This window comes from Cysteiniphilum halobium (genome assembly GCF_003574425.1).
Taxonomy (GTDB): domain Bacteria; phylum Pseudomonadota; class Gammaproteobacteria; order Francisellales; family Francisellaceae; genus Caedibacter; species Caedibacter halobius.
Genome location: NZ_QLIU01000057.1, coordinates 1 through 56,764 on the forward strand (window position 1 = coordinate 1; position 56,764 = coordinate 56,764).

At 38.2% G+C, this 56,764-nt stretch carries 36 protein-coding genes, 1 pseudogene and 1 riboswitch; of the genes and pseudogenes, 25 read left to right on the forward strand and 12 right to left on the reverse strand.

Features of this window, described 5'->3' with window-relative positions:
- Positions 1-106: pseudogene (locus tag DNK85_RS12635) on the reverse strand (IS982 family transposase); the annotation flags it as partial.
- Between the two features lie 178 nt (positions 107-284).
- Complete coding sequence (locus DNK85_RS09590) at positions 285-2,444, reverse strand: anthranilate synthase component I (RefSeq protein ID WP_119329354.1); 2,160 nt, start codon at positions 2,442-2,444, stop codon at positions 285-287.
- 225 nt (positions 2,445-2,669) lie between these two features.
- Between DNK85_RS09590 and DNK85_RS11600 the strand changes: the two genes are divergently transcribed.
- The 6 genes from DNK85_RS11600 (at position 2,670) to DNK85_RS09615 (ending at position 12,358) form a co-directional block, all read left to right on the forward strand.
- Complete coding sequence (locus DNK85_RS11600; RefSeq protein ID WP_162896660.1) at positions 2,670-2,822, forward strand: hypothetical protein; 153 nt, start codon at positions 2,670-2,672, stop codon at positions 2,820-2,822.
- Between the two features lie 42 nt (positions 2,823-2,864).
- On the forward strand, positions 2,865-3,596 hold the full coding sequence (locus DNK85_RS09595) for a glutathione peroxidase (RefSeq protein WP_119329355.1): 732 nt from the start codon (positions 2,865-2,867) through the stop codon (positions 3,594-3,596).
- Between the two features lie 139 nt (positions 3,597-3,735).
- Positions 3,736-8,574 (forward strand): NAD-glutamate dehydrogenase, encoded by a 4,839-nt coding sequence (locus DNK85_RS09600; RefSeq protein WP_119329356.1) that lies wholly within the window; start codon positions 3,736-3,738, stop codon positions 8,572-8,574.
- A gap of 301 nt (positions 8,575-8,875) precedes the next feature.
- Positions 8,876-10,291, forward strand: coding sequence for a bifunctional D-glycero-beta-D-manno-heptose-7-phosphate kinase/D-glycero-beta-D-manno-heptose 1-phosphate adenylyltransferase HldE (gene hldE, locus DNK85_RS09605; protein ID WP_119329357.1), 1,416 nt, complete (start codon positions 8,876-8,878; stop codon positions 10,289-10,291).
- A gap of 39 nt (positions 10,292-10,330) precedes the next feature.
- Complete coding sequence (gene mpl, locus DNK85_RS09610) at positions 10,331-11,695, forward strand: UDP-N-acetylmuramate:L-alanyl-gamma-D-glutamyl-meso-diaminopimelate ligase (protein ID WP_119329358.1); 1,365 nt, start codon at positions 10,331-10,333, stop codon at positions 11,693-11,695.
- Positions 11,696-11,716: 21 nt separating this feature from the next.
- Complete coding sequence (locus DNK85_RS09615) at positions 11,717-12,358, forward strand: hypothetical protein (protein WP_119329359.1); 642 nt, start codon at positions 11,717-11,719, stop codon at positions 12,356-12,358.
- A 57-nt stretch (positions 12,359-12,415) separates the two neighbouring features.
- Here the strand turns inward: DNK85_RS09615 and hutI are convergent, their stop codons facing one another.
- Genes hutI through hutG form a run of 4 tightly spaced genes read right to left on the reverse strand, consistent with a single transcriptional unit; the run spans position 12,416 to position 17,880 of the window.
- A complete protein-coding gene (gene hutI, locus DNK85_RS09620; protein ID WP_119329360.1) occupies positions 12,416-13,612 on the reverse strand; it encodes an imidazolonepropionase in 1,197 nt (398 codons plus the stop codon).
- Positions 13,613-13,630: 18 nt separating this feature from the next.
- Positions 13,631-15,202: a histidine ammonia-lyase gene (gene hutH / locus DNK85_RS09625; protein WP_119329361.1), complete on the reverse strand. Its 1,572-nt coding sequence runs from the start codon at positions 15,200-15,202 to the stop codon at positions 13,631-13,633.
- A complete protein-coding gene (hutU, locus tag DNK85_RS09630) occupies positions 15,199-16,899 on the reverse strand; it encodes a urocanate hydratase (RefSeq protein WP_119329362.1) in 1,701 nt (566 codons plus the stop codon). The genes hutH and hutU overlap by 4 nt, the downstream gene beginning before the upstream one ends.
- A gap of 27 nt (positions 16,900-16,926) precedes the next feature.
- The gene (gene hutG, locus DNK85_RS09635; RefSeq protein ID WP_119329363.1) at positions 16,927-17,880 is read right to left on the reverse strand and encodes a formimidoylglutamase; all 954 of its coding nucleotides are present in this window, start codon (positions 17,878-17,880) and stop codon (positions 16,927-16,929) included.
- Between the two features lie 445 nt (positions 17,881-18,325).
- Between hutG and DNK85_RS12415 the strand changes: the two genes are divergently transcribed.
- Positions 18,326-18,418 (forward strand): SDR family oxidoreductase, encoded by a 93-nt coding sequence (locus DNK85_RS12415; protein ID WP_119329384.1) that lies wholly within the window; start codon positions 18,326-18,328, stop codon positions 18,416-18,418.
- Between the two features lie 8 nt (positions 18,419-18,426).
- On the opposite strand, the gene DNK85_RS09645 is transcribed toward DNK85_RS12415, so the two are convergent.
- Positions 18,427-19,263 carry a helix-turn-helix transcriptional regulator gene (locus DNK85_RS09645; protein WP_119329364.1) on the reverse strand — a complete coding sequence of 279 codons (837 nt, stop codon included), beginning with the start codon at positions 19,261-19,263 and terminating at the stop codon, positions 18,427-18,429.
- A 192-nt stretch (positions 19,264-19,455) separates the two neighbouring features.
- Between DNK85_RS09645 and DNK85_RS09650 the strand changes: the two genes are divergently transcribed.
- The 4 genes from DNK85_RS09650 to DNK85_RS09665 all read left to right on the forward strand — a co-directional run bounded on the left by DNK85_RS09650 (position 19,456) and on the right by DNK85_RS09665 (position 29,760).
- Entirely contained in the window at positions 19,456-25,200 is a 5,745-nt protein-coding gene (locus tag DNK85_RS09650) for a hypothetical protein (protein ID WP_119329365.1), read from the forward strand.
- 153 nt (positions 25,201-25,353) lie between these two features.
- On the forward strand, positions 25,354-28,395 hold the full coding sequence (locus DNK85_RS09655) for a hypothetical protein (RefSeq protein ID WP_119329366.1): 3,042 nt from the start codon (positions 25,354-25,356) through the stop codon (positions 28,393-28,395).
- A gap of 173 nt (positions 28,396-28,568) precedes the next feature.
- Positions 28,569-29,261 carry a TSCPD domain-containing protein gene (locus DNK85_RS09660; protein WP_119329367.1) on the forward strand — a complete coding sequence of 231 codons (693 nt, stop codon included), beginning with the start codon at positions 28,569-28,571 and terminating at the stop codon, positions 29,259-29,261.
- 7 nt (positions 29,262-29,268) lie between these two features.
- Positions 29,269-29,760: a hypothetical protein gene (locus DNK85_RS09665; RefSeq protein WP_162896661.1), complete on the forward strand. Its 492-nt coding sequence runs from the start codon at positions 29,269-29,271 to the stop codon at positions 29,758-29,760.
- Positions 29,761-30,017: 257 nt separating this feature from the next.
- Here DNK85_RS09665 and DNK85_RS09670 read toward each other — a convergent pair whose 3' ends face one another.
- A complete protein-coding gene (locus tag DNK85_RS09670) occupies positions 30,018-30,848 on the reverse strand; it encodes a hypothetical protein (protein WP_119329369.1) in 831 nt (276 codons plus the stop codon).
- A gap of 107 nt (positions 30,849-30,955) precedes the next feature.
- Positions 30,956-32,983, reverse strand: a complete 2,028-nt coding sequence (locus DNK85_RS09675) for a TonB-dependent receptor (protein WP_119329370.1) — start codon at positions 32,981-32,983, stop codon at positions 30,956-30,958.
- 60 nt (positions 32,984-33,043) lie between these two features.
- Positions 33,044-33,262, reverse strand: a riboswitch (cobalamin riboswitch).
- Between the two features lie 484 nt (positions 33,263-33,746).
- Here DNK85_RS09675 and dxs point away from each other — a divergent pair.
- Positions 33,747-35,612, forward strand: coding sequence for a 1-deoxy-D-xylulose-5-phosphate synthase (gene dxs / locus DNK85_RS09680; protein WP_119329385.1), 1,866 nt, complete (start codon positions 33,747-33,749; stop codon positions 35,610-35,612).
- Between the two features lies 1 nt (position 35,613).
- Here dxs and DNK85_RS09685 read toward each other — a convergent pair whose 3' ends face one another.
- Complete coding sequence (locus tag DNK85_RS09685) at positions 35,614-36,846, reverse strand: MFS transporter (protein ID WP_119329371.1); 1,233 nt, start codon at positions 36,844-36,846, stop codon at positions 35,614-35,616.
- Positions 36,843-37,268, reverse strand: a complete 426-nt coding sequence (locus tag DNK85_RS09690) for a nuclear transport factor 2 family protein (RefSeq protein WP_119329372.1) — start codon at positions 37,266-37,268, stop codon at positions 36,843-36,845. The genes DNK85_RS09685 and DNK85_RS09690 overlap by 4 nt, the downstream gene beginning before the upstream one ends.
- A 119-nt stretch (positions 37,269-37,387) precedes the next feature.
- Between DNK85_RS09690 and DNK85_RS09695 the strand changes: the two genes are divergently transcribed.
- The 6 genes from DNK85_RS09695 to DNK85_RS09720 all read left to right on the forward strand — a co-directional run bounded on the left by DNK85_RS09695 (position 37,388) and on the right by DNK85_RS09720 (position 47,205).
- Entirely contained in the window at positions 37,388-38,239 is an 852-nt protein-coding gene (locus DNK85_RS09695; protein WP_119329373.1) for a LysR family transcriptional regulator, read from the forward strand.
- 339 nt (positions 38,240-38,578) lie between these two features.
- Positions 38,579-39,568 (forward strand): oxygen-dependent tRNA uridine(34) hydroxylase TrhO, encoded by a 990-nt coding sequence (gene trhO, locus DNK85_RS09700; protein ID WP_119329374.1) that lies wholly within the window; start codon positions 38,579-38,581, stop codon positions 39,566-39,568.
- A 184-nt stretch (positions 39,569-39,752) separates the two neighbouring features.
- Positions 39,753-41,165, forward strand: a complete 1,413-nt coding sequence (locus tag DNK85_RS09705) for a coniferyl aldehyde dehydrogenase (protein WP_119329375.1) — start codon at positions 39,753-39,755, stop codon at positions 41,163-41,165.
- Between the two features lie 138 nt (positions 41,166-41,303).
- Positions 41,304-44,129 (forward strand): ATP-binding protein, encoded by a 2,826-nt coding sequence (locus DNK85_RS09710; RefSeq protein ID WP_119329376.1) that lies wholly within the window; start codon positions 41,304-41,306, stop codon positions 44,127-44,129.
- A gap of 33 nt (positions 44,130-44,162) precedes the next feature.
- On the forward strand, positions 44,163-45,380 hold the full coding sequence (locus DNK85_RS09715; protein WP_119329377.1) for a pyridoxal phosphate-dependent aminotransferase: 1,218 nt from the start codon (positions 44,163-44,165) through the stop codon (positions 45,378-45,380).
- A gap of 346 nt (positions 45,381-45,726) precedes the next feature.
- Positions 45,727-47,205 carry an SGNH/GDSL hydrolase family protein gene (locus DNK85_RS09720; RefSeq protein WP_162896662.1) on the forward strand — a complete coding sequence of 493 codons (1,479 nt, stop codon included), beginning with the start codon at positions 45,727-45,729 and terminating at the stop codon, positions 47,203-47,205.
- A 3-nt stretch (positions 47,206-47,208) separates the two neighbouring features.
- On the opposite strand, the gene DNK85_RS09725 is transcribed toward DNK85_RS09720, so the two are convergent.
- A complete protein-coding gene (locus DNK85_RS09725; RefSeq protein WP_119329379.1) occupies positions 47,209-48,639 on the reverse strand; it encodes an RHS repeat-associated core domain-containing protein in 1,431 nt (476 codons plus the stop codon).
- A gap of 433 nt (positions 48,640-49,072) precedes the next feature.
- On the opposite strand from DNK85_RS09725, the gene cphA reads away from it, so the two are divergent.
- The 7 genes from cphA to DNK85_RS09760 all read left to right on the forward strand — a co-directional run bounded on the left by cphA (position 49,073) and on the right by DNK85_RS09760 (position 56,761).
- Positions 49,073-51,886, forward strand: a complete 2,814-nt coding sequence (cphA, locus tag DNK85_RS09730) for a cyanophycin synthetase (protein ID WP_119329380.1) — start codon at positions 49,073-49,075, stop codon at positions 51,884-51,886.
- Between the two features lie 12 nt (positions 51,887-51,898).
- Positions 51,899-53,599: a Mur ligase family protein gene (locus DNK85_RS09735; protein WP_119329386.1), complete on the forward strand. Its 1,701-nt coding sequence runs from the start codon at positions 51,899-51,901 to the stop codon at positions 53,597-53,599.
- Positions 53,600-53,618: 19 nt separating this feature from the next.
- Entirely contained in the window at positions 53,619-54,440 is an 822-nt protein-coding gene (locus tag DNK85_RS09740; RefSeq protein ID WP_119329381.1) for a cyanophycinase, read from the forward strand.
- 20 nt (positions 54,441-54,460) lie between these two features.
- The gene (locus DNK85_RS09745) at positions 54,461-55,312 is read left to right on the forward strand and encodes an isoaspartyl peptidase/L-asparaginase (protein WP_119329387.1); all 852 of its coding nucleotides are present in this window, start codon (positions 54,461-54,463) and stop codon (positions 55,310-55,312) included.
- A 23-nt stretch (positions 55,313-55,335) separates the two neighbouring features.
- Positions 55,336-56,118: an acetolactate decarboxylase gene (locus DNK85_RS09750; RefSeq protein WP_119329382.1), complete on the forward strand. Its 783-nt coding sequence runs from the start codon at positions 55,336-55,338 to the stop codon at positions 56,116-56,118.
- Between the two features lie 77 nt (positions 56,119-56,195).
- Positions 56,196-56,618, forward strand: a complete 423-nt coding sequence (gene parS / locus DNK85_RS09755) for a type II RES/Xre toxin-antitoxin system antitoxin (RefSeq protein WP_119329383.1) — start codon at positions 56,196-56,198, stop codon at positions 56,616-56,618.
- A complete protein-coding gene (locus DNK85_RS09760; protein ID WP_268876847.1) occupies positions 56,615-56,761 on the forward strand; it encodes an RES family NAD+ phosphorylase in 147 nt (48 codons plus the stop codon). The genes parS and DNK85_RS09760 overlap by 4 nt, the downstream gene beginning before the upstream one ends.
- Positions 56,762-56,764 lie beyond the last annotated feature (3 nt).

The window sequence follows — 56,764 nt, forward strand, 5'->3', positions numbered from 1 at the left end:
GCTTTGGCGCAAAGCCTCGATCTCTTAAGGGGTGTTCTTTTGTCAGGTTTTTTAATTCATTGTCTACCAAACAATACACAGAAATGATAAAGTCTTCTAATAGCATAAGGTGTGCTTCCAGTTTTTTTGTGCAAATTAAAAACTAAAGCTTTTCCTTATGCTATGCAATATCTACCACTTAAAAAAGTTGAACATGGCGTGATCTTAGCAAATAAATTAAATATCACCCATCAATTGAAGTTGGCTAAAGCAGAAGAAAAACAAGTAAGCAAAAGACAAAACAACTATTTATCAGCGGTAATATTGATCAATCTGTTTAGCACATTCTGGATAATCTTAATTCCGTTATTATCTTTTAATGTTAATATTGACTCGGGATGAAACTGCACGGCAATTGCCGGATGGGTTTTATGCATTATTGCCATAATATGCTGATACTCATTAGTAGCAATAACTTCTAAGCAGTCAGGCGTTGTGCTTGGGTCAGCGATGATCGAGTGGTAAGCGGCGACTTCAGCATTTTGTGGTACGTCTTTAAAAACATCATTGCAATGGGTTAGTTTCCAGATTTTGCCATGCTGTGGATTCTCAAGATAGGTAAGTTTACCACCAAAGGCTTGAAACATACCCTGTAAACCTAAACATACGCCAAATTGTGGAATGCCCGCTTTGGTAATGTCTTTAATCATTTGTGGAAGCTTGAAGTCATCAGGCGTGCCAGGTCCTGGCGAGTAAATCACTAAGTCAGGCTGCTGTTTAATAATTTCATTAGCATTAATGACATCTGCGCGATAGGTAGTGAGTTTGACACCCAGTTTACGAAAATAGCTTGCTAAGGTATGAACAAAAGAATCCTCATGATCGATCATAATCGCTTTGATGTGATCAAAGCGTTGCGCTTGCCATGTATTTTGGCTTACTTTAGGATTAAACTGCCCTAAGGCCCTGTAAAAGGTAGTGGCTTTGGTAATTGTCTCCAAAGCTTCTTCATGTGGGTTTGAATCCCATACTAAAGTGGCACCAGATTGATAATACGCCATATTATCTTTCAAGTGTACGGTGCGAATGGTGATGGTTGAGTTAATATCACCATTAAACCCTAAGCAGCCAATCGCGCCACCATACCAGTGACGTGGTTGTTTCTCATTGTGTTCAATAAGGTTTACAGCGCGTTTTTTAGGTGCCCCAGTTAAGGTGACTGCCCACATGTGACTTAAGAAAGCATCAAGACCATTATAGCCATCACGTAATACACCTTTAACATGATCAACTGTATGGAAAAGCCCAACATAACGTTCAATCGTGCGTCTTGAGATAAGCTCTATACTATCTGGCTCACAAATACGGGCTTTGTCATTGCGATCAACATCAGTACACATCGTCAATTCTACTTCATCTTTATAGGAATTCAGCAGCTTACGAATTTTAAGTTCATCTTCCATGGCATTGTTGCCACGGCGGATGGTACCGGAAATAGGGCAAGATTCAACGTCTTTACCTTCACAGCGTACAAACATCTCCGGTGATGTGCCAACAATTTGCTCGTCCCCCAACTGGCAGAAAAACTCATAAGGGCTTGGGTTCATTTGTTTTAAATGCATATATAGTTGTGCTGGTGAGCCTGAAACGCGTGCTTTAAACAGGCGGCTATAGACTACCTCAAAGATATTGCCTTTTTTCATCTCTTCTTTAGCGCTTTCAACAAGCTTGGCATACTCTTCATCAGTGATTGAGGTTTCAATCGTCGATTGCGCGGTGAAATTTGTTTGATCAGTAGTTAGTAACTTAAATGCATCAGTTGGACTGTTTTTTGTGGTTAGTTGTTGGTGACTAAACTCTAGTTTTAATTCAAAGGCTTGGTCTTTTTGCTTATCGATGGCATAGACATGATCAGCAAAAAATAAGTGATAAATCTTATTATCTTTGCTGCGTGCTTGTGTTAGCGGCATTGCCTCAAAAGCAAAAATAAGATCATAGGCAAATGCGCCAAAAAGCCCAAGCATATTATCTTTTAATATTGCAAATTCTTGATTAATAATGCGTAAAACAGAGGCTACAGAGGGCTGCAAGCTACGGTGTTCTTCACTAAATACTTCATTAGATAGGCGTATTGATAGTATTAATGTGTGATCATTATCTCTTTTTAAGGTGACACTGAAATTATCGGAAAAAACTGGTTCTAGTAGCTGCAATAAAATAACACCGCGTGGGTTAAGTGCATTAAAGACAACTTGATCTGTATAGGCAATAATCTCAAGTGGTGGGTTATAAAACCCAAGCTCCCAACGGTTATAGCGTCCTGGGTATTCAATCCCTGAGGAGAGCATCATGCCTTTATATTGATGCAGCGCTTCTGTGACATGATTTAACGTTGTGTATTGACGTGGCGATTTTTGATAATTTACTTCAATGCCGTGTTTGCTGATAAAAATTTGTGTGTCCATAATTATTCTTTAAATAATAATTTTAGTATTTGTGTAACGATACATGAGTATATGAAGACTGTCGATAGTTTATTCGATGTTTTTCTGTAATAGGTGGTAATCATTTTCTGAGAATAGATTTTTTATAAGTAAAACTGATCAATAATTAAAATATAATATATTTATAACATGCTTGAACGTTTGTTATAGTGTTGACATCAACCCAAATATTAAAGGAAAAAGAGCATGAAAAAGATTATAAATATCGCAGTCAGTGTTATGCTGTTAGGCAGTAATCTGGCTTTAGCAGGCACAGATTTTTATGCAACGTCGACGATGGCGCAACAAGTGCATAAGATGCAAACACACAGTTTAAATGCATCAATCAACATTAACTAAATAACCAACTAAAGAGTTGAAAATTAACATAGGAGTCAATCAATGTTTACAAACTTAGAAAACCAACAGGTACCGAATGTAACGTTTAAGACCATGCAAGATGGTCAATGGCAGGATGTGACAACAGATGATATTTTTAAAGGTAAAAATGTCATTGTTTTTTCATTACCAGGTGCCTTTACACCAACGTGCTCATCAGCCCATGTGCCGCGTTTTAACGAGCTATTTCCCGTATTTAAGCAGCATGGTATTGATCGCATTGTTTGCATGTCAGTCAATGATACTTTTGTTATGAACGCATGGAAAAAGGAACAAAAAGCCGAGAATATTGAGTTTATTCCTGATGGTAATGGTGAATTCACCGAAAAAATGGGGCTTTTAGTTAATAAAGAGGCTTTAGGTTTTGGTAAGCGCTCATGGCGTTACTCGATGCTTGTAAAAGATGGTGTGATTGTTAAGATGTTTATTGAACCAAATAAAGCAGGTGACCCGTTTGAAGTTTCTGATGCGGATACTATGCTTAAGTTTGTCGCACCTAATGCGCAATTGCCTAAAGAAGTCACAATTTTTACTAAGCCAGGTTGCCCACATTGCAAACGTGCTAAAAAGCTCTTAGCAGATCATCATCAAGGCTATGAAGAGGTTGTTTTAGGTCATGGAGCGTCAATGCGTACAGTCAAAGCTTTGACCAATCGCCAAACCGTACCACAAATTTATATGGATGGACAGCATATCGGTGGCGCAGATGATTTGGAGAAGTATTATAATAATTAACGCTTGTAGCGGAGTAAATTTACAATATGCATCAATAGGCAAAAAAACTTTAATTTTAAATAGAAGTTACTGTTGAGGGACAGGCAAAACTGGCTTATCATGCCTGCGTATTTTGTCAAAACGAAGCAATAGGTTAAAAATGCACTACAACGAGAGAACGCAAGCGGTTATTCAGAAGTTAACAAGCATGTTCAAGGATAAATTCCCAACGCAGGATGCCTCAATACTCGAATCCCTATTAAAAGCTTATGTACGTGTGATATCAGAAGATGAACTTCACCAGCGTGAGCTATTGGATTTATATGGCTCGATTATTTCTTTTTGGAAATTTATCTACAAAAATTCTGAAGGGAAAGCACTTATTCGTGCGTATAACCCAGTGTATGAGCAAAACGGCTGGGTATCACGTCATACAGTTATTGAGTTAAGTTGTCAGGATTCCCCTTTTATTGTTGATACTTTGATGATGTTGATGTCATCACTGGGGCTTGGTATTCATTTTATGATGAATATTGGCGGCATTGAGTTAAAACGCAATGCCAAAGGTAATCTGATCTCATTGACCGATAGTATGGCGGATGATGAAAATGCGACTAACAAAGTCAAAACCTGTTTAGTGATTATGGAGGTGGATCGCCAGACAGATGATAAAGTTGCACTTAAGGCAATTGAGCAAAAAATTACTGAAAACTATCAAAAGTTACAAGCTGTCGTCCGTGATTTTGAACCAATGAAGGCCGAGTTGCAAACGATGATCAAAGAGGTGCATCAACCTAAAGATAAAGTAGCACAAAATTATTATGAAGAAGCGATAGATTTCTTAGAGTTTTTAAAGAAAGATCATTTTATCTTTTTGGGCTATTGTGCTTTTAATGCGACAACTGTAAAAGGTGAAAAGGCATTTGTTGCAGAGAAATCTTCGGCATTGGGTTTGTTCTCAGTCAACGACGACTATATTACTGCTTTAAATGATATCTATGAGAAGAATCTAAATATTAACAAAAATGTTGATGCAATTTTAACAGTTGCTAAATCCGATAAAATTTCCCCAATTCACCGTCCAGCTTATATGGATATTATCTCGGTCGCAATTTACGATAAAAAAGGTGAGATCATTGGTTATAAGCGTTTATTAGGCTTGTACACATCAACAGCATATCATTCATCACCACAACAGATTCCTTTTTTGCGTTTGCGTAAAGAGATGGTGTTAAAACAATCCGGCTTTAGAAAATTCGGGCATGCTTATAAGGCGTTGAGTAATATTATCGATACTTATCCGCGTGATGAGTTGTTTTTGAGCTCAGATGAAGAGTTATTCAATACGACACTTGGTATCTATCATATTCGTGAACGTCAGGTAATGAAGCTGTTTGTTCGTAAAGATCAATTTAGCCGCTACTACTTCTGTATGCTATACATGCCTAGAGACCGTTATAACTCAGAAGTCAGAGAACGTGTTGAGCGCATTTTGTTAAAAACATTGAATGGTCAACGTGTCACTTTCAAAACCAACTTCTTAGAAAGTGTATTATGTCGCATTGATTTTACTGTTTATCTTGATGGCAATGATCCAGTAGACCATGTTGATTTTGAATTATTAGAGGATCAAATCAAAAGTGTTGAGCGCCAATGGAGTGATGATCTTTTTGATGAGTTAATTGAAGAGTTTGGTGAGAATAAAGGTAGATCTTATGCGCAAGAATATGCACATGCCTTCTCTTCTGGCTATAAAGATGACTACATTCCACGTAAAGCAGTTTCTGATATTGTGCATTTTGAGCAGGCGCGTAAAAATCGCCTGTCGATGAGTTTATATCAAGTTTTGGAGGAGTCCGGGGACCGTTTGCATTTTAAATTATTCTTAAAAGATCAGGCAATACAGTTAAGTCAAGTCATGCCAATTTTAGAGAACTTTGGTTTGTCAGTGGCAGAAGAGCGTCCTTATAAGGTTAAGCCGAAATCAGGTGGCTTTGTCTGGTTGTCGGATTTTGCCTTGTTAACTAGTAAGCCGGTTGAAATTTCTGAAGTAACCGATAAGTTAAAGGAGGCATTTGCTGTAACTTGGGCAGGTATTGCTGAGAATGATCGTTTTAATTCATTAATTGTTTACGCAGGTCTAAATTGGCGTGAAGTAGCCATTGTGCGTGCCTATACACGCTATATGACACAAATTGGTGTACGTTTTAGTCAGCAATATATCGAAGATACTTATATCGAGTACGCTGAGATTGTTCGCTTGATGGTGTCACTGTTTGATGCACGTTTTAATCCAGACTATGCACAAAAAGAACGTCAAGCTAAAGTTAATAATATTCGTGACATGCTTAAAGCAAAACTTATTAACGTTGCTAGCCTTGATCAAGATAAACTGTTACGTCGATTATATGAAGTGATTGAAGCGACGCAAAGAACCAACTTCTATCAAAAAGATGCACATAATCAGCATAAAGAATATATCTCTTTTAAGTTGATCCCAGCAAAAATTTCTGAAATGCCAAAGCCTGTACCAATGTTTGAGATCTTTATGTATTCTCCTCGTGTTGAAGGCGTGCATTTACGTGGCGCTAAAGTCGCGCGTGGTGGGCTTCGCTGGTCAGATAGAAAAGAAGACTATCGCACTGAAGTATTGGGATTAGTCAAAGCACAGCAAGTTAAAAATGCAGTGATTGTGCCACTGGGCGCTAAGGGTGGTTTCTTACCAAAAAGGTTACCAATAACTGAAGGACGTGAAGCCGTTATGGAAGAAGCCATTAGCTGCTATCGTATGTTTATTAGCTCATTACTAGATATTACGGATAACATCAAAAATAATAAAGTCATTAAGCCACAAAGCGTTGTTTGTTATGATGAGGATGATCCGTACCTGGTTGTCGCTGCAGATAAGGGTACGGCAACATTCTCTGATATTGCAAATAGTGTTGCTGCAGAATATGATTTTTGGTTAGGGGATGCTTTTGCTTCGGGTGGCTCTAATGGTTATGACCATAAGAAAATGGGTATTACCGCGCGAGGTGCTTGGGAGTCGGTTAAACGCCATTTCAGAGAAAGAGGAAAAGATATACAAACTGAGGATTTTACGGTTGTCGGTATAGGGGATATGGCAGGAGATGTATTTGGTAATGGTATGTTATTATCCAAGCACATTTGTTTGGTGGGTGCATTTAACCATATGCATATCTTTATTGATCCAAATCCAGATGTCGCTTCAAGCTATGAAGAAAGAAAGCGTTTGTTTGATTTGCCACGCTCAAGTTGGGAAGACTACAACCAAAAGCTTATTTCACAAGGAGGAGGCATATTTAGCCGCCAATCTAAGAGTATTACATTAAGTCCTGAAATGAAAGTTCTGTTAAAAACAGAAGCAGATCAATTAGAACCTAATAAATTAATTCAGTTATTATTGAAAGCGGAATATGAATTATTGTGGAATGGTGGCATTGGTACTTATGTCAAAGCCCATACTGAAAGCAATGAAGCTGTAGGTGACCGTGCGAATGATTCGGTACGTATTAATGGACGTGATTTGAACTGTTTGGTTGTTGGTGAAGGTGGTAATCTAGGTTGCACACAGTTAGGGCGTATTGAATATGCCTTAAAAGGTGGTTCAATCAACACAGATGCGATTGATAATGCTGCTGGTGTTGACTGCTCAGATCATGAAGTAAATATTAAGATTTTGCTAAATATGGCGATTGAAAATGGTGATTTATCTGAAAGTAGTCGTAATAAGCTATTGGCTGAGATGTCTGACGATGTTGCGTATTTAGTGCTTAAAAATAACTATGCACAAAACCGTACAATTGCTAATGAATTGCAATCACAAGAGCGTTATTTTGTTGAGTCGTATGCGCGTTTAATGCGTGAGCTTGAGCGCAAAATGCAGCTGGATCGTGAAGTGGAATACTTGCCAACTGACAAGATGTTACAATCTCGTGCGTTATCAGGTAAAAGCTTAACAGCGCCTGAGTTTTCCGTGATTATGGCGTATACCAAAACAATGATTAAGCAACAGATTTTAAAGTCTGACTTACCAGATGACCCACATTTTAACTTCTTCTTGTTGTGGGAGTTTCCAACTATTTTGCGTGAGAGATATGCTGATTTAATGCAAGGGCATAAGTTGAAACGTGAAATTATTGCAACTCAGATCACCAATGCAGTTACTTTGCATATGGGGGTTACCTTTATTCAACGCTTATATGATGAGACAGGAGCTTCAGTTGCTGACATTATTAAAGCGTTTATTGCCGTAGTTGAGATCTTCTCTTTGGATAAACTATGGCAAAAAGTTGAGAAGTTAAGTGGGCAAGTAAGTGTTGGAAGCACTCAGAAATGTCTACAAATCTTATTTAGGTTCGTGCGTCGCAATTGCCGCTGGATTTTACGCAATGAGCCTAAGGGCTTTCCGATTACTGAGGTGATTGAGAAGTATCGGCACACCGCGCCTAGTGCATTAAAAGTATTTCCAAGATTGTTAATTTCATCAGAAAAACAAAAGATTGAAGATAAGGCGACTACTTTAATTGACGCCGGTGTGCCAAAAGCAATTGTTGATCAGGTGTTATCATTTAAAATGGCAACGTCGGTCATGGATTTAGCACATAGTATAGAGATATCAAAGGATAGTAAGGCATTCGAAAAAATTGCTATTTTGCTTAATCAAAAGCTATGGTTATCCTGGTTTAGAAGCTGCATTAATCATTTAGGTGGCAAGCAATCTTATTGGGGTACGCTATCAACATCTGCCTTGCGTGATGATCTTGATAAAATGCAATACCGTTTAGTCAGACGTGTCATCGAGTTTACTAAGGATATTGATGACGTTAATGAGAAAGTTGACCATTGGCTTAATACCAACAGTAGTTATTTAGCACGATGGATAGGTTTGATCGAAGATATGCGTACAGATGAACCAAACTTTGAGTCTGTTAATATTGCCTTTAGAAGTTTAAGTGATCTGGCAAGATCGCATTAACCTTAAAGCTTGATAGCGTTTAATGCTATCAAGCCTTATATTATCTTACAAATAGCGGCTATGACCATATTTCTGCCCACTTTGATTGTGTAAGCGCTGGCTGAGCGTAAGTCGAAGCCTCTATGAAGTGTGATTTTTTTGAAGTGTTCAGTGTACCCTTCGACTTACGCTCAGGGTGCGGTTAGCACTTGTGGGTGAATATTTAGTCTTAACTCAAATAGCACTGACGACAAACTGTAATTTTATTAAGCTTTAGTGTAGTATTGTGCCTATTCTTATCAGGGCTTAATTAAGATAGACAATGCAAAGCAATTTACAAAAAGCACGCGTTTTAGTTGTGGGTGATGTGATGTTGGATCGTTATTACTATGGCTCAACAGAACGTATTTCACCTGAAGCACCTGTTCCTGTGGTGCATGTTAAGAATATTCAGGATCGTGCAGGTGGTGCGGGTAACGTCGCTTTAAATGTTACCTCATTAGCAGGACAAGCAGGAATTTGCGCGATGGTGGGTCAGGATGAGCCCGCGCGCATTCTAAAAAACTTTTTAGCTGAGCAATCAATTTACAGTCATCTGATTGAAACTCAGTTACCCACAATCACCAAGTTAAGGGTTCTATCACAAAAGCAGCAGCTGTTACGCCTTGACTTTGAAGAGGGTTTTGCACAAGTTGATGAAGGTGTCTTGTATCGCCATGTTGAGGCAGTGCTGAAAAACTATAATGTAATGGTATTGTCAGATTATGGCAAAGGCACATTACATGATGTGCAAAAACTGATTAAGTTGGCAAATAATCAACAGATTGCAACATTGGTTGACCCTAAGGGCAATGACTTTAGTATCTATCAAGGTGCTACTTTAATTACCCCCAATCGTAAAGAGTTTCAGGCAGTTGTTGGCAAGTGTCACACTGAAGATGAGCTGATTACTAAAGCGAATCAATTAATAGCAAACTGTCATTTAGGTGGGCTGTTAATTACCCGCAGTGAAGAGGGTATGACGTTGGTGTTAAAAAATGGCGAGGTAACAACAATTCCTACCGTTGCCAAAGAGGTCTTTGATGTCACCGGTGCTGGTGATACTGTTATTGCGGTTATGGCAATGGCCGTTTCATGTGGTTATGATTACATCTCAGCGATGCGTTTAGCGAATGCCGCAGCAGGTGTAGTGGTTGGCAAAGTAGGAACGGCAACGCTTAATGCACAGGAGTTACACGATTCATTACATGCACAAGCTAGAGTACACAAAGGAATTTTAAGCCAAAATGAACTTAAAAAAGCGATGCACGAAGTCCATCTTCAAGGTGAGAAAGTAGTGATGACCAATGGCTGCTTTGATATTTTGCATGCTGGACATGTTGAATATTTACAAAAAGCGCGTGCTTTAGGTGATCGCTTGATTGTTGCTGTTAATACTGATGCTTCAGTTAAACGCTTAAAAGGTGAATCTCGTCCTTATGTCAGTTTACAGTCGCGAATGGAAGTCCTTGCGGCACTAGGGTGTGTCGATTGGGTTGTAGCTTTTGATGAAGATACACCTAAGCGTATTATCAGTGAGTTGTTACCAGATATTTTGGTTAAGGGTGCTGATTATGAAATCGCGCAAATTGCGGGTGCCAAGGAAGTATTAGCCGCAGGTGGCGAGGTCAAAACCATCACCCTAAAGCCAAGTCACTCGAGCACATCGATTATTGAAAAAATAAAAAGTCATAAGTAGAAAATTTAAAAATAAATAATTAAAAAAGGTTTCTTTAACATGAAACACATTCATATATTAGGCATTTGTGGTACTTTTATGGGGGCTTTAGCGCTATTGGCGCGTGAAAAAGGTTATAAAGTCACAGGTAGTGATCAGAATGTTTACCCACCAATGAGCACGTATCTTGCAGCTCAAGGTATTAAGCTTATATCTGGTTATGATTATGATATTAAATCACTTAATCCTGATCAGGTGATCATCGGCAATACAATGCGTCGTGGCATGCCGATTGTTGAGCATTTATTAAATAGTAAACTTGAGTATTTTTCAGGGCCTGAGTGGCTTTATCAAGAAATTCTTAAACAGAAGAAAGTCATTGCGATTGCCGGCACACATGGCAAAACAACAACCACCTCAATGGTGATTAAATTGATGGATGATATGGGATTGAATCCAAGCTTTCTTGTAGGTGGAATTACGCAAGACTTTGGGGTGTCATCGCGCTTAACGAATTCAGAGTACTTTGTGATTGAAGCTGATGAATATGATACGGCATTTTTTGATAAGCGCTCGAAGTTTATGCATTATCATCCAGATGTGTTGGTGATTAATAATCTTGAATTTGATCACGCTGATATTTTTAATTCGATAGAGGATATTTATCGCCAATTTCACCACCTAATGCGCCTGCTACCTGGCAAGGTGACGGTTATTTATCCTGAGCATGATACGCATATTGATAAGCTACTAGCGATGGGTTTCTGGTCTGAACGTTGCCCACTGCAAGGTGATAATGGGCTTGATATCAAGCCTATACTTGAAGACTATAGCCAGTTTGAGATCATAGATCACAATAAAACACTTAAGATTAACTGGTCGCTGCTAGGTGAGCATAATGCCAAAAACGCATTATCAGCTTATGCGGTTTTAAAAACACTGGGTGTTTCATTAGATAAAGTAACGGATAGTTTTAAAAATTTTAAAGGGGTTAAACGGCGTCTTGAATGTATTGCTGAAAATATACACTATGCTATTTATGATGATTTTGCCCATCACCCAACAGCAATAGCGGAAACACTCAAAGCAATTAAAGCACGTGCGACAGATAAGGAAAGAGTCGTCGCGATTTTAGAGCCACGCTCAAACACGATGAAAATGGGAGTGCAAGAAGCAGCATTGATTAATGCACTTAATATTGCTGATGAAGTTTGGTTTTATCAAAACAGTGTGATGCAGTGGCAAGCGGCATCTTATGCCAAAGACAACTTTCTGGTATTTGATCAGGTTGCTGATATTGCTGAGCGTTTCAAACAATCACAGAATGAGCGTTTTACCCATTACGTCATTATGAGTAATGGTGCTTTTGATGGGTTGCATCAGGCATTAAGCACGTTGGCAGTGAAGGAGAAAGGTATAGTTTAACTAAATGGAAAGGGAAAAATCATGTTTTTAAATTTCTTTGATGGTATAGTGCCTGTTATCCTGACCTCGATTTCAGTACTTTTGGGGTTTGTATATAAAACATATAAAAATAGAAGTTATATAAGGCGTGTTGATGAAAAGCTTCTAAGATCTATCAATGCTATTTGTAATGTTGAGCATGTTGAGATTAAACAAGAGAGGAAGCAGATGATAAAGCGGGCAAAATATTCATATTACACTCGCCTTTATGGATTACTTCCGATAACTGTTAAGGGATATGAGGGCATACATAGTTATATGTGTCAGTATAACTTACATTACTCAGTCATAAAAAGTGCGTGTATATGTTTAAAGGGAAAAAGGCTTATTGTTAAGAAGTGGCTTATTGTTTTGAAGGTTATAGGGTTAAGCTTTATTGTTGCCCTCGCGGCATATTTAGGATTAAGAATGATGCCTAATCAAACAATGCAAGATTGGCATGCAGTAAGACCTTATGTGCACTATATAGCAAGCTGTGTATTTATAATGGCCGCAATGATTGGCGGTTTGCATATAAGCAATATGATATTTGCCTATTTGGAGGCGCCTAAAGTTTTAGAAAACATTAATTTGAAAAAAGAGCTTATATCACCGCATAGAGCTCTGGCAATGTCTGCCAAATGATTAGAAGGGTTTAGGCTGAAGTCTGTTATTCAGATCTTAGGGCTGATGCAGCGCATCTTAAACAAGTAACTCACCATCTTTAATGGTTGTTTTGCGATAATTCAATGTTGCATCATAGATGATTTGATTGTAATGCTCGCAATCCCACAAGACTAAATCAGCACATTTACCAATTTCAATACTCCCCTTTTGATCTTGGATGCCAAGTGCATGAGCTGCATTAATCGTTGTTGCTTGAAATGCTTGATAAGGTGTCATGCGAAATAGGGTACATGCCATATTCATCATCAATGGTAATGACAAAAAGGGTGATGAGCCTGGGTTTGCATCAGTAGCAATGGCAATTTTGACGTGGTTATTTAAAAGCTCAGCAACCGGTGGTAATTTGGTTTCACGCAAGAAATAATAAGCGCCAGGTAATAAAACAGCAACTGTGTTTGCCACACGCATTTTAGCAATATCTTCAACGGCAAGGTATTCTAAATGATCAGCAGATAAGGCGTTAAATTGAGCAGCAAGAGCCGCACCTTTTTGATCAGATAATTGCTCGGCATGGAGCTTTAGCTGAAATCCATGTTCTTTGGCATGAGTAAACAGGCGCCTAATTTGCGCATGTGAAAAGCCAATATTCTCACAAAACCCATCAACAACTTGTGCGAGATTTTCTTTTTTCAGCACCGGTAGCATTTTAGCAATAATAAAATCAATATATTGATCCTTATCATCAAATTCAGGTGGCAAAGCATGTGCACCTAAAAAGGTTGGTATAATATCGATGCCTTTTGATGCATCAAGCTTTTGGGCAACTTTTAGCATTTTCATTTCAGTATCGATATCTAAGCCGTAACCAGATTTGATCTCACAACTGGTTGTGCCATATTGCATCATTTGCTTAAGGCGTCTGCGAGCACTGTGATATAACGCATCCAAAGAGGCATTACGCGTCGCCATAACGGTTGAGCGAATGCCGCCACCTTGTTTGGCAATTTCTTCATACGAGACACCATTTAAGCGCATTTCAAACTCATCTGCGCGATTGCCAGCATAGACAAGGTGGGTGTGGCAATCAATGAGCCCTGGAGTTACCAGCTGACCATTATGATCAATGGTTTCACGCGCCTTAGGTAGTGCTGAACCTTTGGCTAAGATATCAATGATCTTGCCTTGATTAATAACTAAGGCGGCATTATCCAAAATACGCTCGTCTTGATCAAAGGTCACAAGGCGCGCATTTTGGATGATCAGATCGTACATGTTATTAACCTTTAATCTTTAAAAAAGTTGCGAGTGAACATCGTTATAGAAAGCATGCTGCTTGATGACATCTGTGGCATTTTCGATATCACGTGCAAAATAGCGATCTTCGTCATAATATGGAACTTTAGCACGAATCTGGCGATATTTGCTATCCAATATGGGCGATGTTTTAAGCGGTGCTCTCAATGAGATCCCTTGACAAGCAGCAAGTACTTCAATACTTAAGATAGACAATACATTTTGAGCAATTGTATTTAATTTGCGTGCGGCAAAAGTTGCCATACTGACGTGATCTTCTTGATTGGCAGACGTCGGTAGGCTATCAACAGATGCCGGATGGGCTAGCGTTTTATTCTCACTGGCTAGAGATGAGGCCGTAACATGTGCCAACATAAAGCCTGAGTTAAGTCCAGCATTTTCTATTAAAAAAGCCGGTAAGCCGCTTAAATGTTTATCGATCAAAAGGGCGATACGACGCTCAGAAATCGCACCTATTTCAGCACAAGCAATACTTAGCATATCGGCACTCATGGCGACCATTTCAGCGTGGAAATTGCCACCGGATATGATCTCTTTGGTTTCTGGTAGGATTAACGGGTTATCAGAAACGCCATTGGCTTCATTTAATAAATTGCGTTTAGCATCATTGATTACTTGCCATGCTGCACCCATTACCTGCGGTTGGCAACGTAATGAGTATGGGTCTTGTACTTTACTACAATGATCATGTGAGTGCATAATCTCACTGTTGTCCAGTAAATTGTGCATCACTTTTGAGAAAATGATTTGACCCTCAATGCGTTTGATCTTGGAAATAACGGGATCAAATGGCTTCATGCTGCCAAAGGTTGCCTCAATACTTAAAGCACCAGCAATAGCAGCAATACTGAAGTTGCGCTCAACGTTAATCAGTCCCATCAAAGCAATCGCCGTTGATGCTTGAGTGCCATTAAGTAGTGCTAAGCCTTCTTTTTCTTGAAGCTCAATAGCATTTAACCCAGCTTGCTTTAAAGCATCTTGTGCATTGATACGTTGGCCTTGATAATTAACCTCACCTTCGCCAATTAAGGGCATACTCATATGTGCTAAAGGTGCTAAGTCGCCTGATGCACCAACTGAGCCTTGCTCAGGGATCAGAGGGTAAATACCATGGTTATAAAATGCGATTAATGCATCTAAGGTTTGTTGTGTTATCCCTGAATAGCCTTGTGCAAGGCTGTTGATTTTAAGCAGCATGATGAGCTTAACCGTGTCATTATCTAATAGTTTGCCAACACCGGTAGCATGAGAGAGAACGATGCGGCGTTGCAGCTCTTTTAGATCAGCTGTTGGAATTTTTTGATTTGCCAGTAAGCCAAAACCAGTATTAATACCATAGACCGTTTTACCTTCTTTAAGCACTTCTTCAACAATACCGCGAGATATTGCAATTTTAGCATATGCACGATCATCTAGATGTATGGGGCACGCGCTATTAAGTAGCAGCTGAATGTTCTGAAGGGTAAGCTTACCTGGGATTAAGCAAAAACTTTGCGGGTTAAATGCATTTCTACTGGCTGTATTTGTTTGATTTATTACTTCACTCATATGAAAGCCTCTGTTTTGGCTAAAGAGCAATTACCATCTTGTGTTTTGGTGTTAATCATGGGTAGATTTAGTCCTTTCTCTTTGGCACAATTAATGGCGATATCATAACCCGCATCCGCATGACGCATGACACCTGTGCCTGGATCATTCGTTAATACGCGCTGTAAACGTTTGGCAGCTGCATCAGTTCCATCAGCAACAATAACGACACCTGCGTGTTGAGAAAAGCCCATACCTACACCTCCACCGTGATGTAGACTAACCCAAGTAGCACCTCCAGCAGTATTTAGTAATGCATTTAATAATGGCCAATCAGATATAGCATCAGAGCCATCTTTCATGCTTTCCGTTTCGCGATTTGGACTTGCAACAGAGCCTGAGTCTAAATGATCACGACCGATAACAATAGGACCTTTAAGTTCGCCACTTTTAACCATTTCATTAAATGCCAAGCCAAGGCGGGCACGATCTCCCAGACCAACCCAGCAAATGCGTGCTGGAAGACCTTGAAATGCAATACGCTCTTTTGCCATATCAAGCCAGTTATGTAGATGCTTATCGTCTGGCATAAGCTCTTTGACTTTTTGGTCAGTTTTATAGATATCTTCAGGGTCACCCGATAAAGCAACCCATCTAAAAGGACCAATTCCCTGGCAAAAAAGTGGGCGAATGAATGCCGGTACAAAGCCTGGGAAATCAAACGCATTTTGTAAGCCCTCATCAAAAGCGACTTGGCGAATGTTATTACCATAGTCAAAGGTTGGAATGCCTTGTTTTGCAAATTCAAGCATAGCTTGGACATGGACTTTCATCGATTTTTTAGCTTCAGTAACAACTAATTCAGGATTGCTTTGACGCTCTTTTTTGGCTTTGTCTAGACTCCAGCCAATTGGTAGATAGCCATTTAATGGATCATGTGCGCTGGTTTGGTCTGTTACTGCATCAGGCTTAATACCACGCTTGACCATTTGAGGTAAAATCTCAGCGGCATTTCCTAAAAGTCCGACAGAAATCGCACGCTTTTCAGCGCAGGCTTTATTGATAATAGCCATTGCCTCATCAAGCGTTTTGGCTTTGTAGTCAACGTATTTTGTGCGTAATCTAAAATCAATGCGACTTTCATCGCATTCAATCGCTAGAACACAAGCGCCGGCTAAAACACCCGCAAGTGTTTGTGCTCCACCCATACCACCTAATCCTGCTGTTAGAATCCATTTCCCAGATAAATCACCGTCATAATACTGGCGACCCATTTCAACAAATGTTTCATAGGTTCCTTGAACAATGCCTTGTGAACCGATATAAATCCAAGATCCTGCAGTCATTTGCCCAAACATCATTAGGCCTTTTTTATCAAGCGCATTAAAGTGCTGCCAGTCTGACCAGTGTGGGACAAGATTCGAGTTAGCAATCAATACGCGTGGTGCATCAGTGTGTGTTTTAAACACACCTACAGGCTTTCCAGATTGGATAAGGAGAGTTTCGTCATCTTCAAGTTTCTCTAAACATTCAACGATCTTATCAAAGCATTCCCAGTTGCGTGCAGCTTTCCCAATGCCGCCATAAACAACAAGATCTTGTGGATGCTCAGCAATATCAGGATCTAAGTTATTCATCAACATGCGAAGAGGGGCTTCAGTTAACCATGATTTGGCTGTAAGTTTTGTGCCTGTTGCGGCTTTGATTGTACGTGACATAATGTAAATTCCTCCTATAGGTTTAGGTTAAGCTTGCAGAAAATTAGCAAGAAGAGCTGCTGCAAGCTTGGCGGTTCTGTTATCGATATCTTTTTTTGGATTAAGCTCAACGATATCTAAAGCGACAACTTTATCGGATTGTTTAAGCTTGCGTAAAGCATTTATGACAAAAATGCTATCAATGCCTAATGCTTGCGGAGCACTAACGCCTGGGGCAAGGGCTGCTTGGAAAACATCAAGACATAGTGTGATATAGATTTGCTGATGTTTTGCCATAATGTTGTCAATAAATGATAAATCTTGTGGATTACTATTGATGTGTTCAGCAAGTAAATATTGTGTATTAGTTGCGTGAGCATAATCAAATAAGCTGTTGGTATTGGCAAGTGGCTGTACACCCAAGCAATAATAATCAAAATTCAATTGTCGGTTTTGTAGATAACGTGATGCTTGATAAAAAGGGGTACCTGAACTACCAAGACCACCTGTTAAAGTTTCACGTAAATCAAAGTGTGCATCAAAGTTCACAATCGTGGGGTTAAGATTTTCTTTATAAAGACCTTGTAAGTGCCCCCAGGCAGTTTCATGTCCGCCACCGATGACAATCGGTATGGCTTTTAACTGAATGGTTTTGGCAACATACTTTGCTAACAGCTGTTGTGCAGACTCAAGATCTTCATTATCACAATAAACATTCCCTGCGTCATAAAGCATGTGCTTATTATCTAGATGTGTCGCTAAGTTAAAAAATGCACGTCTAAAGCACTCAGGTCCTTCTTTAGCACCAACAACACCCTGATTACGTTTAACACCCTCATCACAGCAAAATCCAATTAGGATAAAATTTTGTTTGTCACTTTCGAATGTGTCGATAGGTTGATTGAGATCAATACTTTTAATCAGTTGATGGAAATACTCATTGTTAACATCTGTAATGCGAGAAGCATAGGTTGATGCACTATTAGCAGGCAGGTATTTCATAAGATTAAAAGGTGTACTTAGATTACAGGATGTGTAATATCTTTACCAATAAAGTGCTTGATCGCAACCTTGATCTGCAAAATTATTTAAAAATTAAGTGGTGGAATATGTAATTTATAGGACTTATGCATTTTAATGTGATCCCACTTTGAGCGATAAAAATAGGTTGGATGATGATAAAAGCAAGCTGCTATACCTAGGATTATTAATCAAATAATAGTTTGAATATAGATGCACTTAACATGATGTTAAAAAATTCCATGATAATTCATGTTGAGTTTGGTATCACTCAAATGGAGGAAACTTATGACGATATATATAAAAAATGGTTAGGATGGAATTAACCCAGGCCCTATCTATATTTCAGGATCATTCTGTCATCAATGCGTAAGTCTTAATTTAATTTTATTGCTTGTTTTGATGCTAGAATTCTAAGTTATATGAAATTGGGACTGTTGCTCTTTTCTTAGCATCACGATACAGCAGTTATATTACAGGACAAGATATTGTCGTTGATGGAGGAATGGGGTTATCATAAAATTATTTTTAATCTTCATAGGTCATAATAATTTGTGCAACTGTTTCAAGTTCATCTTTATTAATAAGCTCGAGCTTTTCAATTAATTCAAGAATAATATTTTGAATATAGCGATAAGAATGCCCTGATTGGCGGGCAATATCCTTTGCTGAACCACCTGCTGCAATGGTTTTAAGGTGCATAAGTTCACTTTCAGTGAGATTATAAAGTGCTTGGATTAAAGCAAGTCTGGGTTGTTCAAGCTGTGGCGTGTTTTGTGCTTGCAAGCGTTTTATATCCTCGGCAGAAGGGGTTAATAACTGTTGGATATGAATACGTTTATAAATAAGGTTCATCGTTGAGCGTAAGCGCTGGAAATATTGGGCTTTTTTCTTAAAGCTGCATAAGTTAAATGCAGCTTTAGTGGTATTAAAAAGTAAGACATCTTTATAATCAGCATAGAGTCTTTCAGTGACGAGTGTTAAGTACTCATCAAAGTTTTGCTTGGCATGCTGTTGTTGTGGAAACTCACTATAATCAATGATGCGATAAGCTTCTTGATTAAGTGTGCCATAAAGTGCATCAAGCTGCCAAAACCCAAGTCTAAAATAAGACTTAAGCTCATCAGCTGCGGTACTGCCAATATAATTAAAATCATAGGACTTAGTTACCCGGAAAAAATCAAAACCGATAATGTCATCTTGTGAAATAAGCGTCAAAATGTCTTTAATTGCGCGTTCATTGTACTGACAGTCGCGATAAATTGCTGCCATATCCTTTGTCGATAAATGACTAAACGGACCAAGAAAATATGTGTTTTTTTTATTTTCATCATTCTCATCATTTATTTTATGCTCATTTTTCATGCTTCCATGTCCGTTAACATCTGACTATATCAAGTTTAGATAAGAAACTTAAAGACACAAGTATAAAATACAGGGTGTATTTTATACCCTAATAAGTTTTAGTTTAAAAAACTATAAATATGCTCCCTGGCATAAAAGTGACCAGTTTTGTGTTTGTAATGTTAAATATCAGAATAATCCAAAGAGGAGCATATGAAAAATAATCTTATTTCTAACCCATTTAATAAATTTGGTTTACCCATTAAATTAAGTTGCATTGCTGTTGCCGTTGTGCTTTCCGGTTGTGGTGGAGGAGGTGGCTCAAGCTCAAGTGATACACCAGTAACTGCTGTACTTGCAGCAAGTAATAGCAATAACTACTTATGTCAAGCAGCAGAAAACGGCGATTCCAGTTGTAGTGATAGCGTGACGATTGCCAATAATGGTGGTAATACAATAACCGGTGTTGGTACGGCAATAAATGGCAGTGCCATGATACAGCAGGCATATTTTGATGCGCTGCCAGAAGGATGTAGTGCCACCTTTAATAGTGATGCAACAAATACTTGCTTGCAAAGTGATGGCTCTTACAAAACACTAGCAACGGGTGAGCAATGTCAGCTTGCTTTTAGCGTATCATGTCACTCTCCTGTGCATTTAGATACGAATCTTACGATTAAATATCAGCATAGTAATACTGATTTTTCTCTTAATGCGCCTGTGAATCAAACCTTTTTGGCAAGTAATAATTTTACGTATTCGGTTGAGCAAACACCTTTAGAGATTATGTTAGGTGCTGATAGTAGTATTGTATTGACAAATAAATCAGATCAAACTTTGCGTCATCTAAAGCTTGTATTACCTGCTGTTTTATCTGGTTTAAGTACGGATGCACATTTGCACATTGATGCATTAAAACCTGGTGAAAGTGCTACACTAGAGTTTCAATTGCCCGATGACGTTTCTAAAGAGACGATCACCAATGCATTGAATGAGTTTTATGTTGTTGCAGATAACCTTAAAAGAACGATGATTCAAAATATTGATATCAATAGCGGTTTAGAAATTGAATCAGCACCAACAACTGAGCTCAATAGTACAGAGACACTCTATCCGGTAACCTTAAAGAATAATACCAATCAAAACTACAATCATGTCAGTATTGCATTATTGGATAGCCAAGGTCATGTTATTCAGCAAGGGATAAGTGTTGATCAAAGCCAGCTAAGTGTTTTGGCTAATTCAACCAAAACGCTTTATATTAAGCTTAATAGTGATGTTGCCGAGCTCGTTGTTAAAGTTCGTATTGATTATCAAACACACTCAGGAAATCAAACAAAAGCGTTAGATTACCAATTAGATATTGATGCTTTAATCAAAGCGCAATCACTAAGCGTGAATAGTCATGTATTACCGTATATTGATCATTTGGTTAAGACATTAACGATTACCAATAATGGTGAATTTGATTGGTATCCTTCAACAAATGCAAGTGACTATGAAGTTGCCGGTGAAGGCATTTCAGTGAGTACGTCTTCAACAGGGCAAAGCTGTTTAAGTGGCAAAGTAGTTAAGCCTGGAGACTCTTGTACATTAAATGTAAGTTACACCAAAGATATTGCTCAAAATGTACCCTCAAGTGCCACCATTCAAATTCCATTGGGTGCTAATGCTGCACAAGATGGTGTTAAAACAGTAAGCTTAAGCTTGATTGATCAAAAGGTATCATTGTCATCTGAGTATCAACTGATTCCTTATGTGCTTAATACAACGGATGGTCAGGCAATATACCGTTTATTATTATCCAATGATGATCAGGATATGATGACAAATATTAAAGTGCATTTGCCTCAGGGCTACAAAAGCGTTGATGATCCCTTGTCAGATGCTAATGCGTGTCACGATGGTATGAGCTTGGCAAGAGGTGCAAGCTGTGTGTTAAGCGTTGGTCTTATTAATCCGACAGATCTTGGTGCTATTGCTCAAGGGAAAATCAGTATTGATGCTGATATTAATGCACAAGCACACCAAAATATTGCGCAACTTGACCTATCAGCGCTTAATGTACTTGCTGCAGCAAGCAGTGATAGCAGTGCTGTATTACCAAGTGTTAGTTTAAGTGAAGCCACACCAAGTAGCATGAATAATGAGCGTATACAAATCGCATTGAAGAATAATAGCCAGCAAGATATTGTCAATTTAGCATTACATTTACCTCAAGATTTACGTGATTTATTGACAGCTGAAAGTCAGTCAAGCTTAATGATCCCTGTGTTAAAGCAAGGACAGTCTTATATCTTTACATTGAGCTTTAACTCAAGCGTTGCTGCTGAGAGCTATATTGATGCGCACTATGATTCATTGGTAACGAATCAAGCGACTCATGGCTTAAGCTTAACAGCAGCTAACATGTTAGCACTTTATCCAAGCTTTGCAGTGGCTAAATATACGCTAGAGGCAGATAATCAAACATTAACAACGACTGAGAATCAATCGATTAGTTTACATAATCCAACAACAAGCCCGATGGTTGTTAATACATTGACTTTAAATCATGGTATTACGGGTGTGATGCTTGATCCTGAGCTTCATTTTCCATTAACGCTTGATGCTAATAGTACAGTGCAGATCCCGCTTGAGGTGAGTAGCTCAGCAGAGGGTAGTGCGATGTATCAAGTAGATTATAGCCTCAATAATCAAAATAAATCACTGCAAAAACAAATCAGTGTTGATAATCAGATAACAAGTAATGATATTAATATCACCCCTAATTTTTTAAGCCAGATGCAAAAGCCGCTAGCAGAAGGCAGTACGTTGCAAAAAACACTAATGATAACTAATAATGGTCAATTTGATTGGCATATGAGTGATGACAGTGCTGATTATAAGGTCATTGATTTAGCAAATAACGAGCTTGCCCAAGGGGTAACCCTTGCTCCAGCGCAATCTAGCTGCTTAAGTGCAGGTAGTATTGCGCCTGGGCAAAGTTGTACATTAGTATTTGATCTAAATCATACCGCACCTGATCAGATCGCCCTTGAGATTGCTGCCAAAAACAATTTGGCAGATGCTAAAAACATCGTCTATACAACAACGACAAATGCTTATTTATTTAACCCTGTTGACGCAGGATTTATGCCAAGCAAGGTCAAGGCTTCGACAATAGGAGGAGATGAGTATCCGGTGTACGTGAGTTATCAGCTAACAAATCATGCCTCTCATGCCATAACATTAGATAGTACTCCAGGCTTTAGCTTAGAAGGATTATCAGATATCAACATAGCAAGTGAGGCTGAGATAAGCAGCTGTATAGATGGTATGACATTACAATCCGGTGAACATTGTACCATTAGAAGAAAGCTTATATTTAATAGTGCTACAGCATTAACCGAAGCAGTCAATGGCTTTGTCAATGTCCATGCGATAATCGATGGACAAAACATACAGCTTTTGCATCAAGCACTCACGGTAGGTGGTGATAGTGGCGTGGATTATATATCGCCTCAATTAAGTGATTTAACCCTAATAGCAGGGAAAGTAAATACGCTTGAAATCACCAATCCATCGCAATATGAAAGCTTAAGTGGTGTGAGAGTGCATATCCCTGAAGTCTTAACAGGAGCCAATGATAGTCTTGTGATTAACACATTAGCGCCATCACAGTCTTATCAGTTTAGTTTCACACCTGCAATGGATCAAAGTGTATCTGATTGGCTAAATGCCAATAAAGATAGCTTACTAGATAATGCACAAAGCTGCTTGATTTATGCCACCGCATCTAATGGTAATAAAGTTTGCCCATCTGTTGATGTCAAGGCACCATTTGATTTAGCAGATTCAAGTATTAATGTTGAATCACCTGGGGATCATTTTTATCAATTTGAATATAGTGGAACTTCACAAACGCAGCTTGAAAATATTACTTTGATTGCGGGAGATAGCGTTGGTTTAAGCCTTGTAGATGATCATACGACTTATCCATTGACATTACATTATGGCGATTTAAAGAGTGTTAGCCTAAGCGCAGAGCCTGATAGTTATGTCGCTAATAATGGTGTTAAACCAAAGCTTGAGATCACCTTAAGTGGTGGTGTTAAATATGATGTTCCGATAAACCTTACACAAAACAAGGCGCAATTAACACATGGTAATTTATACATGCTTAGCCCACAGCAAGGTGCAACAAGCACTGTTAATATGACGATTGAGAATACAGGCGCATTTAACTGGCAAATTCCAACTGCAACAAGCTTAACAAATGATATACATTTTTATAATCAAGCAGGGCAGCTAGTTAGCGCAAACTTTGCGGTGGTGGGTACCACGACAAAATCTTGTACTGCATTAACCTCATTGGCAGCTGGTGAGAGTTGCAATTTAACGATTGAGGCGCACAGTAATGCTGTCACAGGTGATTATAATATGCAAGTTTCCCCGGATCTTCATTTGACGATTGATGGTGGTAAGCTCAACTTGCATGTTGTTGATGAGTTAGGTTTTGAAAGTCATGTTGACAGTGGTGAAGTTGGTTTAAATACCCAAGCAATTACCTTATCAAACTACACGTCTCTTGCCAAAGATGTAGACATTAACATGCCACAAAATCACAATGCTTATCAAGTGTTAACGATAGGCAGTAATTCGCCATGGTGTACAGAAGTTACTTGTCCTGAGTCGTGTGATATCGATAATGGTAAGGTGCTCATGCCAGCGGCAACAATCGATGGAGAGGATATTATCCCAAGTCAATGTAAAGTCTATGTTCATAAAACAAATGATCCGGCACTTAATATTGATCATATATCTATTGGCTTGCCAGGACAGATGAAAAGCTATGAACTAAAGCCATTACAAAATCTATATTTGATGAAAGACAATAAGCTATATCATAATATTTTAGACAAAGCAGATGGCTTTCTATTTGATGTCAATAATTGGCAAGAGATAGGACAAACCTCAACAGAGGGTTCTAGTGTTGCTGATTTAGCAACAGATGATCATGGCAATGTTTATGCTGATGGGCGTTATACGGCACTTTATCAACTAACTAATCAAGGAATGCAGTTGGTTGCCAATTCAACAAAGAATGTCAGCATTACATCTCTTCAGTTTAATAAAGGATATTTATATGCTACGGTGTCTCAAGATGAAGAGATCTATCGTATTCCTGTTGATGAAATTGGTGTGCCAGGTGCGCCAAGCTCGCCAACATGGCAGAAGTATTATGATGCACCAACTGGGTATTACTATTTGGGTGAATTAAACACGCTACCATTTACACTTAAAAATGATAATCCTGATACACCAACTTTGTTGATGATCTCCGAGTATAAGAATAATGGTAATGTTGCATTATACAGTAACAATAAGTGGAACAATTTGGAGTCTATCCCTGACCATAACCCACCGGCGGGTTCAGGTCAATATGGACAGATTTTCACCTTGGCGGTTAACCCAAGAATACAATTAACACCAGTGCCGCACTATGATATTTTGTTTGGGACACATCCGACAGGTACGTCACTAAAGGGCGGTGATTCAACAATGAAAAGAGTATACAAAGCCGTATTGGGCTGTAAAGAAAATGGCGTTTTATCGGTGATTACGGGTAATGGTCAGTGTCAAGCAAGTGACATGGTATTAATTGATCCGGCAAGTTTGGCAGGCGAGCTTACAGAGGGCTATCAGCGAATAAGCCAATCAGTTAACCCATACTATGGCGTGTTAAATCTGCAAATTGTCTATAATCCTGTGAGTTTAGTCGATCAGTATATCTATATGTTAGGCAGGCGTGAGTTTACGCATTCGACTACTGATGGTTCCGTCAATGAAATGTATATGATGGGTTATGATAAAAATTCACCATGGCAGAGTGAAAATCCAATCCCAATGCTAGGGTCATCTCCTAAGTTTCAAGATATTACTGTGGTCAATGGTATGCAGATCAAAAAACAGTAATTACTAAAAAGAAAGCATAGAGTGTATTTTATACACTTACCTTCTTATAGTGTGTTTAGTACACTTTGCAATCTAACAAGATCCATAGCAATCATAGTGTTATGGATCTTAAATTTATCTCTGTCATTTAAAAATAGTCAAAGAGGAATAGGTATGCCTTGGATTAAGAAATCAGTATTTTGTTTAACTACTATGATAGTGTTAGCTATGACCGGTTGTGGTGGCAGTACTAGCAGCAGCTCGACACCGGATACGAGTCCTTTGGCAGTCAGTAGTGATTTGCCTGAGCAATTAACGTCAGAGACGGCAATAGATAGAAGCTCAGAGGTCAAAGTTGAAGTGAAAGTAGGCATGAATCAAACCCTTGAAATGAATCAAGTCGGTGCTGCAGAGTCACAATCAAGATCTGTGTATATTACCTCGGTATCAATATCGCCAACAGTTGCTCAATATGTTCATCTTGAGCCTTATCATGAAGATTCATGTTGGTCAAATGGTGTCGGCGCAAATCTGCAAGCCGGACAAAGTTGTTATCTTTACTATAGTGTTGAATCCTTAACACCAACTACCATTAATGGTGATGTTAAGATAACACTCAGTGGTGCCTCTGAAAAAATGATTGAAGTGCCTGTAAAAACAACGTTTAAACCCGCCAATGAAATGACAAATGTGTTGCAGTTGCAATCCTCAATCACAATGACACCGGGCAATGTTATGCAATTTGTTATTTATAACCCTAATAAGGAAACAGTAAAGGGAATAAAGGTTGATTTAAGTCATGCACCAGATGTAGTTATTGCAGCTTTGGATTTACAAGATATTGACGGTGGAAATTATAATGCGGTAACCAAGATGATTTCAGCTAATACAACAATGTTAGCACCTAAACAAACAACAACTATATCTCTACATGTTAAACCTGATGAAAACCTTGCTGGTGCGGCAATTAAGTATAGCTATCAAGCACTGGAGCAAAACAGCTACCATAATAAGCCGATTTTTCAGGTGATTGCAGATAATGCACAAGATTTGATTCCAGTTAGAATCAATGCCTATTCAGTACCGGCAACCCTATCAAGTCTTGATATTAAAACGCCAGGTGAATATCAACAGACTTTCATCAATCATAGTACTCGGGAAATGATGATTAAAAATATTGATTTTACGTTGCCACAAGGTGTGACACTTAAAAATACGCAAGATATGTGTCAAAAAGATACTATATTAGCAGCGGGAGGGCATTGTGTATTGTCATATCAGGCGGCAGATAATGCTTATCAAACAAAGGATTTTAACAAGCGCTTTGCCAATATTAATTATTTTTCTGATCAAATGTTTTATAGCACCAAAGACCAAGTTTCTAATCAAGATATAACGATTGCAGGTGCGGATGTTGCCTTTAAAGAAGCATCGCATTACATCAATATGGATTCGCATAATAGCGTGATCAATGTTGCGATTGTTAATCATGGTGCCTTTGCTTGGCAACTGCCTAATAGTTTGGATGCATTTCAGTTATATCAAAACACAACAAATCAACCACTACAAGGTGACTATCTGAGTGTTGTTGCGCCAACCAATGGTCAAGTATCCTGTACAACTGGCGCGACATTAGCGGTAAATGGTACGTGTTATGTTGGAGTTAAATATACGCAGTTAACCTCACCACCCGATGATAAAGGCTATCGGTTAAGCCTGACAAAACAAACCAATATGGCGGCGGCAATTGATACAAATATCTATTTAAGCAAAAGTGGAGTTAATGCCGAAATATCGCAAGATAATGATACAGTTTACCCGAGTATTAAATCGGTTAAACTCACCAATACCAATTTTAGTAACGAGTCAGTTTTAGTGTCATTGACTAACGACAATCTTAAGCAGTTTTCCGTATACGATGGCACGCAAGCGTGGTGTAGTACAAATACTTGTCCTAAATCATGCTTTAACAGTGATCAGTTATTTACAAAAGGGCAGACTAATACATTAACACTTGATGCCTATTCCGCAAAGCGTGATAACACTTGTTATATTTATGTTAAAGCGCAGAATGTAAATGCGGGAGATAAAGCAACTGCCTTATTGCAGATTGACAAGCTCGGTGCTAATGCGAATGAAGATAAAATATTTAATTTTACGGCAAATGGCAGTTTATATGCAGTGTTGAGGAAAATGGTTAGTTCATATATTTATCAATACGATATAAAGGGTTGGCACAAGGTTGCTAGCAAGACAATAGGTCAAAACACCTTTAATACGTTCATCTCTGGAATGACTATTTCGCCAAAAGGAGTGGTTTATTATGCAAGTGGTACAGATGCGCATAGTGATCTTCCGCCGTATACTATAAAACGAGTTGCATCAATATCAACAGTAGGTTATATGAAGCCTTATAGCTTTTATAGTATGAGTGATGCATTAGGTGATTTAAGTCAAAGCACACATATTGAAGTCAACGGTTCGGGGCAAATTATCGTGTCAAATGTCGCAATGACAGAAAATGGGCATGTGGATATGGTTCAAGCCTCTGTCAATGATTTTGATGGTTGGGGTAAGTTGGCAACACCTGTTCCATCAACGATTAATGATGCAATACCAATGACTTTAGATGATAAAGGTGACTTATATTACATAGCAACTCAACAAGGCCAAGCCTACAAATTAACTAACCAAAACGACACTCCATTAACGCAAATGGTTGCTAAAGCATTTGGTGCTATCAAGGTGTTTAACATGGGGAAAACGGAAAATGGAGAGATTTATCAAAGCATGAAATGCACTGAAAATGATCAAGACATGATTTGTATTGAGGTGCTTAAGAACAACATGTGGCAACAAATAGCAGGCTTTCCAGCAAATGGTAGTCCCAATGTATCGGTTGCATTTGATAACAATGACAATGTTTACTTTTCTTCACTGAACACTCATGCGGTTTATTTTACAAATAAAAATATGCCAGAGCAGGTACTAGGTGCAGATTCTAACCCATTTAAACAAGCCAGTGTTTATGGTGTAAAAACGATTAATGATATGGTTTATGCATTAGCAAGTAATGGTTTGTATACATATGATCAAACACAAGCTAAATGGCAGTTATTAGCCAATTTACCAGAAGCCAATTTAAGTGAAAATCCAGAGATTATGAATAATCTGTATGTGGCGACGCAATTGGATATAAGCACCGATAGCCATTAATTTTAACTGCATCAACTAAGATTTATTACGCTTAAAAAAGTAAAGCAAAACTTCAACGAATTATCGATTGTATTCGTGAGAATGCTCAGGCAAAATAAGACAACTTTTGATGCGTGATTTATCACAAGTGTTTTTTGTTAACCGTTTAGAATAAAAGAGCTAAAAGAGTAAAAATGGCAGTTAAAATAGAGAAAAAAATCACAGGCTTTAATATTGTCAAACCCGATGACGGATCAAACAATATTGCAGTCAAACCAGCAAAAAAAGAAAAATCACATCAGCAAATGAGTGAAAATATCAAGCGTCCAGAGTCATTGCTTGGTGAAACGTATAAGATTAAGCCGCCGCAGGCAGAGCATGCATTGTATGTGACGATTAATGATATTATTTTAAATGAAGGTACACAGCATGAAATGCGTCGTCCATTTGAGATTTTCTTAAGCTCTAAAAATATGGAGCACTTCCAATGGACCATTGCTTTGACTTTGATTATCTCAGCGGTTTTTCGCAAAGGGGGTGATATTACCTTTTTGGTTGAAGAGTTAAGATCTGTTTTTGATCCTAATGGCGGTTATCTAAAGCGTGGTGGGAAGTATATTCCTTCATTAGTTTCTGAAATTGGTGATGTGATTGAAAAGCATTTGAAGAAAATTGGCATGCTACCAGATGATGAGTTAGATGAAGAGCAAAAGCAATATATCGCTGCTAAGCGTCAAGAGCTAGATCAGCGTCAACAGCCAAGTAATGATGCGAGCAATAACTTTCCACCTGAGTCACAACTATGCACCAAATGCAGTACCAAAGCCATGGTGCACATGGATAACTGCCTAACATGCTTAAATTGTGGTTATTCTAAGTGCGGATAAGTTAATAATGCTTTATGCTTTTTTCTATCTTGCTTTTTGTGTTTATCTTGGTTTTTTTCTTAAAAACAAATGGGCGGCATTGCTGCTTGTTATCTCCGTTATAAGTTGGTTTGTCGTACGCTTACCAGAGATTAATGCTGATCTTAGTTGGCGCTTTGCTTTGACGATCATCTCTTATATTACTGAATTTGTGGTGTTACTGTATTTTTTCCCTAAAAAAATCATCCAAATAACGCGCCCGAATGTGCAGAAAAATTTAATTGTGGCAGCGGTGTTATTGGTAATTTTTAGTATTGTCGTTTTATTTAGCAGCCTTGCGATTCCTTATATGCAGCAAGTATTAATGCAGCAAACAAATACTGATATTAACCAAATGTTGTCACAGATCAATTGGCTTTATCGCGTTGGTAGTTTCGCTGGTTGGCTAAGCTTCTTTAGCTATCTTTATCTATGGATTGGTTTAAGTCGGTTTATTATTAAACGCCCTTTAGGTGTTTAACGGGCGTGGGCGTATGCAATACGCCCCTACGAATTTGCTACCTCTTTATATTTGATACTCCCTTCGACTTAGCTCAGGGAGCGGTGGATAATTTAAAGGGAGCATGTAATGATAATAAGCTTCAATACACCCTACGAATTTTAACCTCGCCCCTTGAGGGAGAGGTCGTGCGGCGTAAGCTGCGCGGGTGAGGGGCTACGTTGGCTTAAGCATTAGTCGAAGCCAACAGTTGACTTTGCTCAGGGAACGACGGATATTTAATTGGAAGACGCAGCGATTAATTCCAAAGGAATATTAATATCAATACTATGAGGCAATAAAAGTTTATGCGTGTAATTTTGTGATTGTAAAAAGTGAATCAAAAGCGCTTGTAGCGCTCTAGGTGGCAAGAGTGAGAAGTTTATTTTTTCTAAGATGCCTTTATCATTAATTGTGAGCGTAATCGTTATGCTAAAGGATTTACCAGGTGAGGGTTGTTTGGCAAGATAGTTACGTAAGGCTGTTTGCAATTCTGACATGATGTTGTTTATTTCTTTGGCGCTACTAAAGGCAGAAGAAGCTGAAGTTGTATTTAATCTGATAGTATGATGATCTTTATTAATCGGTTGAGGCGATGATTTATTTGATTTAACTTTTTCAATATTCTTTTTTTTATGTTCATAGCTTAATGGTTTAATTTGTTTTGCTAGTTGGTTTTCAATTTTTAGTTTTGTGTCTTGTATTGTTGTCAATTGAGCATAAGCTACTGTTGATGACTGTTTTGGCTTGTTACTCTGTGTACTTTGTGTATTTGCTGCCGTGAGATTTGTCACGCTATTGAGCGTGTTGTTGCTTACTTTGCTCTGGCTAAGATAAACAATATGTGCAGGAATACTCTCTTTGGTTAGGGCAATATCAATACGCTTATTAGCTGGTTTATTCATATATTTTACAACCATACAACAAAGGGTAATTAGCAAGATAGCACTTATATGTAAAGCTAGTGACAGTACGGTTGCACGCTTCATTATAGAGTGCTTAAATTGGTTAATGGCGCATATTGCAACTGAGGCACTAACCTTACCATCCTTGTCAATATGGATTGCCACGCATCCATGCTAACAATGACAAAAAAGTAAGTCATTCTGAGCCAGGATGGCGCAAAAGCGATGGATGGCAAGTGATGTAATGGTATCAGCTGTTGCATAATCAAGCGCTAGAATTGATATTGAATATTAAGCATTGCAACAATGCCATCGGCGGGATAGTAGCTGAGATCTTTTAAATTATAAGTTGAAACATAATTGTAATAGAACTTGTTAAACAGGTTATAAATATTGAAATTAAACTGCCAATGATCTAGCTGATACTTAGCACCAAGATTGGTAAGGAAATAACCACTTTGTTTGCCAAGGGTATTGGTGTAATCACCATAGGCGTAGCTTGCACTATAGTATTGCTCTTGTAACCAGAACGAGAGTTTATCATTTAGTTGCCAATGGCTATGGATCTCAGCAGTAAAAGGCGGCTGTCCGGGGACTTGGTTATTGCTAATATCAGTGTTAATTCCAGCAAAGGCTCCCGATCTGAATGTATTTAAGTTCAAGGCAAAACTACCACCAATGCTTAAGCTCGACAGCCATGTATAATCAAGTGCAAATAAATTACCAATGGTCTGTGTTGGTGGTAAATTAATATTGGCACCTGGGAATTGCGAACCTGAAACTGGGTAACTTGGATCATAATCAATTTGATTATTAATCAGCATCCAATAAGTACTATTTTTCAAGGTTAACTTATCGTTTTTATAGTTATTATCCAGCTGATAAATCCATGCCGTTTGTGGATTTAAGCCGAAGCTTGTCGTTGTCCCAGGTGTTATATTAGATTGATCAATAAAGGGTAGCTGATAGGCATATGAAGCTGACACGCGTGTATTAAACGCTTTATTCCAGTTGTATTGCAGATAAATATTACCCGCGCCAATATTAATCACTTGTGAGCCTGAACTATTACTCGAGATAAAATCACCCGTAGTATAGCTATGCTCAAAACGCCCACCAATGCCACTTTGCCAGTTTTTGTTGAAGGTGAAATCACTTTGATTAAATAGTGCAATATTTGTTTGTGTCGCATTATTGGTGGTAGCGCTTTGTCTAAAGCTTTGGGTATTAAACTCGCTACCGAACGTGTTTTTTACAAAATTATTGTCAAATAGGATACTAGGACGTAAATAAAATAAACTGCTACCTTGTTTAGAGGAGTAGTTTGAATCTGCAAAAATAGCATTAGCCCATTGCTGTTGATATTGCGATTTGAGGTTAAATTGCCATTGTTTATCAACTGTTTGTTCAAAATTAAGCTGTGTATTAATGGTGTGATTAATATATTTTTCTTTACTGTTTGTTGCTTGCCATGGATTGTCATCACTTTCGCTTTGTTTTAATGCACCAGGGAAATGTAAATATTGATAACTGTCACTGAAGTTTAGTGTAAACTTTTGTGTGTTAGTTTGATGCATTAAAGCAATATAGGCATTATTGCTATTGTTGCGAGAGTAATCGCGATAGCCATCAATACTCTGACTGTTGTTAGCAAGCTGTAAGCTCCAGCTTTTTTGGTTATCTAATAACTGATTAATAAATACATTAACCCCAGCGCCAAAAGGATAACCACCAGATAAACCAATGATGTACTGGTTTTTGGCTATAAATTTTTGTTCAATATCGATAGTACCACCTAAGCCCATGCCACCGTAGAGTACGCTACTGGCCGTTGGGTTTATATCGATTTTTTCAATGCTGTTTTGTGGGATCAGAGAAATATTCTGTGCTTGCGAATTAAATTGATTCAGTGGGATACCATTTAATAAAACGCTTGCACGCTGTCCTTTTAAGTAAAAACTTGGATTTGCCGCACTGCTATTGGTGCTATTGATCCAGGCACGCTGGGCAATGGTGTAATTAATGCTTTGGTTGGCATAATTTGGCGTCAAAGACACACTAATTGGTGCTCTATAGGCATTGCTATTATTTCGTGTTTTGTTTTGGCCATTATTTAAATGATTTGCATAATTTATAACAATCGTTGGCAAGGTGTATTCAGTTGCTAAAGGATGTTTATCATTGCTAGTGGTTTTGAGGTTATTATCACTGTCGTTATTCTGTTGATCAGCAAAGGTTGTTTGCCCAACGATGGACAATAGTATGATGGCACTTAAGATGCGAAAATGGTATGGTTGCATGAAGCCCTCTTTGTTGTTTATATTCCCGTAAACGATGTGTTATACCAACCACAAAGTGATTTATTATTGGTATATTAGGCAGGTTTCCGGACTTTATACCTATCAAAATGCTTTACGATGGGTATGACCTAAATGCTTCTTCCCAGTTTCCCAGTGAATGACTGCAAGCGATGCTTTGATTAGTTCAAAAGATCGTGGTTTACCGTTGCGGGTACAGTATTGGATTTGCACCAATTTCCCTTTTAACGCATGTTTCATACCCATTAAAAACTTCTTTAACAGTAAGCACCGCAAAATAATTTATGATGGGTATATAACTTACGCACCTAATAGGTGGTGATATTAGAGGGCTTTATTGCAAATGGCAAGAGTAAACGTTGGCTTAAGCGTAGTCGAAGCCAATTTCCGTCTTTATCTTTTTTTACATTCGCTTCGACTTCTCTTAGGGCACGGCGAGTAATTTTTGGAGCCTAGTTGTAATAAGCTTAAATACACCCTGTGAATTTGTTACCTCGCCCCTTGTGGGATTGCTCGTGCAGCTTATGCTGTGCGGGTGAGGGGTACTAAATGACACTACGCTAGCTGAGCGTTAGTCGAAGCTTTCATTTGCTTCTAAGTGACCTTTTTAACTTTGCGTAAGGCACAATTGACTATTGAGTTAATAACATTAAAAGCAAAGAATATTAAGGGTTTTTCTTGAGAAAGGCAGCATAGTAAAGGATACTATGCCACAGAACTAAAATAGAACAAATTGCTTGTTGTTATGTCAAAAACAAATCGTGCAAATTACTCTTTGTTATCACAGATTAACTCGCCTTGTGATTTGCGCAAACTTGCCGTTTCTCAATTAACACATTTAGCTTGTGAAATACGCATGTTTCTTGTTGAAACCTTAGATGTCTCAGGAGGGCATTTTGCCAGTAGCTTAGGGGCTTTAGAGCTAACGATTGCTTTGCATTATGTCTATGATACCCCCAACGATCACTTGGTGTGGGATGTGGGACATCAAACCTATGTCCATAAGATTTTAACAGGGCGTGCGGACGAGTTGATTACTATTAAAAAACCTGGCGGCATTTCAGGTTTTCCAAAACGCAGTGAAAGTCAATATGACAGCTTTGGTGTTGGGCATTCAAGTACATCAATTGGTGCGGCTTTAGGTATGGCAGAAGCTGATAAACTGAAAGCATCAACGGCGAAATCAGTCGCCATTATTGGTGATGGTGCCTTAACTGCAGGTATGGCATTTGAGGCATTAAATCACGCCGGTGGCATGCATGCAGATGTTTTGGTTGTGTTAAATGATAATGAAATGTCAATCTCTGAAAATGTCGGTGCATTAACCACACATCTGACTAAAATTCTATCAGGTTCAACTTATAACAATATTCGTGAAACCGGTAAAAAATTCCTTAAAAAACTTCCTGGTGCTTTTGAGCTTGCAAAGCGCTTAGAAACCCAAGCTAAAGGTATGTTCGTACCTGCTAACTTATTTGAAGCACTTAATTTTTATTACGTGGGTCCTATTGATGGGCATGATATTGAAGCATTAGTTGAGGCGTTAAAAACGATTAAACACCATGAAGGCCCCAAGCTTTTGCACGTATTAACACAAAAAGGCAAAGGCTATGAAAAAGCAGAAGAAGACCCGATTAAGTTTCACCATGTCAATCCGCAGTTTAATTCGAATTTAGAGACTAAAGGCACATCACAAGCCAAATTAAGTTATTCCAATATCTTTGGGCAGTGGATATGTGACATGGCAGCAAAAGATCAAAAGCTCGTTGGTATTACGCCGGCAATGCGTGAAGGATCAGATTTAATTCGTTTTTCAAAAGAATATCCTAAACGCTATTATGATGTTGCCATTGCTGAACAGCATGCAGTAACTTTTGCAGCAGGTCTTGCTTGTGAAGGTTATAAGCCCGTGGTTGCTATTTACTCAACATTTTTACAGCGTGCCTATGATCAAGTCATTCATGATGTCAGTTTGCAGAATTTAGATATTCTTTATGCTGTGGATCGTGCTGGAATTGTAGGGGCTGATGGTGCAACCCATGCAGGTGTTTTTGATTTAAGCTTTATGCGTTGTATACCCAATACCATTGTTATGACACCTAGTGATGAAAACGAGTGTTATCACATGTTAAGTTTAGGCTTTACACACCAAGGTCCTGCCATGGTGCGTTATCCGCGCGGTACGGGTGTTGGTGCTAAGATTACGCAAGACCTTGATCTTGCTATAGGACAAGCAAAGTCTGTGCGCAAAGGTCAAAAAGTGGCGATTTTAAATTTTGGTACTTTGCTACCACTAGCGTTGGAGGCTGCAGAACACCTTGATGCTACAGTTATTGATATGCGTTTTGTTAAGCCGTTAGACACGCAAATGATTGCAGATTTAGCAGATTCACATAAGATAATTGTTACATTAGAAGAAAACGTAATTATGGGTGGGGCTGGATCAGCAGTGAATGAATATCTAGTGGCGAATGATCTAACAACTCAAGTCAAAGTACGTAATATCGGTTTACCTGATCGCTATCAGGATCATGGTGATAAAACAGCACTATTAGCAGAAGTAGGTATTTCTGTAGATGGAATTATTAAGCTGGTTGAATCAATTACTTAAGCTAAATAGCAGAACAAATTTCATCTGATACCTTTTTACGATGAGAGATGACAAGGTAAGTGACAAACCATATAAGTAACAATACTGCCCAAAGAGCATAAGAAATAATAAGTCCATCATAACCAAAGCGCGTTAAATAAGCACCTAGGCTACTAAAGGCAAAAGCAAAGAGATTTTGAACCAATCCAATGGCAGATGCAGCAGTTCCACGGCGGTTTGGATGTAGTGATAGTGCTTGGCTAACTAAATTTGGCATCCCAATCCCTGCTCCAACGGTAAAGATGAAAAAGGGAATGGCTAATAACCATGCCGATAGCGTAACACCGATAATTTCGGCGATAACAACCAGGATAAAAACGAGAATAGCAATACTCACAGGTAATATAAACATGCGTTTAAATGAGGTGCCTTTTTTCAGTAACCATTTAGAAAGAAGTCCACCCAAAATAAATGCCACTGAAATTGGTATAAAGAACATGCTAAAGCTCTTGGTAGCAAAATGAAGCTTCGTTAATAAAAAAGGAACCTGTGATAAGTAAACATAGACTGACATGTAGATCGTTGCACTGGCAAAGGCAAGTATCACAAATTGAGCATCAAGAATTAAATGTTTGTATTGTTTTAATATCGATAATACGATATGCGTTTGTTCTAGTTGATGTTGCGGCTTTTTTGCTTGTGGTTTTTGAGAACTTGGCGCAGGCAAACTTAATGTCAGTGCAATGAGAATAATTGCCAGAATAGTCAGGGTGACAAAGAGTGCTTGCCAATGACTAAATGAAAGGATAACGCCACCAAACATTGGTGCCAATGCTGGCATTGAACCGATGATGATAAAGCCTGAGTTAATCATATGTTTTGCTTTGTCTTCAAAGTAAGTAAAGCTTAGTACTTGCCATAAACAAAGTGCACTAGCAGCACTTAAACCCTCAATAAAGCGCGCGAAGATAAAGGTTGATATATTTGGTGAAAATATGGCAATCAGATTAGCGATAATATAGAGTGTAAGTCCGAAAATGAGCACCTTAGAGGTTTTAATATGATCAGCAATTGCGCCATATAAGGGAATACCAATAGCTAAACCCAGCATATAAAAGCTCACGGTAAGACTAATATGTGCTTTAGTAGTGGCGAAGACTTGTTGTAGTGTTGGAATCGCTGGAATATAGATATTGACAGTCAGGATAGAGAGTAAAGCAAGTAAATAAATCAGTAGTTTTATACGCATGCTCATAGGGTTTCCTTGATGTGAGATTTCTTATGATAGGTTTGATGTAGCATATTGGAGTCTTCCAAAACGCGATAAGAAATGATCTGATTATCTTTAATCTCATAAATTGAGATGATGTAAGTGGCAAAAAATTCATTATTGTGTTTAAAGGTGCATTCAAGATAGCCATATTCATAAACAAAATTGGTATTACCACTGGCAACGATATCCATTGGTGTTTTGCTAAAGCTTGTTACCGATTCACGAATATTGGCAAAATGACGAGTAATTTCATTTTTGCCATGAAAGTCTCCGCTCCATGGTGCACCGATACTATCACTATGCCACACAGCATCTTCAGCAATAAGTGCTAATACTTGCTCTGTTTCAGCTTTTTTTTGATGGTCTAAAAATTTACGAATGATTGCTAAGTTATGTTGATTCATGATAATTACCTTAGGTTTTTGAACTTGTGCTTAAGTATACAGCTTCTTATGTTAATTAAAATTGAATAATATTTAATATAATGTTAACTTATTTTAAATAAAACGTAAGAGGAAGATCGATGAATTATACCTTACAACAATTGCGTATTTTTATTTCTATTTATGAGCTAAAAAGCTTACGACAAAGCGCAGAAGTAATGTTCTTAACACCTCCGGCACTGACCAAGCAGCTACAAAACTTGGAAGATATTCTTGGATTTCGATTATTTGAACGGGCGAATAATAAATTGATTGCAAATAACAAAGGGCGTGCTTTTTATGCGCTTATAAAGCCGATGTTGCTTGAGTTTGATCGAATTAATCAGTTGGAGCTACCATTTTTAAAGCATAAAAAACCAACGCTTAAAATTGCTTTATCACAAATATTTGAGCAGAGTTTATTTTGTAAAATCAGTCAGATCATGAAGCTTGATCAATCATTTGATTACGACCTTGTTGTCGAAAATAAAACAAAGCATATTGAGCTATTACTTAAGCATGAAGTAGATGTGGCTTTAGTTGTATTAAACGAGGGTGAAAAAAATATGCTAAAAGATCATGGGTTCGAAGTAAAACTGTATACTGAAATTGTTTTTGATGTTTATGTTGCATGTGATTTAGCAAAAAATTTTAAAGATATTACACAGGACTTGAAAACATTAAAATGTATTTTACAAACCCAAGTAAAAGATACACTTCAGATTAAAAATGCACTTTATTTTTCTTCTTATACGACAATATTACATGCCATTACCCAAGGGATTGGTTATGGCTTTTTACCAACGGCGTTGTTATCGACTCAAGAAAGGAAGGTGCTTTTGAATATTAACCAACAGATTTCTGAGAATATCTCTAATATGCAAAGTTATTATGTTTATGCGCAAAGTTCACCATTATTGAGCCTCATTGAAATGGCTTTTAGCACTAGATAAAAGCTATTATAACTACCCCATCTATATTTAGAAACTAAATACGTAAAGCATAAATGAAATAGCTATATTTGGTGTTTAGGTGAAATGGTGTATAATGCGCCCAATTGCACCTGTTGTGAATGACGTTTTAATTCTGGCAGTGGGGAAAAGATAAAAAAGATAAAGTAGAAAAAGCTATAATTTTAAGAAAATCCCGTCAATTTATGGCTGCCACCTTCTGGCAAGAGGGTAGTGAGATTGCAAGGTGGGTACCGAAATAGGAAATGCATAATTGTTATTTAAGCGTTAAATGATATGAATGTTGATAGTATAAATAGAAAGAGTATAAAAGGGTATAGCATGTCAAAGTATGTGGTTTCAGCACTGTATAAATTTGTCACACTGGAAGATCATGAAGCATTAAGAGTACCGTTGTTAAAAACAATGGAAGACAATATGGTGCGAGGAACGTTGTTATTAGCCAAAGAGGGTATCAATGGCACGATTGCAGGTACTGCATCGGGTGTTGCAGCCGTGCTTAAATTTTTAAAATCCGACTCCCGTTTGGCTAACTTAGTACATAAAGAATCATATGATGAGCATATTCCCTTTAATCGCAGTAAAGTAAAACTAAAAAAAGAAATTGTGACTTTAGGTGTTGAAGGACTCGATCCTCTTAAAGTTTGTGGGACTTATGTTAAGCCACAAGACTGGAATGCTTTAATCTCTGATCCAGAGGTTTTATTAATTGATACACGCAATGATTATGAGATTGAAATAGGTACCTTTAAAAATGCGGTTAACCCACATACTGAAACGTTTCGTGAGTTTCCCGAATATGTTGAAAAACATTTAGATAAAAGCAAACACAAAAAAGTCGCAATGTTTTGCACCGGTGGTATTCGTTGTGAAAAATCAACAGCCTTGTTGAAAGAGCAAGGTTTTGATGAAGTCTATCATTTAGAGGGTGGTATCCTCAAATACCTAGAAGAAGTTCCACAAAAAGATAGCTTATGGCAAGGTGAATGCTTTGTGTTTGATTCTCGTGTTGCCGTGACGCATAATTTGGCAAAAGGGCAATATGATCAATGTTATGCTTGTCGTCGTCCTATTACTGAAGAAGACAAGTTGAAACCTGAATACGAGCAAGGTGTGTCTTGCCATCATTGTAAGGGTAACCATACCTCTGAGCAAAGAAAACGTTTTTTAGAACGCGAAAAACAAAGTCAACTAGCGCGTGAACGTGGTGAGTTGCATATTGGTGAAGAGGCAAAACAAGCAGGATTAATTCGTAAAGCGCAAAAACAACAAAAACGTGAAAGAGATCGTTTGGCAAATAAGAGTCGTTAACAATAAGTAAATCATTTAAGTAAATAAGTTTATTTACTTAGTAATGAATCAAGAATAAGTTGAGCTTTAATTACCCCTCACCCGTGCAGCTTGAGCTGCACGAGCGATCCCGCAAGGGGAAGAGGTACTAGCTGATGCAACTTATTTATAAATTATTACTTAAAGCAAAGGGATAGCTAGATTAATGGAAAATATCGATAAAAAGCATTTATTAAAACTTTTTTTGCTACAGCAAAAAGCTTTCTCACTTGATCAATATCCTGAATATTTACTGCGTAAAGACAAGCTTAAGCGTTTGTATTTGATCCTGTTAAAATATGAAAATGCATTGATTGAAGCAGTGAATGATGACTTTGGACATCGCAGTGCTAATGAAACATGGTTGAGTGAGATTTTTCAAGTGACGCATACTATTAAGTATGTACTAAAGCATTTGCGCAGTTGGATGGCTAAAGAGAAACGTCACACCAGCGTTATTTTTAAGCCGGCTAAAAATTATGTTTATTATCAGCCATTGGGTGTTGTCGGTATTATGGTGCCGTGGAACTATCCCATATTGTTGAGTTTGTCACCCCTTATCTATGCGTTGGCTGCGGGAAACCGTGTTTGTATCAAACTATCAGAATATACACCTAAAACCAATCGTGTGATTATGGAGATTTGTAAGCGCGTTTTTAATATTGATGAAGTGGTGGTTGTCACGGGCGGTGTTGAGGTGGCACAAAGCTTTAGTGAGTTGCCTTTTGATCATTTGTTTTTTACTGGGTCAACTACTATTGGTAGAAAGGTAATGCAAGCTGCAGCTAAAAATTTAACACCCGTTACGTTGGAGTTAGGGGGAAAATCACCTTTAATTATCAATCAGGATTTCCCTTTGAAAAAGGCGGCTAAAATGATTACTTTTGCTAAAGGGTTAAATGCTGGACAAACATGTATTGCACCGGATTATGTTTTTGTTCACGCGCAAAAAGTCGATGCATTTATTGCTGAAATGAAGATAGCATTTAAAGAAATGTATCCACAATATATGCATAATGACGATTACAGTAGTATTATTAATGATGAGCAATATAAGCGCTTACAAGGGTATGTTGAGGAGGCAAAAAAGCAAGGCTTTAAGATTATTGCACTAGATGAGTCTAAAGTAATTAATCAGCATACTCGAAAAATACCTATTTCATTGATATTAAATCCAAAGCGTGATTTGCAGGTGATGCAAGATGAAATATTTGGTCCATTATTGCCTGTGTTAAGCTATCAGTCGATGGAGGAGGTTGTAAGTTATATTAATCAAAACCCTCGACCATTAGCGGCTTATCTTTTGAGTTATGATCGTGTTGAACAGGAATATATTCATAAGAATGTGATCAGTGGTGGAATGTGTGTGAATGATGTGTTAAATCATGTCGCACAGCATGATTTACCTTTTGGTGGTGTTGGTCACTCAGGAATGGGGCGTTATCATGGTTTTGAAGGGTTTAAAACGTTTTCTAATGCCAAATCAGTTTGTCAGCGTGGCAGACTCAATAGTGCACTTTGGCTTTATCCACCCTATGGGCAACGATTTAGTTGGTTTTGCAAATTTTTCAAAGGATAACTAAGGGTAAGATGAGTCATATTTGTTATCTTTTTTAAAAGCTGTAGATAACTCACCTTTGCTAATGCAAATGCTAATGCAAAATCATTTATGGGTGATATAATTCTTCATCAAATGCGCTAAATAAAATATTATCTCATGCTTAAAAATGTTGGCATCCGCGGTCGGATGATTTTATTAACCTTATTACCAACGCTGACTGTGTCAGCATTGCTTGGATTTTATTTTATCAGCATGCGTTTTTCTGATTTGGATCGTAATTTATATATCCGTGGCGAGGCAGTTACAACAGAGCTTGTTGCTGCCTCTGAGTATGGACTGTACTTTGATAGTAAAATTATATTGCAAAATGTTACGGATAATATCTTAAGTTATCCTGATGTGCGTATGGCAGCAATCTATGATCGCGATGGCAATTTACTAACATTCACAGGCAGAATTCCGCAGGTAACGCCTCGTTTTTTCAAAGAAAATTCAGATTTGATTAGTAAAAAAATCTTTATGCAAGAAGGGCATAAAAATATCCAATTTTTAGCGCCTGTCATTTCACGCACGATTAATCCAAAAGAAACAAGTGTTGATAAGCTCTATACCGAAAAGGATCAACGTATTGGTTGGGTGGTGATTACCTTAAGTCGTGAAAACACTATTATGAATCAGTATCAGGCAATTATTGCAACATTGTTGATTGTATTAATTGGATTAACGGTAAGTATTTTATTTGGTTTACGTTTAAGTGGTGATTTGATCAATCCACTTTTTGATATTATCAATGCTGTAAAACGGATTAAAGAAGGTGCTTTAGATACTAAGCTTGATGACAACCCGCCAGGTGAGCTTAAGAATCTTGAGGAAGGTATCAATAGTATGGCACTGTCACTGAATAATGCCCATCAGGAAATGCAGCGTAATATTAAGCAAGCAACAAGAGAATTAAGGCATACACTCAAAACGATTGAACGTCAGAATATTCAATTAGACCAAGCGCGCAAAGAGGCTATTGAGGCCAGTGAGATAAAAAGTAAATTCTTAGCCAATATGAGTCATGAGATCCGTACACCAATGAATGGTGTGTTAGGTTTTCTAGACTTATTGGCAAAGAGTAAGCTTAACTCATTACAACGCGAGTATTTAGAAACAATTATGTTATCTTCTAATAATCTATTGAGCATTATCAATGATATTTTAGACTTCTCAAAGATCGAATCAGGTAACTTGATTCTTGAGCATCAACCTTTTAATTTACACGAAGAAATCTCTAATTGTATGATGTTATTTAAGCCTAGAGTGATTAAGCAGCAGGTTGACTTTGGCGTTTTGCTTGATCCGCAATTGCCAGAAATGGTCATAGGAGATGCATTGAGATTTTGCCAAATTTTAACCAATCTTGTTGGTAATGCACTGAAATTTACTGAGCAAGGGAGTGTGTGTGTTAGCGTTAAATTAAAAGCTATTCATAATGAGCAAGTTGAAATATATGTCGAGGTCAAGGATACAGGCATTGGGCTGTCACCTGCACAAATTGATAAACTGTTTCATGCTTTTACACAAGCTGACTTGTCAACCAGTCGCAAATATGGGGGCACAGGTTTGGGACTTACCATTAGTAAAACGCTTATTGAGAAAATGCATGGGGAAATTAATGTTAAGAGTGAGCTTAATCATGGTGCATGCTTTAGTTTTAATGTGTTTTTTGATAAAGCACCAAGCTCAGTAATTGAAAAAACACATTCAATAAGTATTAAGAAGCTTATTGTTTATAATCAGAGTCAATATGCAGGAGAGATGTTTCTTTCACATATTGCGCTATTAGGTATTGAGTATATTTGTTGTGATAGTGAAACCGCATTAATCGATACGGTGGTTGAGCAGAGTGACATTGATATTGTATTGATTTATAACACTTTGCCTGACATGCAGAAATTAAAACAATCATTAATGATGGATTTACAGGCATTTACACAAGCAGATATCTTTCTTATAGCAAATACGCCTTTAAATCAACTATTTGACTATACGCGTCAATTAGGGCTTAAGAATTGTTTAAACTATCCATACAAACCTAATAAATTAGTTTCTTTTTTAGAGAATAAGCTTCAAGTCACCGAAAAAGAAGAAATTACTACAGTATCTGATATGCCTAATATCAAGGTGGAGCAGCCTATATTAATCGTTGATGATAACCCCATTAATTTAAAGCTTTTGCATATTCTACTGAAGTCAAAAGGCTATTCGCCTGTTGATGCTTTGAGTGCAAAAGAGGCGTTGTCACTGGCTGAAAAGCAAGATTTTATAATGGTCTTAACCGATGTACATATGCCTAAGATGGATGGTATCGAATTATGTCATGCTTTGCGTCAAGATGATCGCTATCGCGATGTCCCGATAATTGCTGTGACTGCAGATGTTGTAGAGGGGCAAGGTAAGATTCTATTGCAAGAAGGTTTTGATGCCATACAAGTCAAGCCGATTGATGATAGTGCATTATCTGAATTATTGACGCATTACTTAGGCAATTGTGATATGCCAGCACAAGATGATAATACTCAAAATGATCAAGTCACTGAAAGTGATAAAAGTATAGCTCAAAAACCTCGTAAAGCTGTGACAAAGGAAAGTGAAATCTATATTGATATCGAGTTTGCTTCAAGCTTAGCCGGTGGCAATATGGTGTTTGCCAGAGAGATGTTAGATGCATTTATGACTTCGTTAAATGATGCCGTTGAAGATATTGTAGCGGCTTATCAAAATAATGAGGGTAAACGTTTAAGAGACTTGGTGCATAAGCTCCACGGTGGTGCCAGTTACTGTGGCGTGCCTGCGTTGAAAAATAAATTGGCGCAGCTTGAACACGCACTGCAGCATAATAACTACACTATTGATACCATTGTGCTGGAGAAATATGAGCAATTTGTGTTGGTTTGTGATAAAACAATACAAGCTTATCATCAATATAATCAATAAACTTGAGTCAATAGTTTTAAGGAGTGAAAGCGAATGTTAGATCAAGCAAAGCGTTTTAGTCAGCGTGTGCTAAATGTTGAAGGTTCAAAAGCCGCCGAAATGGCAGCAAGAGCAGTAAGCCTTGTCAAGGCAGGACATAAGGATGTGATTTCTTTAGCCGTTGGTGAACCTGGATTTCATTCACCAAATGAGGTGAAAGAAGCAGCTAAAAAGGCGATTGATAATAATCTGACGCAATACACTCCAGTTGATGGTATTGTCGCATTAAAAGATGCAATTGTAAGACGTTACCAACGTGACTATCAGTTTAATTTCCAACATAATGAAGTGTGTGTTACCACGGGTGCCAAACATAGCTTATATAATATTTTTAATTGTATTTTAAATGAAGGTGATGAAGTACTTTTCTTTTCACCTTTTTGGACATCATATCCCGATATGATTAAGCTTGCGCATGGCAAACCAGTGATAGTTAAGACAGATCATCACAATGACTTTCAGCCAACAGAGCAAGACATAAGAGCCAAGCTCAATACCAAAACAAAGGCATTAGTACTTAATATTCCGCATAATCCAACTGGTGCCATATATCACAAAGAAACATTGAGTATGATCGCGCGTGTATTGAAAGATTATCCTGATGTGTGGGTTATCAGTGATGATATTTACGATATGCTTTACTGGGGAGAGCGTCCACTAACATTGCTTGAAATGGCGCCAGAGTTAAAATCGCGTTATGCGATTGTCAATGGGGTATCCAAAAGCTATGCAATGGCAGGGTGGCGCATTGGCTATATCATCGCACCAGATGATATGATTAATATGCTAAAACGCTATCAATCACAATCGATGTCATGCGCTTGTTCGATTTCACAATATGCAGCAATAGAAGCACTTAATTTACCAAGATCAGCATTATCACAACAGTTAGCCACATATCAGGAGCGTGTTAACTTTTGTTATGGGGCATTACAAAATATTCCAGAGATAGATTGCCTATTACCTCAGACAACGTTTTATTTATTTCCTTATGTTCAGCCGATTATTGATGCATTGGGCTTTAAAGATGATTTAAGTTTTTGTTTGCATTTATTAGAAACCAAACATTTGGCAGTGATGCCTGGCTCAGCATTTGGCGCATCGGGTTATTTACGTCTTAGCTGTGCTGATGAGATAAGTGTCTTAAGAGACGCCATGCAGCGCTTAGTTGACTATGCTAAACAAGCAACGATGCATATCAAAGCGTTATAATTAAGTTATTAGAATAAAGAATTCTCACAAGAAACTTAATTCTCTTAAAATAATCTTAGGGATGTTTATCGCATTTTTGCAGCAGCTAATCTAGTTACTGATAATGCAGATACTGATTATCTTCCAAACTCAAATAAAACCTACAAACATAGCCTTATTCCTTGACATCAATGCCATGCGTGTGGATTAATACCTGTGTGTCATGCCTTTACAAGGTGTGATAACGATGTCTGTTTATGATTGGTGGATAAAATCTCAATAAGACATGATTTTGTGGAAGGAACTGCTTAGGTGTTACACCACAAGTACGCATCAACGTTTATTAGAATCTAGGAAGGAGTCATATATGTTCTGTACAAATAAAAAATCACTATCGACTATTATAGCATTACCTCTTATGGGATATGTTGCACTTAGTAGTGCTGATGCTAGATCAGAATTAATTTTAGAGAATAATTGCGATTATCCAGTGGTTTTTAAGGTGAAAGGTGATGATGCAGGGACAAGCTTCAATACGGAAATTTTACCTAATCAATATTACTTAGCAGGTGAGTATATCAATAGCAATACATTTAGCCATACTACCTCAGATATTCGTATATCTTTTACTTCCTCTAAGGATATGAATAAACCATTAGCCGGTGTTCAATATTTACTAAATAACGGTTGGATAATTAATAATGCAACCTTTAAGAGGATCAGTGGCGACATGGAGGTTGAACATCGAAGTTTAACCACAGCTTATGAAAAATCATGGTATAGTTACACATTATCAGGTAATTTGAATATTCCAAGCTTTACTATCTCAGCTTGCTCAAGTGCGCTAAATTTAAATGGAAGCGATCTTGAGCATGTAAATCGGGTATTAATTTTTGGTGATAGTTTAAGTGATCAAGGTAATATTTATAAATTCTCAGGTGGACTGATTCCGAAATCAACCCCTTATTATAATGGCATGTTTTCCAATGGTAATGTTTGGGCAGTACAGTTTGAAAATATGCTTAAAAGGTATGGCATTATAGTGAATAATTACTCCGTAGGTGGAGCAACCGTTGTGTTAGCTCCGAGCTGGACGCCATTAGGCTTGCCTTATAATCTAGAAGCAGAAGTTAAAATGTATCAACTAGATAAACAAAGCCGGTCACAAGGTGAAAATAAATTAGCCATTTTTTTTATCGGTGCAAACGATTATCTCAAAGCAGACAAATCAATGCGTAAAGAGGAAATGGATCATGCGGTGAATCAAGTTGTCGGTAAAATTATCTCAGCAATTGGAGACGTTGATGCGGATAATACATTGATTGTTGGGCTGCCCAATTTATCATTGACGATTGAGTCAAAAGACTTAGGCAATCAAGCCGTATTAAGCTATATGAGTAATCTACACAATACCTTGCTAAAGCAGTTTGCCACACCCGAAAGTCATGTTAAATTTATTGATCTTGATAAGATGTTTCAATGGATGTTAGAAGATCCTGAAGGTTTTAATCAAACATATCATACCCGATTAGATCTTAAAGTTATTGGGCAGTCTTGCTGGCAGGGAGGATATTTTGCTGCTAATCAAAGTGTATATGCTAAAGATCAAGATGCTTTTTACCGAGCGCTATTGATGAAAAATGCAACAAGTGAAAATAATCTAGAATATATCAATAAAGTGCCATTATCTGCAGATATCAAGGCAACAATTGTGGCTTCAAACAGTGGTCAGATGTGTAATGACCCATGGCGTTATATCTTCTGGGATCATATCCACCCAACCTATCAAATACAAAAAGCACTATATCAGTATGTCATAAATGAAATGGGCGTTAAGGGGCATTAGTATCTACATAGATATATCCTCCATATTACCAGAAGAAAGTTCAGTAGCGACTCCTACTTGCTTTAACATATTTTTAGCATTATCTGTAAGTGAGCGATTCATATCATTTATGCTTTTATGCAATAGGGAGGAGATCAATGTTATCATTCTATTATCAGTTTCCTTCAGATTCTCCAACTCAACTTTAAGTTCTTGCATTGCAAAGGTTTGTGCTTGGCGCCTATAGTTATCCAATCTTCCAGAAAGCGGGTAATCATGGGCAATAATGTTTATAATGTCCACTTGGAGCAATTTGACTTGATCATAATACCTCTGAGTGTATTGGTTAGGATAGTATGCATACTGAGAGAGGAAATCATCACGAGTCCTTCTCAAGCGAGCTAGCATTTCTTTCTTATGTCCTGTCCTTGTCATTTTGTTAATATTTTCTGAGCCATAAAGGTCGTCTACTACACGATCTGTGATCTCACTGCAAAAAAGGAATTCATGAGGTTTCTTTTTAAACGACTTTTCTTCGTACAAATTTTCTTCGTACCAGTTTTGATAAACTATATCACTCACATCGCGACTTGACCACCCCATGCCATACCCAATCCCAATACCAGTTAAAGCAGAAGCAAGCACTGTACCCGCGACTCCAAGAGCTTCTTTCCAATTAAATTTATGTCCACTAGGGTCAACCCCCATTAATGGATTGTTGTTACCATAGAAATAACCATTGATTAACCCTTGATTATTAAAAGCATAACTATCCACTTGGATAAAGCTTCTTAAGCTTGGATCATAATCACGCGATTTGAGATAATACAAACCAGTCAATGGATCAAACATATAGCCCGAATAACGAAGCGGATTAATAGCAAGCGCTAATGATCCATTTTTATTTTCCGTCCTCTGTCCTTCGTCCTCTGTCTTCTGAACCCCATAGACACTATATTGATAAAACTTCGGCTTATCACCCAACTGACCAATCACAGAACCATGACGATTGTGTAACAGCACAGTTGCATCACTCATGATACTCCGCACAGTCACATTATTCGCTATTAAATACGCGGATGATTGTTGTGTACCATCGCTTGTGTTTAACAGTTCATTATTACGTGAATAGTAATGCACAAGTACTTGAGTATTACTTTGCGCCACAGCGCGCAGACCATTAGCATAGTAATAATCACTCTCTTTAGCCTCTGAGGCGAGACTGACTTGTGTTAGTGCATTTGCCGCATTATAACTAAATCTTGCCCCTTTATTATCCCTAGACATATTGCCATTGGTATTATAATGAATTGCTGAGCTAACCAAAACACGCTGATGATTTATGCTTTGCTTACCCACAGATTTAATACTAGCTAGTGAATATGCCATGCTCTGGGTGATTAACAGACACGACATTACGATGCCAATGTATAGTTTAGAGTTATTATTTAACATTTTTAGATCATTATTTGTTTTGTTTAAAATTAAGTAATGAGCATTTAAATTTATAACGTAGGGAGAAAGTCAACAACAATTTATAGCTGGAAAAAGATGGTATTAAATTGTCTGATAATCAAGAAATTGATAAGCAGTTAAACATTGAAATATCGATTTAAGTTATTGCAAAATTAATATTGGATAAAGCGTTTTTAGCAGGGTGAATATTAATATCAGTGTCCTGACCAAGTTTCAAAAGAATGCTAAACATGCGATCAATTATGAAGCCTGCAAAGTTATCATTGACGATTCAGCATCTTATCAATCACTAAAATGCAAAATACAAAAATTCTGACACAGGAAGTGTCAATGTCTGGTATACAAAGGGTTTAACTTTGATTATCCTAACGGTTAATGTCTTTGGAGAAAAATTACAAACAGGGAGAATATAATGCAAATACTATCCACGAATGTCTATATTGGACCAAATATTTATGCTGGCTTTCCAGTTATCAGACATGTAATCGATCTTGGTGTTTTAGAAAAATGGCCATCGGCAAAATTAGGTAGTGACTTTATTGATGCACTGATTGAAGCGTTGCCAGGACTGAAAGAGCACGGTTGTTCCTATCGCGAACCGGGTGGTTTTATTCGTCGCCTGCGCGAAGATGAAGGCACGTGGATGGGGCATATTTGGGAGCATGTGGCAATTGAGTTGCAGGATGTTGCAGGCAGTAATGTAAGCTTTGGTAAAACGCGTAGCACAGGTGTCCCAAGGCAGTACAATATGGTTTTTGAATATAAGCAAAAAGATGTTGGATTGCAGGCGAGCTTTTTGGCACGTGATTTATTGATGTCGCTGTTACCTGAAGAGTTGCAAATGGTATTAAAAGTTGATCTTAAAAATTTTGACTTTGAGGAAGAAAAAGTTCGCTTTATTAAATTTGCACAAAGCAAAGAGTTTGGACCAAGTACAGGATCGTTAGTTGAAGCTGCAACAAAGCGTGATATTCCGTATATTCGATTAAATGATCAGTCTTTGGTACAGTTTGGGCATGGTAAGTATCAAAAGCGTATTCAGGCGACGATCACCAGTGAGACTAAACATATTGCCGTTGAAATATCCTGTGATAAAGAGCAAACCAATACGATTTTAAATGGTTTGGGGTTGCCTGTGCCAAAACAGCGTAGTGTACGCTATGAAAATGATGCTTTATCTATTGCCCGTCATTTAGGCTATCCCCTGGTCGTTAAACCATTAAATGGTAATCATGGTCGTGGAATAAGCATTAATATTCAAGATGATGAAAGCTTAAAACAAGCATTTGCAGTAGCAAAAGAGCATGGGCGCTGGGTGATACTAGAGCAATATATCGAGGGTTTTGATCATCGTATGTTGGTGGTTAATGGTAAATTAGTGGCGGTGGCAAAACGCGTACCTGGGCATGTCGTTGGTGATGGTAAACATACTATTGCTAAGCTGATTGATATCGTCAACGAAGATCCAAGGCGTGGTGTCGGGCATGAAAAGGTATTAACGCGTCTTGAGCTTGATCACCAAGCATTAACTTTATTAGAAAAAGCCGGACTTACTGCAGAGAGTGTTTTACCAAGTGGTGAGATTTGCTATTTGCGTAAAACGGCGAACCTATCAACAGGGGGGACTGCGATTGATTTAACCGATGTCGTTCATCCGGATAACCGTGAGATGGCAGAGCGTGCGGTCACCGCTATTGGTTTGGATGTTGGAGGCGTTGATTTCCTATCCCCTGATATTACCCAGTCTTATCAAGAAGTCGGTGGTGGGATTTGTGAGGTTAATGCCGCCCCTGGCTTTAGAATGCATGTGGCACCTAGTGAAGGCTATCCCCGTGATGTTGCAGGAGCCGTTATGGATATGCTATTTCCTGATACTGAACGCGCACGCATTCCGATTGCAGCAATTACTGGTACCAATGGGAAAACAACGACAACACGTATGGTCGCGCATATGTGGAAGATTGCAGGTAAGTGTGTAGGTTTTACCACAACCGATGGCGTTTATGTCAATGGCAAGCTAAGTGTCGCAGGAGATATGACAGGTCCGAAGTCAGCACAGATGGTGTTGCGTGACCCTAATGTCGATGTTGCAGTCTTTGAAACTGCGCGTGGCGGTTTGCTTAGAAGTGGCCTTGGTTATGATTATTGTAATGTGGGTGCATGTATTAATATCGCTGAGGATCATATGGGGCTTAAGGGCATCAATACACTAGAGGAGTTAGCTGAGGTTAAACGTATTGTTACTGATGCAGCACGCAATGTTGCCGTGTTAAATGCCGATGACCCGCACTGTCTAAAACTTTCTGCCTACACGCAAGCAGAGCATATTATGTATGTGACAATGAACCCAGAACATGCATTGGTCAAAGAGCATATTCGTGCTGGTGGCAAGGCCGTTGTTATTGAGAAAGGGGTTAATGGTGACATGATCACGATCTTTGATAACCATATCCATATGCCGGTATTATGGACACATTTGATTCCCGCAACGATGGAAGGGCGAGCTATACATAATGTGCAAAATGCGATGTTTGCTGTGGCGATTGCTTATAGTATGGACATGAGCTTAGATGATATTAAAAATGGCTTAAGAACTTTCACTACTTCTTTTTATCAAGCGCCAGGTCGCATGAATTGGTTTGATGAACATCCGTTTAAAGTACTAATGGACTATGGCCATAATCCAGCAGCTGTATCGGCAATGGGGAAACTCGTTGAGCAAATTGATACTAAAGGTATTAAAACTTGTGTGATTGCAGCCCCTGGAGACAGACGCGATCAGGATATTGCTAATATTGCTAAAGCTGCAGCACCTTACTTTGATCAGTTTATCTGCAAGCAAGATGACGGTTTAAGAGGGCGTGAATTTGGTGAAATTCCACGTAAATTAAAAGAAGCATTGCTAGAAACCGGTATTTCTGAAGATAACATTTACATTATCGAAAGTGAGCAAGAAGCTGTTGATTATGCATTACAACATGCTAAAGCTGGTGATCTTTTAGTTGTGTTTGCCGATAATATTAAACGCACTTGGAAGCAGATTATTCATTTTAATAAAGCAGGTGAACAAACTAAAGATATGGTGGCAACGAAAACCAATACAACGATTGAGCTTAGTAAAAACCATGGTTTGGCAAAAGAGATTGTACAGATGATGCAAAGTGGCATTATTGCGGATGAACGTGGTGTGCGTCTTGTCGCAGTTGTTGAAGAAGATGCTGATTAAGTGGGTGTGATTATGCATGAAATTCCTGAAGGCTATTCAAGGCGCTTAGTTGGGCCGAATTTATTTTTTAATGAAACCGGTGTTGTGCTTGATATCCCGCTTAAAACGCATCAACAAGTACTTATTAAACTATGGCAAAAAAACTGTGATCGGCTGTTACCTCTGCTTGGCTTTTCTGAGTATAAACTGGCACATAAGGCATATAGTGAGGGTTTGCGTTTAGCATTTACCGCACCTTGCGACATCTTGCTTGCAAGTTGTGATGTGATTGATTATACATGGCAAGCAGCATGTTATGAATTTTCACATCAAAAAATACTGGCGTTGGATAAAACACAAAAAATACGTTTACTTCAAACAATAAAACAAGAACAAAATCTTGCGTATCGTATACTGTATGCTAATGCTAAAGCGCATGGTTTAAATATCTTCAGAGAAAAAGATCATGCTTATGTTGGCTCAGGTATTGGACGCTATAAGTTGTCGCTATTAACCGATGATTATTTATCCCTGACATGGCAAGATATTTATGATATCCCACAAGTGATTGTTACAGGCACCAATGGTAAAACAACGACGGTTCGTTTAACGAACTTTATCTGTCAGCATGCCGGTAAAATAAGTGGTTATGCGTCAACTGACTGGGTTGCTATTAATGGCGAGATTATTGATCGCGGCGATTACTCAGGACCAACGGGGCATCAGTTTGTATTAACCAATCCAGATGTTGAAGTAGCTGTTTTAGAATCAGCGCGTGGCGGATTGTTAAAACGTGGCTTAATTGAAACGCAAGTTTCAGCAGCAACAGTGACTAATGTCTCATATGACCATATGGGAGAGGATGGCGTTGAAACCTTAAATGATTTATTTGATGCTAAATGTATTGTTTATCGCGCGTTAGCTAAAGATAATAGCTTTGCAATTATTAATATGGATGATGGACTTTTACAGCAGTTGGTAACACAGCTATCAACACCTAAAATCTTGGTCAGTCAAGCGAAAATATCATCCAAGGTTTTAAATCAATTAACAATAAATGATCATGCCTGTTATGTTGCTGATAACTGTTTTATCTGGTGGCAACAAGGAAAAACCAGGTCTTTGGTCAAGCTAAGTGACGTGCCATTAACAATGAATGGGCACGCAAAGCATAATATTGAGAATACCTTGCATGCGATTGCCTTGGCTTTTGCTTTGGGTATTTCTTTTGATAAAATAGTGACCGCGTTATGTACGTATCAAAATACTGCAAGAGAAAATCAAGGACGCGCTAATATCTATATACTGAAATCAGGTGCAATAGTAATTGTAGATTTCGCGCATAATCCAGCAGGATTTGAGGCGATTTTATCTTTGGCACAAGCGTATCAGACAAAAGCGGGTAGACTCTTTTTGTTGTTTGGTACAACAGGTGACAGAGTTAATCTGATTGAAGCTAGCTCAAAAGTGATTGCTCAGTATAAGCCTGATAAGATTCTGGTTAAAGAGCTTAAGAAATATTTGCGTGGTGCTACACAAGGAGAAATTCCTAAGCAAATTGCAGCGTCACTGATTCGTTTTGGTCTAGAAAAAGATACAATAAGCTTAGTTGATGATGAACTATCCGGGGCGAAATTGTTACTTTCACAATTAAAACAAGGTGATGTTTGTGTGCTGTGCTGTCATGATCGCATTACTGATGTTGGCGCCTTGGTTAAGACATATTGTAAATAATGAACAAATAGGAGTAAGTATGCCTGCACCAAAAGTTTCAGGTATAAAACGAGGATATATTATCCCGATTGGTGGACGTGAAGATAAATTAGTTTCACCTAAGGTTTTACAACGATTTATCGAATTATCGGGGGACAAAGATGCCTATATCGTTATTATCCCAACGGCATCTAAGCTGCCAGATACCGGTAGTGAATATGTCAAAATATTTAAGTCTCTAGGGGTTAACAATGCTGTAAGTCTTGAGATTCAAATGCGTGGAGATACCGATAATGAAGAGTATCTTCAGCATTTTGAAAAAGCAACAGGTATTTTTATGACAGGTGGTAATCAATTGTTGTTATCAACTGTGCTTGGTGGCACTAAAGTGGCACAAATGATTCGTCGTTGTAATGCCAAAGGTGTACATGTGGCCGGTACTTCAGCGGGAGCGGCATTTATTTCTGAACATATGATTGTTGGCGGTGCTACTGGATTTATGCCACGTTATAATATGGTTAATATGGCGCCAGGCTTAGGTCTAACCAATAAAATACTGGTTGATCAGCATTTTTCTCAACGTGATCGTTTGGGTAGATTATTAACTGCCTTGTCATATAATCCATTTGTCACTGGGGTTGGGATTGATGAGGATACGGGGGCATTTTTGGCAGACGATGGTATGATTGAAGTCATTGGCAGTGGCGCGTTAACGATTATTGATATGTCACATATCGAGCACTCATCGATGTCACATGCGCGTGATGATGATCCGATAAGTTTGGTTGGTATTCGCATGCATCTGTTGCTTGAAGGAAGTAAATATGACACAAATGCACATGCCGTTAAGGTTGTAAACTAATAGCAGGGTAGATGTTAAAAATGCAAAAAATTATTATCCATGGTGGCTGTGGCGCCAGAGAAGATAAAAACACTCAATTTAGTGAGTACCATGTGCACCTATTGACCATTGTTGAAGAAGCATATGCTTTTCTTAAGACCTATGATGATGCGTTAAAAACAGCTGTTTTTGCAGCAAAGTTATTAGAAGATGATCCTATATTTAACGCAGGTACGGGTTCACGCTTGCAGCAGGATGGGCAGGTGCGTATGTCAGCATCGATTATGGATGGTGCAAAAGCCAAATTTGCAGGTGTGATTAATATTCAAAATATTCAATATCCCAGTGAGGTGGCTTTAGCCCTTTTGAATGAACATCATAGTGTTCGTGCAGCTAATGAAGCGACGCGCTTTGCTCATGAGATATTACAAATGCCTGAGTATAACCCCATTACTGAGCATCGTTATCAAGAATATCTTGAGTTGAAAAAAGGTTTAACTGGGACTATTGGTGTTGTTGTATTAGATAGTGTAAGTAATATTGTCTCTTTAACCTCAACAGGAGGTGCTGGCTTTGAAGTGCCAGGACGGGTGGGTGATAGCCCAACAGTTGCTGGAAACTATGCGTCAGCTATTATGGGGATATCATGTACTGGTATTGGTGAGCATATTGTCAATCAAGCAGTGGCAGCAAAAGTGCATACGCGTGTTAAAGATGGCATGTCTTTAGATGAAGCAGTTGCCAAAAGCATTAAAGAAAGTGATGCATTAGAGGATTATGTTGGTTTGATTGCACTAGATCACAAGGGCAATATTACCACCGGCTCAACTCAGGTTGCACAAACGCTGTTTGCTTATCATGATGGTGAAAAAGCCAAAACTTTTTATCAATAAAATAAACCAAAAGGGAGAGTATAGTGGCTAGAATAATTAAACAATTGGCATTAACTGTATTACTAACATCTGCAAGTACAAGTATATTTGCCGAGAGTGCACCACCGCCATTATACCAATATGGAACAATTACGGCACTGATGTCAGGCAATTATCATGCAGTGATAAGTGTCAAATCTGCAAAAGCATTAGGTAATGATTTTGGTGTCGGTGCAGGTGAGGGATTGGGTGAAGTCATTGTGTTGGATGGTAAGTACTACTTAGCCAACATGGATGGTAAGCTCACACAAATGAAACCAGCAAGTGGCTTGTCTTATCTAACTGCAGTTGATTTTATGCCACTGAAAAAACTAAGTTTTAACATTAACAAACCTGTAGAGATCACTACGTTTCAGCAGCAATTATTAGCAAAACTAGGAAATAATCAGCTGACTTATGCGGTTAAATTAACTGGAACATTTAAGGAAATCTTAGCACGGAGTGAGAAAATTGATAAGTCCACAAATACACCATTGGCCGAATGGCTAAAAGAGCATGAACATCGCTTTAGTTATCACAATGTACAAGGGACTATGGTCATGTTCTTCTCCCCTAAATATACACAAGGATTTGGTGTACCAGGATTCCATACACATTATATTGCTGAGGATTATAAAAGTGGTGGACATGTGTTAAGTGCTGAGATTGAAAAAGCTAAAGTTCAAGTGATGCCAATTAATGAGATTAATCTTAGGGTTGGTGATGTGAAAAATACAGCAAAAGAGGTGGACCTAACACTGGTGCATAAAATTGAAAATGCGCAATGAGATAAAAATATTCAAAGTTGCATAATTTAAATCATGTGATATATTCTTAATATATCAATTATAAAAAAGGTGATGCTATGCAACAGGGTAATCAAAGTAACTTTTGGGATGCCGTTGGTATTCCATCGCGTGGTGAGCGGCTTTATCAGGCAATTCATGAAGGATTTAGCTGTGAGGTTTTTAGCAAATTGGCTGATATTTCTGGGATTGAGAAAAATCAGCTTGCTAAAATTACAACAATAGCACCCGCTTCACTTAATAGAAGATATAAAGCGGGTTTTTTTACTGAAGCTGAAAGTGATAGGTTATATCGCTATGCAGAGGTTTATAAATCAGCTTTGAATTTATTTGAAGGACATCACCAGAAAGCAATGCATTGGCTGATGTCTCCGGTTAATGGATTGGGTGGCAAAAAACCAATTGAGATGCTTAGGACATCTGCTGAAACAAAAGCAGTACTTGATCTCATCGGTAGACTTGAGCATGGCGTTTTCGTATGAGTAAAGTCTTTGCCTATAGACTGGTGAAAAGCAAATTTATGCAGGATGCATTTACTGGTGATGGTGCCAGAATATATGGAGGAAGGTGGAATAATAAAGGGAGTCCTTGCGTATATTGCGCAAGCTCCAGCAATTCCCGCTGAGTG

What these genes read in the sequence shown, in the direction of transcription:
- DNK85_RS09590 (WP_119329354.1), bottom strand. Translation starts at nt 2,444, where the DNA reads ATGGACACACAAATTTTTATCAGCAAACACGGCATTGAAGTAAATTAT.
- DNK85_RS11600 (WP_162896660.1), top strand. Translation starts at nt 2,670, where the DNA reads ATGAAAAAGATTATAAATATCGCAGTCAGTGTTATGCTGTTAGGCAGT.
- DNK85_RS09595 (WP_119329355.1), top strand. Translation starts at nt 2,865, where the DNA reads ATGTTTACAAACTTAGAAAACCAACAGGTACCGAATGTAACGTTTAAG.
- DNK85_RS09600 (WP_119329356.1), top strand. Translation starts at nt 3,736, where the DNA reads ATGCACTACAACGAGAGAACGCAAGCGGTTATTCAGAAGTTAACAAGC.
- hldE (WP_119329357.1), top strand. Translation starts at nt 8,876, where the DNA reads ATGCAAAGCAATTTACAAAAAGCACGCGTTTTAGTTGTGGGTGATGTG.
- mpl (WP_119329358.1), top strand. Translation starts at nt 10,331, where the DNA reads ATGAAACACATTCATATATTAGGCATTTGTGGTACTTTTATGGGGGCT.
- DNK85_RS09615 (WP_119329359.1), top strand. Translation starts at nt 11,717, where the DNA reads ATGTTTTTAAATTTCTTTGATGGTATAGTGCCTGTTATCCTGACCTCG.
- hutI (WP_119329360.1), bottom strand. Translation starts at nt 13,612, where the DNA reads ATGTACGATCTGATCATCCAAAATGCGCGCCTTGTGACCTTTGATCAA.
- hutH (WP_119329361.1), bottom strand. Translation starts at nt 15,202, where the DNA reads ATGAGTGAAGTAATAAATCAAACAAATACAGCCAGTAGAAATGCATTT.
- hutU (WP_119329362.1), bottom strand. Translation starts at nt 16,899, where the DNA reads ATGTCACGTACAATCAAAGCCGCAACAGGCACAAAACTTACAGCCAAA.
- hutG (WP_119329363.1), bottom strand. Translation starts at nt 17,880, where the DNA reads ATGAAATACCTGCCTGCTAATAGTGCATCAACCTATGCTTCTCGCATT.
- DNK85_RS09645 (WP_119329364.1), bottom strand. Translation starts at nt 19,263, where the DNA reads ATGAAAAATGAGCATAAAATAAATGATGAGAATGATGAAAATAAAAAA.
- DNK85_RS09650 (WP_119329365.1), top strand. Translation starts at nt 19,456, where the DNA reads ATGAAAAATAATCTTATTTCTAACCCATTTAATAAATTTGGTTTACCC.
- DNK85_RS09655 (WP_119329366.1), top strand. Translation starts at nt 25,354, where the DNA reads ATGCCTTGGATTAAGAAATCAGTATTTTGTTTAACTACTATGATAGTG.
- DNK85_RS09660 (WP_119329367.1), top strand. Translation starts at nt 28,569, where the DNA reads ATGGCAGTTAAAATAGAGAAAAAAATCACAGGCTTTAATATTGTCAAA.
- DNK85_RS09665 (WP_162896661.1), top strand. Translation starts at nt 29,269, where the DNA reads ATGCTTTATGCTTTTTTCTATCTTGCTTTTTGTGTTTATCTTGGTTTT.
- DNK85_RS09675 (WP_119329370.1), bottom strand. Translation starts at nt 32,983, where the DNA reads ATGCAACCATACCATTTTCGCATCTTAAGTGCCATCATACTATTGTCC.
- dxs (WP_119329385.1), top strand. Translation starts at nt 33,747, where the DNA reads ATGTCAAAAACAAATCGTGCAAATTACTCTTTGTTATCACAGATTAAC.
- DNK85_RS09685 (WP_119329371.1), bottom strand. Translation starts at nt 36,846, where the DNA reads ATGAGCATGCGTATAAAACTACTGATTTATTTACTTGCTTTACTCTCT.
- DNK85_RS09690 (WP_119329372.1), bottom strand. Translation starts at nt 37,268, where the DNA reads ATGAATCAACATAACTTAGCAATCATTCGTAAATTTTTAGACCATCAA.
- DNK85_RS09695 (WP_119329373.1), top strand. Translation starts at nt 37,388, where the DNA reads ATGAATTATACCTTACAACAATTGCGTATTTTTATTTCTATTTATGAG.
- trhO (WP_119329374.1), top strand. Translation starts at nt 38,579, where the DNA reads ATGTCAAAGTATGTGGTTTCAGCACTGTATAAATTTGTCACACTGGAA.
- DNK85_RS09705 (WP_119329375.1), top strand. Translation starts at nt 39,753, where the DNA reads ATGGAAAATATCGATAAAAAGCATTTATTAAAACTTTTTTTGCTACAG.
- DNK85_RS09710 (WP_119329376.1), top strand. Translation starts at nt 41,304, where the DNA reads ATGCTTAAAAATGTTGGCATCCGCGGTCGGATGATTTTATTAACCTTA.
- DNK85_RS09715 (WP_119329377.1), top strand. Translation starts at nt 44,163, where the DNA reads ATGTTAGATCAAGCAAAGCGTTTTAGTCAGCGTGTGCTAAATGTTGAA.
- DNK85_RS09720 (WP_162896662.1), top strand. Translation starts at nt 45,727, where the DNA reads ATGTTCTGTACAAATAAAAAATCACTATCGACTATTATAGCATTACCT.
- DNK85_RS09725 (WP_119329379.1), bottom strand. Translation starts at nt 48,639, where the DNA reads ATGTTAAATAATAACTCTAAACTATACATTGGCATCGTAATGTCGTGT.
- cphA (WP_119329380.1), top strand. Translation starts at nt 49,073, where the DNA reads ATGCAAATACTATCCACGAATGTCTATATTGGACCAAATATTTATGCT.
- DNK85_RS09735 (WP_119329386.1), top strand. Translation starts at nt 51,899, where the DNA reads ATGCATGAAATTCCTGAAGGCTATTCAAGGCGCTTAGTTGGGCCGAAT.
- DNK85_RS09740 (WP_119329381.1), top strand. Translation starts at nt 53,619, where the DNA reads ATGCCTGCACCAAAAGTTTCAGGTATAAAACGAGGATATATTATCCCG.
- DNK85_RS09745 (WP_119329387.1), top strand. Translation starts at nt 54,461, where the DNA reads ATGCAAAAAATTATTATCCATGGTGGCTGTGGCGCCAGAGAAGATAAA.
- parS (WP_119329383.1), top strand. Translation starts at nt 56,196, where the DNA reads ATGCAACAGGGTAATCAAAGTAACTTTTGGGATGCCGTTGGTATTCCA.
- DNK85_RS09760 (WP_268876847.1), top strand. Translation starts at nt 56,615, where the DNA reads ATGAGTAAAGTCTTTGCCTATAGACTGGTGAAAAGCAAATTTATGCAG.